At 65.5% G+C, this 42,280-nt stretch carries 46 protein-coding genes and 1 tRNA gene (1 of these 47 cut by a window edge); 25 read left to right on the forward strand and 22 right to left on the reverse strand.

Features of this window, described 5'->3' with window-relative positions; all coding sequences use genetic code 11:
• The 5 genes from K0S66_RS10025 to K0S66_RS10045 form a co-directional block, all read right to left on the reverse strand.
• Window positions 1-470, reverse strand: the 5' end (the start) of a protein-coding gene (locus K0S66_RS10025; RefSeq protein ID WP_301075223.1) for an outer membrane beta-barrel protein. Its footprint begins 811 nt before the window's first position; the window shows 470 of its 1,281 coding nt (coding positions 1-470); it begins with the start codon at window positions 468-470; its stop codon lies beyond the left edge, outside the window.
• 81 nt (window positions 471-551) lie between these two features.
• Window positions 552-1,130, reverse strand: a complete 579-nt coding sequence (locus K0S66_RS10030) for a polysaccharide biosynthesis/export family protein (protein ID WP_301075224.1) — start codon at window positions 1,128-1,130, stop codon at window positions 552-554.
• 88 nt (window positions 1,131-1,218) lie between these two features.
• Window positions 1,219-5,331, reverse strand: coding sequence for a translocation/assembly module TamB domain-containing protein (locus K0S66_RS10035; protein WP_301075225.1), 4,113 nt, complete (start codon window positions 5,329-5,331; stop codon window positions 1,219-1,221).
• Window positions 5,331-7,280 carry an autotransporter assembly complex family protein gene (locus tag K0S66_RS10040; protein ID WP_301075226.1) on the reverse strand — a complete coding sequence of 650 codons (1,950 nt, stop codon included), beginning with the start codon at window positions 7,278-7,280 and terminating at the stop codon, window positions 5,331-5,333. Before K0S66_RS10040 ends, K0S66_RS10035 begins: the two co-directional genes overlap by 1 nt.
• A 49-nt stretch (window positions 7,281-7,329) precedes the next feature.
• The gene (locus K0S66_RS10045) at window positions 7,330-7,539 is read right to left on the reverse strand and encodes a hypothetical protein (protein WP_301075227.1); all 210 of its coding nucleotides are present in this window, start codon (window positions 7,537-7,539) and stop codon (window positions 7,330-7,332) included.
• A 123-nt stretch (window positions 7,540-7,662) separates the two neighbouring features.
• Between K0S66_RS10045 and K0S66_RS10050 the strand changes: the two genes are divergently transcribed.
• Entirely contained in the window at window positions 7,663-7,836 is a 174-nt protein-coding gene (locus K0S66_RS10050) for a hypothetical protein (RefSeq protein ID WP_301075228.1), read from the forward strand.
• A gap of 44 nt (window positions 7,837-7,880) precedes the next feature.
• Here the strand turns inward: K0S66_RS10050 and K0S66_RS10055 are convergent, their stop codons facing one another.
• Window positions 7,881-8,501 carry a S24 family peptidase gene (locus tag K0S66_RS10055; protein ID WP_301075229.1) on the reverse strand — a complete coding sequence of 207 codons (621 nt, stop codon included), beginning with the start codon at window positions 8,499-8,501 and terminating at the stop codon, window positions 7,881-7,883.
• A gap of 86 nt (window positions 8,502-8,587) precedes the next feature.
• Between K0S66_RS10055 and K0S66_RS10060 the strand changes: the two genes are divergently transcribed.
• Entirely contained in the window at window positions 8,588-8,806 is a 219-nt protein-coding gene (locus K0S66_RS10060) for a hypothetical protein (protein ID WP_301075230.1), read from the forward strand.
• Window positions 8,806-9,117 (forward strand): hypothetical protein, encoded by a 312-nt coding sequence (locus K0S66_RS10065; RefSeq protein ID WP_301075231.1) that lies wholly within the window; start codon window positions 8,806-8,808, stop codon window positions 9,115-9,117. Before K0S66_RS10060 ends, K0S66_RS10065 begins: the two co-directional genes overlap by 1 nt.
• A 34-nt stretch (window positions 9,118-9,151) precedes the next feature.
• Here the strand turns inward: K0S66_RS10065 and K0S66_RS10070 are convergent, their stop codons facing one another.
• Window positions 9,152-10,156, reverse strand: coding sequence for a hypothetical protein (locus tag K0S66_RS10070; protein ID WP_301075232.1), 1,005 nt, complete (start codon window positions 10,154-10,156; stop codon window positions 9,152-9,154).
• Window positions 10,147-11,364, reverse strand: a complete 1,218-nt coding sequence (locus tag K0S66_RS10075; RefSeq protein WP_301075233.1) for a TIGR04063 family PEP-CTERM/XrtA system glycosyltransferase — start codon at window positions 11,362-11,364, stop codon at window positions 10,147-10,149. Before K0S66_RS10075 ends, K0S66_RS10070 begins: the two co-directional genes overlap by 10 nt.
• 121 nt (window positions 11,365-11,485) lie before the next feature.
• On the opposite strand from K0S66_RS10075, the gene K0S66_RS10080 reads away from it, so the two are divergent.
• From K0S66_RS10080 to acnA, 3 genes are all read left to right on the forward strand, one after another.
• Entirely contained in the window at window positions 11,486-11,623 is a 138-nt protein-coding gene (locus K0S66_RS10080) for a hypothetical protein (RefSeq protein ID WP_301075235.1), read from the forward strand.
• Window positions 11,616-12,968: a putative O-glycosylation ligase, exosortase A system-associated gene (locus K0S66_RS10085; RefSeq protein WP_301075236.1), complete on the forward strand. Its 1,353-nt coding sequence runs from the start codon at window positions 11,616-11,618 to the stop codon at window positions 12,966-12,968. Before K0S66_RS10080 ends, K0S66_RS10085 begins: the two co-directional genes overlap by 8 nt.
• 157 nt (window positions 12,969-13,125) lie before the next feature.
• Entirely contained in the window at window positions 13,126-15,798 is a 2,673-nt protein-coding gene (acnA, locus tag K0S66_RS10090) for an aconitate hydratase AcnA (RefSeq protein ID WP_301075237.1), read from the forward strand.
• A gap of 135 nt (window positions 15,799-15,933) precedes the next feature.
• Here acnA and K0S66_RS10095 read toward each other — a convergent pair whose 3' ends face one another.
• The 8 genes from K0S66_RS10095 to K0S66_RS10130 all read right to left on the reverse strand — a co-directional run bounded on the left by K0S66_RS10095 (window position 15,934) and on the right by K0S66_RS10130 (window position 25,475).
• Window positions 15,934-16,974 (reverse strand): choice-of-anchor A family protein, encoded by a 1,041-nt coding sequence (locus tag K0S66_RS10095; RefSeq protein WP_301075239.1) that lies wholly within the window; start codon window positions 16,972-16,974, stop codon window positions 15,934-15,936.
• Window positions 16,975-17,080: 106 nt separating this feature from the next.
• A complete protein-coding gene (locus K0S66_RS10100) occupies window positions 17,081-19,729 on the reverse strand; it encodes a valine--tRNA ligase (protein WP_301075240.1) in 2,649 nt (882 codons plus the stop codon).
• A 40-nt stretch (window positions 19,730-19,769) separates the two neighbouring features.
• Complete coding sequence (locus tag K0S66_RS10105; protein ID WP_301075242.1) at window positions 19,770-20,384, reverse strand: zeta toxin family protein; 615 nt, start codon at window positions 20,382-20,384, stop codon at window positions 19,770-19,772.
• A 50-nt stretch (window positions 20,385-20,434) separates the two neighbouring features.
• On the reverse strand, window positions 20,435-20,590 hold the full coding sequence (locus tag K0S66_RS10110) for a hypothetical protein (RefSeq protein ID WP_301075244.1): 156 nt from the start codon (window positions 20,588-20,590) through the stop codon (window positions 20,435-20,437).
• A gap of 30 nt (window positions 20,591-20,620) precedes the next feature.
• On the reverse strand, window positions 20,621-22,645 hold the full coding sequence (locus K0S66_RS10115) for a S9 family peptidase (RefSeq protein WP_301075246.1): 2,025 nt from the start codon (window positions 22,643-22,645) through the stop codon (window positions 20,621-20,623).
• Window positions 22,646-22,724: 79 nt separating this feature from the next.
• Window positions 22,725-23,237, reverse strand: a complete 513-nt coding sequence (locus K0S66_RS10120; protein WP_301075247.1) for a DUF2497 domain-containing protein — start codon at window positions 23,235-23,237, stop codon at window positions 22,725-22,727.
• Between the two features lie 36 nt (window positions 23,238-23,273).
• Complete coding sequence (locus K0S66_RS10125) at window positions 23,274-24,770, reverse strand: TolC family outer membrane protein (protein WP_301075248.1); 1,497 nt, start codon at window positions 24,768-24,770, stop codon at window positions 23,274-23,276.
• A 36-nt stretch (window positions 24,771-24,806) separates the two neighbouring features.
• Window positions 24,807-25,475, reverse strand: coding sequence for a protein-L-isoaspartate O-methyltransferase (locus K0S66_RS10130; RefSeq protein ID WP_301075249.1), 669 nt, complete (start codon window positions 25,473-25,475; stop codon window positions 24,807-24,809).
• A 143-nt stretch (window positions 25,476-25,618) separates the two neighbouring features.
• Here K0S66_RS10130 and K0S66_RS10135 point away from each other — a divergent pair.
• Window positions 25,619-25,692: transfer RNA gene (locus tag K0S66_RS10135), tRNA-Cys, on the forward strand.
• A gap of 3 nt (window positions 25,693-25,695) precedes the next feature.
• Here the strand turns inward: K0S66_RS10135 and K0S66_RS10140 are convergent.
• Complete coding sequence (locus tag K0S66_RS10140) at window positions 25,696-26,937, reverse strand: site-specific integrase (protein ID WP_301075250.1); 1,242 nt, start codon at window positions 26,935-26,937, stop codon at window positions 25,696-25,698.
• Between the two features lie 2 nt (window positions 26,938-26,939).
• The gene (locus tag K0S66_RS10145; RefSeq protein WP_301075251.1) at window positions 26,940-27,542 is read right to left on the reverse strand and encodes a hypothetical protein; all 603 of its coding nucleotides are present in this window, start codon (window positions 27,540-27,542) and stop codon (window positions 26,940-26,942) included.
• 107 nt (window positions 27,543-27,649) lie between these two features.
• Here K0S66_RS10145 and K0S66_RS10150 point away from each other — a divergent pair, with 107 nt between their 5' ends.
• From K0S66_RS10150 to K0S66_RS10185, 8 genes are all read left to right on the forward strand, one after another.
• Window positions 27,650-27,859: a DNA-binding protein gene (locus tag K0S66_RS10150; RefSeq protein WP_301075252.1), complete on the forward strand. Its 210-nt coding sequence runs from the start codon at window positions 27,650-27,652 to the stop codon at window positions 27,857-27,859.
• Window positions 27,860-28,058: 199 nt separating this feature from the next.
• Window positions 28,059-28,376: a hypothetical protein gene (locus K0S66_RS10155; protein WP_301075253.1), complete on the forward strand. Its 318-nt coding sequence runs from the start codon at window positions 28,059-28,061 to the stop codon at window positions 28,374-28,376.
• Window positions 28,377-28,405: 29 nt separating this feature from the next.
• Window positions 28,406-28,567, forward strand: coding sequence for a hypothetical protein (locus K0S66_RS10160; protein ID WP_301075254.1), 162 nt, complete (start codon window positions 28,406-28,408; stop codon window positions 28,565-28,567).
• A complete protein-coding gene (locus tag K0S66_RS10165; RefSeq protein WP_301075255.1) occupies window positions 28,560-28,910 on the forward strand; it encodes a hypothetical protein in 351 nt (116 codons plus the stop codon). Before K0S66_RS10160 ends, K0S66_RS10165 begins: the two co-directional genes overlap by 8 nt.
• A complete protein-coding gene (locus tag K0S66_RS10170) occupies window positions 28,910-30,916 on the forward strand; it encodes an AAA family ATPase (RefSeq protein ID WP_301075256.1) in 2,007 nt (668 codons plus the stop codon). Before K0S66_RS10165 ends, K0S66_RS10170 begins: the two co-directional genes overlap by 1 nt.
• On the forward strand, window positions 30,913-31,359 hold the full coding sequence (locus K0S66_RS10175) for a hypothetical protein (protein ID WP_301075257.1): 447 nt from the start codon (window positions 30,913-30,915) through the stop codon (window positions 31,357-31,359). The genes K0S66_RS10170 and K0S66_RS10175 overlap by 4 nt, the downstream gene beginning before the upstream one ends.
• Window positions 31,356-31,655 (forward strand): hypothetical protein, encoded by a 300-nt coding sequence (locus K0S66_RS10180; protein ID WP_301075258.1) that lies wholly within the window; start codon window positions 31,356-31,358, stop codon window positions 31,653-31,655. Before K0S66_RS10175 ends, K0S66_RS10180 begins: the two co-directional genes overlap by 4 nt.
• A complete protein-coding gene (locus tag K0S66_RS10185; protein WP_301075259.1) occupies window positions 31,645-32,013 on the forward strand; it encodes an HGGxSTG domain-containing protein in 369 nt (122 codons plus the stop codon). The genes K0S66_RS10180 and K0S66_RS10185 overlap by 11 nt, the downstream gene beginning before the upstream one ends.
• Window positions 32,014-32,399: 386 nt before the next feature.
• On the opposite strand, the gene K0S66_RS16780 is transcribed toward K0S66_RS10185, so the two are convergent.
• A complete protein-coding gene (locus tag K0S66_RS16780) occupies window positions 32,400-32,609 on the reverse strand; it encodes a hypothetical protein (RefSeq protein WP_366520811.1) in 210 nt (69 codons plus the stop codon).
• Window positions 32,610-32,658: 49 nt separating this feature from the next.
• Here K0S66_RS16780 and K0S66_RS16785 point away from each other — a divergent pair, with 49 nt between their 5' ends.
• Complete coding sequence (locus tag K0S66_RS16785) at window positions 32,659-32,913, forward strand: HGGxSTG domain-containing protein (RefSeq protein WP_366520812.1); 255 nt, start codon at window positions 32,659-32,661, stop codon at window positions 32,911-32,913.
• Here the strand turns inward: K0S66_RS16785 and K0S66_RS10195 are convergent.
• Window positions 32,910-33,182: a hypothetical protein gene (locus tag K0S66_RS10195; protein WP_301075261.1), complete on the reverse strand. Its 273-nt coding sequence runs from the start codon at window positions 33,180-33,182 to the stop codon at window positions 32,910-32,912. The genes K0S66_RS16785 and K0S66_RS10195 overlap by 4 nt on opposite strands.
• Before the next feature lie 58 nt (window positions 33,183-33,240).
• Window positions 33,241-34,371 (reverse strand): DUF4236 domain-containing protein, encoded by a 1,131-nt coding sequence (locus K0S66_RS10200; RefSeq protein ID WP_301075262.1) that lies wholly within the window; start codon window positions 34,369-34,371, stop codon window positions 33,241-33,243.
• 282 nt (window positions 34,372-34,653) lie between these two features.
• Between K0S66_RS10200 and K0S66_RS10205 the strand changes: the two genes are divergently transcribed.
• Genes K0S66_RS10205 through K0S66_RS10245 form a run of 9 tightly spaced genes read left to right on the forward strand, consistent with a single transcriptional unit; the run spans window position 34,654 to window position 40,829 of the window.
• A complete protein-coding gene (locus K0S66_RS10205) occupies window positions 34,654-35,091 on the forward strand; it encodes a hypothetical protein (protein WP_301075263.1) in 438 nt (145 codons plus the stop codon).
• A 37-nt stretch (window positions 35,092-35,128) separates the two neighbouring features.
• On the forward strand, window positions 35,129-35,329 hold the full coding sequence (locus K0S66_RS10210) for a hypothetical protein (protein ID WP_301075264.1): 201 nt from the start codon (window positions 35,129-35,131) through the stop codon (window positions 35,327-35,329).
• Entirely contained in the window at window positions 35,326-35,505 is a 180-nt protein-coding gene (locus tag K0S66_RS10215) for a hypothetical protein (protein WP_301075265.1), read from the forward strand. The genes K0S66_RS10210 and K0S66_RS10215 overlap by 4 nt, the downstream gene beginning before the upstream one ends.
• A complete protein-coding gene (locus tag K0S66_RS10220) occupies window positions 35,502-36,086 on the forward strand; it encodes a hypothetical protein (protein WP_301075266.1) in 585 nt (194 codons plus the stop codon). The genes K0S66_RS10215 and K0S66_RS10220 overlap by 4 nt, the downstream gene beginning before the upstream one ends.
• Entirely contained in the window at window positions 36,068-36,634 is a 567-nt protein-coding gene (locus tag K0S66_RS10225; protein WP_301075267.1) for a hypothetical protein, read from the forward strand. The genes K0S66_RS10220 and K0S66_RS10225 overlap by 19 nt, the downstream gene beginning before the upstream one ends.
• Window positions 36,634-37,038, forward strand: coding sequence for an HK97-gp10 family putative phage morphogenesis protein (locus tag K0S66_RS10230; RefSeq protein ID WP_301075268.1), 405 nt, complete (start codon window positions 36,634-36,636; stop codon window positions 37,036-37,038). The genes K0S66_RS10225 and K0S66_RS10230 overlap by 1 nt, the downstream gene beginning before the upstream one ends.
• Window positions 37,035-39,470 (forward strand): phage tail length tape measure family protein, encoded by a 2,436-nt coding sequence (locus tag K0S66_RS10235; protein WP_301075269.1) that lies wholly within the window; start codon window positions 37,035-37,037, stop codon window positions 39,468-39,470. The genes K0S66_RS10230 and K0S66_RS10235 overlap by 4 nt, the downstream gene beginning before the upstream one ends.
• Window positions 39,467-39,910, forward strand: a complete 444-nt coding sequence (locus tag K0S66_RS10240) for a DUF3168 domain-containing protein (RefSeq protein WP_301075270.1) — start codon at window positions 39,467-39,469, stop codon at window positions 39,908-39,910. Before K0S66_RS10235 ends, K0S66_RS10240 begins: the two co-directional genes overlap by 4 nt.
• A 58-nt stretch (window positions 39,911-39,968) precedes the next feature.
• Window positions 39,969-40,829, forward strand: coding sequence for an energy transducer TonB (locus K0S66_RS10245; protein WP_301075271.1), 861 nt, complete (start codon window positions 39,969-39,971; stop codon window positions 40,827-40,829).
• 145 nt (window positions 40,830-40,974) lie between these two features.
• On the opposite strand, the gene K0S66_RS10250 is transcribed toward K0S66_RS10245, so the two are convergent.
• On the reverse strand, window positions 40,975-42,159 hold the full coding sequence (locus tag K0S66_RS10250) for a plasmid recombination protein (protein ID WP_301075272.1): 1,185 nt from the start codon (window positions 42,157-42,159) through the stop codon (window positions 40,975-40,977).
• Window positions 42,160-42,280 lie beyond the last annotated feature (121 nt).

A 42,280-nucleotide genomic window follows, 5' to 3' on the forward strand; every position in this document is an offset into this window, starting at 1 on the left:
TCCAGCTGCTGCGACGCGACGATCCGCGTGGTGACGCGCAACGCAGACCCAAGCTCCAGATCCCCCTCGCCAGCGAGCGCCCAGGTCCGCTCGTCCCGGCGTGGCTGCGCCAAATAGCGCCGTTCGAGCGCCTGCGCGTCGAGGCGTAGTGCGTGGCGCGACCAGAGCGAGGCGACCTGCACTGCCGGCGCCAGCGAGACGAACGGCGCGGTGATCGCATCTTGCGGCGTCAGGTAGGTGTTGGTGGTGCCGCCGGCCGCCATTCGCAGCTGCGGATAGATCATCAGCCCGCCGATCCGCGCGCCCGTAGGGGTGTAGGATGGACGGGGCTGCTGGGCGACGCTGACGTTGCGGCCGCGATCGAACCCCTGGGGAACGCCGGGTGACACCACGAGCCCGTCCTGCGCACGCGCAGCAACCGCCGTGCCGGCCATGACAAGCGCGAGCAACGCCCGCGCGAGCCTTCCCATCCGCAATGCATGATCCCCCCCGAAACCAAGGGGATAGTGTGGTTAACGCCGCCGCAACGCAACACCTTTATGGAACAGCGCTCAGAAGAAGCGTTCCCCGATGCGGATCGTGTCACCGGGCCGCACGATCAACTCGGGCGTCAGGCGATAATTGGCCTCTGACGCTGCGCCATCCCCGCGGATCCGCACGACGGCGCGGTTGGCGCGCGGGGTGAAGCCGCGCGCCAGAGCCACCGCCTTCATCGCGCTCATGCCGCTGGCGTAGGGATATTGGCCGGGCGCCGCGACTTCGCCGAGGATGTAGAAGGGCCGGAACGCCACCACTTCCATCGCGACGACGGGCTCGCGCAAATAGCCGTCGGCGAGCCGGGCGCGCGTTTCCGCCGCGACATCGGCCACTGGCTTGTCCCGCGCCGGGACGCTGCCGATCAGCGGCAACGATAATGTACCATCGGGATTGATCCAATATTCGCCGCTGAGCGACGGTTCGTTGTAAACGCTGACCCTCACCTTATCCCCGGCGCCAAGGCGATAATCGGCCATGAGCGCCGCTGGTTCAACATAACGGTCGCCGGCGGAAAGAACCGGCCCCTCACCCTGCTCCGCACAGGCGGTGAAAAGCCCCAAAAGGCCGAAAAGAAGTGCTGTCCGGCCAGTCATTTCGCCCCGCTCACCCGTGCTGTTGCTTCGGTGAAGCTTGCACAGGACTTTGGCCGACGCAACGACGTGCTGCATCGCCAATCATGGATCAGTAATCGCGCGAGATGCGCACGTTCGCACTTTGCCGACCCAGCGTGGAAATACTGGAAAGCAGGGATAGCCAGCGGGTGACCTGATATTCGACGCGGGTGGCGGAATAGCCCTGACCGTCGGTGACGATTTCCGCATAGAGCCGGCGCGTGACGTACTTGCCGGCAGCGATCGAGGTGCTTTGCCCCGTCTGCGGATCGGCGGGGAGGATGCGCAGGCGATCGAGCCCGGCCGCGCGGCGCACCGCGTTGATCGGGTTGAGCCCGCCATCGCCGTCGCGCAGCGCGGCGACCGCGGCGGCGAGTTGAAGCGCCTCCGGGGCGGACAGGTTGGTAATCGAGGTGCCGAACAGCAGGCGCGAGAGCAGTTCATCCTGCGGGAGAGCGGGCGTGCTGCTGAAAGTGATTTCGGGTTTCAGCGCGACGCCAGTGACGCGAATGGAAGCGTTGAGCCCCGTCGTGTTGGCATCCGCCTCGATGTCGAGCGCAGGGTTGGCGGGCACCTCACCGGCGAAGCGGATCACGCCGCGGGCAAGCTCAAACTCCCGCCCGGCGAATTCATAATCGCCGCGCACCAGATCGGCCCGGCCGGTGATCGCCGGATTGTCGGGCGCGCCGCCGATCGCGAGATCAGCCGACCATTCGCTGGTGAGGCCCAGCCCGGTGACGAACAGCTGATCGGCGGCGCGCGCCTTGATATCGAGCCGCCACGGCGCGGGCGGTGCGCTGGCGTCCGCGCCGCCGCCGGTCTCGTTGATCTCGCGGATCTTGAGGCGGGGAACGGCACTGGCGGCGGTCGCCTGACCGAGGCGATAGCGGCTGCGATCCAGCTTCACCGCGCCGGAAATGGTGCCGCCGCGGCCGGTCGACTGGAAGCGCAGCGGCCCGGTAACGGTAGCGCCGATATCGTCGCGGTTGATCATCACCGCGCGGTCGGCATTCAGCGTCAGATCAAGGCCGATGCCGCCGCGTCCGGCAAAGTCGAACCGGCCAGTGCCCGTCACCTTGCCCTCACGCCCAGCGTTGGCGGTGAATTGGTCGATCGACAGCAACGAGCCGGCGAAGCGGCCACCCGCCTGCACATCGGTCAAGACGGTACCGGTCGTCGCGCTTTCGATGCGCGCGCCCTTCGCCTGGACGGAACCACGGATCGCCGGATCGGCGAGGGTGCCGGTGACGTCGGCGGCGATCGCGACCGGGCCGGACAGATCGAACAGCTCCACGCGCGTCAGCCGCCACAAGGTGTCGGCCGGCCCTTCGTAGCGTAATTGCCCGAATACTCCGGCGTTGGCGAAGCGCGTCGCGATATCCCCCTGCCCGAGCCGCAACAGCGCCTGGGCGCGGCCGATCGTCCGCCCGCCGCTGCCGACCACCGCGCGCACGCCGGCGCGATCCGCGGTCAGGACACCGGCCACTGCCATGTCGATCGGATTGGAGGACACCAACAGCCCCGACCGCGTGAGGCCACGCACCGTCATGTCAATGCGGCCGGTCGGCGCGCTGCCGATGGTGCTGGCGTAGCTGATCTTGCCCGTGGCGCTGCCGCCGAGCCCAAGGCCCGGGGACACGATGTCGAGCACGGCGAGCGGCATTTGCGACAGGGTAGCGTCGACCATGTTGCTGTCGTCGGTCACTCGCCCGCCGATCGTCGCCGTACCGCCGGCGAACTTGATCGTGGCCGGCGCCAGCCGCCACCCGTCGCCATCGCGTGTGACCACCGCGGGCGTATCGAGCCGTAGCGGTCGGCGATCCACCGTGCCCTGTGCGACGATCCGGTAATTGTCAGGCGCCACATCGATCATGCTTTGCAGATCGAACGAGCGACCGCGCGAGCCGGCGATCGACAGGCGGACCTGTCCCAGGCCGTCGCGCAGCGTCGCATTCGCGGCAAAACGTGCGAGACTGAGCGGACCGCGGCGAAGGCCAGTGCCGTTGAACGTCCCTTCCAGCGTGGTGCCGGCGGGATCGAGCATTACCGCCAGATCGACCCTGCCCTGACGCAGCGTTGCGCCGCCGACAAGCTGCGCATTGCGTAGCGCCAGCCGCGTCTCGATCCGCTGAACGGCATTGACCGGGCGGAGCACGACCTCCCCATCGATCCCACCGCCGCTGACCGCCAGCCGGCCGTCGAAGCCATCATCAACGATGGTCACGGTGCCCGCGGCGCTAGTCCCGCTGACATCGAGCCGTGCGACCGCGATCTGCGCGTCGGTGCCGCGTGGCAGCAGGATGTCGCCGCTTCCCTCGAACGGGCCGAGCCGCGACTGTCCGGCCGCGGTGAAGGCGAAGCCCTGCGCACTAGGATCGAGATGAAGCCGCACATCCTGCAGCCCCAGCGCTGCATTGGGACGACGGAAGACGAGATCGAGCGTCGGGCGTTCGATCCGGCCGTCCAGCTTCAGCGTCACCGGTCCATATTGGGCCTGCTGGCCGGCACCGGTGAAAACAAAGGTGCCATTGCGGCGGCGATAACCGTTACCGACCAAACGGATCGACGGACCGGTGAGCACCAGATTGCGGAAGTGGAGAATGCCGTCGGGTGTCCGCTCCAGCCCGGTCACGATGCGCGGCAATCCGCCCGCGAGGCTACGGAAAAAGCCATTGTCGAGCCGCACCATCTGCGCCACGCCGTTGCCGATCACGCGCGTTCCGCGGCCGCCGGGACCAGGCACCACGCGAAGCCGCGACGTGACATCAACCACCCCGAGCCCGGGGATCAGGTAGCGGCCAAGCGCGCCGTTCAGGCCGACCTGGTAGACGCCGGTGCGCAGATCGAGCAGCAAGCTGATCCGCCCGGTAAGCTTGTCCGACCGCAGCCGCAGATCATCGCCAGTCAGCGTCGTCGAGGTGAGGCGCAGCACGCCATCGACCGACAGGTTGCGCAGGATGCCCCCAGCGACATCGCCGACACCGGTAACGCGCGCTGCCGTGAAGCGGACCGGCACGGCGATAGGCGCGGCGGACAACCGCCCCTTGCCCGACAGCCGCGCCTGTTCGAAGCCGGTATTGTCGAAGGCGATGCGCGGCGCGGTAACCCGATAATCGAAGCGCGCAGTCGCAAAGCGGCCGTCGAGTACCGCGCGCAACTCCACATTCCGGCCGCTCATGTTGGGGAAGAGAGCAGCGGGACGAAGCAGCCGTGCGCTCAGGCGCAGGTTGCGCCAGGCACTTTCGCCGAGATCAGCAATTCCGGTTGCCTCGATCGCCAGCGCGGCGGAGCGCGCGGACAGCTGGCCTTCAAGCCGGCGGTTGACGAAGGTGCCGGCCCCGTCGAGCCGCACGCGCGGCGCAGAGAGACGCTGCACCTTCCCCTTGGTGATGCTGCCGAGCGCCAGCGTGCCGCCGAGCGTGTAGTTGCCGGCGCGATTGCCGAGCGCGAGATCGACAACCCGCGCGTCACCCGCGCGGGCCACGGCGCGCCCCTGCCAATTCGCCCAGCGGCCGTCGCCGCCGATCTCCAGCGCGAGCGGGCGGCGAAGGCCGGAAAGCCGCGCGAGAACGCCATTGGCGCTGCCGCGGGCGCGCACGTCGAGGTCGAAGCGGTTGCGATCCGGCGCCGCATCTATGCGGACGCGAAGCTGGTCGCTCCCCTCCACCAGCGCGTCGAGGGAAACGAGCGCGTTGCCGTTGGTGATCGCGGCGCGGCCCGCGACACGGCCGTAGCGAAGCGCGCCGGTCACCTGCGGCGCGACCACGAGCCGGTCCAGCGACAATCGGCCGATCAGAATGTCGAAATCGGGCAGGATCGGCCCCTGCCGGCCGGTAGGCCGCAGACGCGGCAGCTTCGCCAACATACCCACTGGCACATCGAGCGAGCGGATCTCCAGCCGGTTGGAGAGCCAGGCAAACGGCCGCCAATCGAGGTTTGCGCGCGGGGCGGCGAATACCAGCCCCTCGGGATCATGAACCCGGACGTCCCGCAGCACCGCCGCGCCATAGAGCGACCCGTCGATCCGCCCGACGGTGATCCGCAGCCCATTGGCAGGGCGCGCCGCGTTGATCCGCTGCGCCACCCAGCGATGACCGATGTCGGTATCAACGATCCACAGGCTGGCGAGGATGATGGTGGCGAGGAGCGCGATCCCGCCCAGCAGCCAGCGCCACAGCCGCATCAGAATGCCTGCCCGAGCGAGACGTAGACCGCGACGCGCGAATCGCCCGGCTGAGGATTGAGCGGCGTGCCGACGTCGACGCGGATCGGGCCGAAGTTGCTATAGTAACGAACACCGACGCCGGCGCCGTAGCGAAGGCCCGAGAAGTCGGGCAGCGACGAAGTGTAGATGTTACCGCCATCGAAGAACGGCACGATGCCGAAATCGCCGAACGCCTTGATCCGACCCTCGATCGCGAATTCGGCCAGGCTGCGCCCGCCGATCGGATCGTTGTTGGGATCCCGCGGGCCGATCAACTGATAGCCATAGCCGCGCACCGAGGCGCCGCCGCCGGCGTAGAAGCGCCGCGACGGGGCGATTGCATCGAGCGGGGCACCGGCGATCGTGCCAAGGCGTAGGCGCCCAGCCAGAACGACGCCGTCGCTGATCGATTTATAGGCGCTGGCATCGACCTGCGTGCGGGCATAGCCGAACGCCGATCCCTGAAGCGACACCTCCGGGCTGAACCGCCCGCCGAGGCGGAAACCACGCGTAGGGTTCAGCAGATCGTCCGAGCCATCATAGGTGAGGCTGGTCGGCGCGGCGGCGATGAAGAAGGTGCGGCGGCGCGGCTCCCCCGTGGTTATAATCACGTCGCGTTCGTCAGACGCCACCAGTTCGGCGCCGAGCGACCACGTCCATGTCTTCTGAAAGAAGATGTTGGTTTGCCGCTCGAGGCTGCCCGACAGCGAGAAGGTATTGGCCTCATAGGCCTCGCGATTGGTGTGCGCGGCGCTGATCTGCGCGGTCAGCACGCGATCGCGCCCTTCGAAATTGTTGCGGCGGAAGGTAACCGCGCCCAGCTGCTCGCGCGTACCCAAGACGCTGCGCAGCGTCAGCGCGCCTTCGGGTGGGAACAGATTGCGGTGAGTCCAGCTCGCCTCGACACGCGCGCCCTCGCCGGTGCCATAGCCGATTTCGCCTGCGATGGTGCGCGGCGGGGCAGGTTCGAGGCGAACGTCGATATCGACCGTTTCCGGCGTTGTGCCGGGCACCGGCGTTACATCCGCCACCGACACCAGCCCGGTCTGCACCAGCGCGCGACGCAGATCGTCGAGCGCCGGGGCGTAATAAGGCTTGCCCGGTTCGAAGCGGGCGATTTCCTGCACATGCGCCGCGTCGAACACGCGGTTGTTCGGATTGGCGCGGATCTGGCCGAAGACGCGCGCGGTGCCGGGATCGACGTTGATGTCGAGCGTCGCGGTGCGCGCTTCACGGTCGATCGTCACCTCGGGCTCACCGATTTTCGCGAAGGGGAAGCCCTGTTCCCCTGCCTCGACGCGCAGCTTCGCCTCGCCGGTGGTAATGCGATCGGCATCGACCGGATCGTCGGGCTTCACGCCAAAGGCATCGCGCAGCGCGGCGGCCTTTTCCCCCGCCGCGGCCACGCCGGCGATGGTCACGTCCTTCAGCCGATAGATCGTCCCCGGCGTGGCGGTAAGCACGACCAGCGGGCGGCCGTCGACGGTATCGATCCGGGGTTCGACCTCAGCATCATAATAGCCCTGCGCGCGCAGCAGCGTGACCAGCAGCGTCGAATCCTCCCGCGCGCGCCGATCGAGCTGCGCGGCGTTGGCAGGCTCCCCATCGTTCTGCTCGAGGACCGAGAGCGAGGCGAAACGGTCGCGCAGCAGCGGCGTGGCAAGATCGTCCAGCCCGTCGATCCGCCAGGCATATCGGGTCTCACCGATCTGCGCCGCCGTTGCCTGTTGCGCGGCGGGTGCCTCGGGCGGGAGTTCGGGCCAGGCGACGCCGATGTCGGGCATGTCCGCGAGCGGTGCGGCCGGATCGATCGCGGGGGCCGGCGCGGGCACAGGAACAGGGCTGGCGGATTGCTGCGCGCCAGCGGGCGCCGAGACGATCGACGCGACCAGACCTGCCCCAGCGATCAGCGCCCTACGCCCGTCCATTGATGCAGCCGTAGGGCGTCCGCTCGCGGGCGGCAATGCGCCGTGTGGCTCAGTGCAGCGTGCCCAGCGGTTGATCGGTCGCAAGTACCCGCACCAGACGCTCGATCTGGCGCCAGCGGCAGAAGTGAATGACGTTGCCGACCGATCGGCTGCGATCGGCGCGCAGCGCGGCCTCATCCGCGGCAAACGCCCCGAACACGTGGAGCAGCGAGGAGGCGTCAGCGACCAGCTGGCGATCGGCGAGGTACAATGGTGGCAAGGGTGCGCTCTGTTGCAGATGTCGGAACGGGGCTACCGCCCGAGCTCCTCAGACCGCGTGAATGGCGAGGGTTAATGGTTTGCCGCTTGGCAGCGCGCGGTGCGGCGTGGCAAGGCGCGCGGCATGGCCGATCCCCTCAAGCGCCCGGGCAATGCCGGCGGATTCCTGGTTGCCGTTTCGCTGCTGGCGGGCACCGTCATCGGGCTGATCGTCGGGCAACCGTCGATCGGCTTTCTCGTCGGGCTTGCCGTTGGCAGCGCCGCCGCAGTGGCGATGTGGTTGAAGGACCGTCGCTGACGCAAGCGGCTGCGGCCGGGGCCGACGTCTGACCGCCTAGCGAATCAAGGCTCGCGCAGCAGCAGGCGGACGCGGCCGATCACGGTGGCTTCGCCCTTGGCGCACGTTAGCGGAGGGTAATCCGGATTGTCGCTGAGCAGCGTCAGTCCCGCGCCGTCGTACCGGACGCGCTTTACCAGTAGCTCCTCCTCCCGGCGAACGACGAAGATGCCGTCACTGGCCGGCGCAAGATCGCTGCGATCAACCAGCAGGCGATCGCCCGGCAGGATCGTCGGCGTCATCGAATCGCCGACCGCATCGATAATCGAGGCGGCGGGCGGCGAGATGCCCGCGTCACGCAGCAGCCGAGCGGCGAACGCCTCCTGCCGAATCGCCCGTTCCTCACCCGCTGCCTGCCCGCTGCCGGCCGAGGCGGCCACCGTCAGATAGGGCACCGACACCAGCGGCGGATCGGCAGCAGCGGTGCCGCCGAGCAGCGTTTCGTCGACGCCGAAGAATTGCGCGAGCACGCGCCGGTCGGCCTCCGCCAACCGCCGCGGGGTGCCGCGCCGGACGAATTGCTGAAGATAGGCAAGGTTACGACCGATCAGGCGTGACAGCTCCGACAGGCTGATCCCGCGTGCCGCCGCCAGCCGCTCCAGCGTCTCTCCAACCGTCTCAGACATCCATCCATATTAGTCTAGGATTTTTCCTAGACAAGTTGGAAAAGTTGCGAGAACGGATAGGGAACACAGCGACTCGGGAGCTTGCCATGTCCCTCCTCACCCAGATTGACTGCTACCTTCGCCGAACCGGCATCTCGCCCTCCACCTTCGGTCGCCAGGCGGTGAATGATCCGCGCCTGGTGCATGACCTGCGCCGCGGTCGAAGCCCCGGCCCGCGGATGCGCGCGCGCGTGGAAGCCGCGCTGCGCGCGCCGCCGCCGGGAGAAAAGCCCAACGGTGACACACGCCCGGGAATGGCAAACTGATGCGCGGTCCCGCTCCTAGCGCGGTGATCGAGCGCGCCTTGCTGGCATCGGCGGCGCAGCGCCGCCTGGCAGTAGCGATCGAACCGCTCGGCTCCGCTGCCTGGTACAGCGCGACCTTTGCCGGCGAGCGGTATGCGATGGCGCTGACAACACTGGCGAGCGACGCGGCGCGCGACTGGCTGGCGTGTGTGCCGGACATGGACGTGACGCTGCCCGGCTGCATGCTCGCCGGCCTGTCGGTGACCGAGGCCAGCGAGCAGGACGGCCAGTGCCACGCGCAAATCGAGGCGATTACCGTGGAGCGCGCCTGAGCAGCGCGCCTGAGCAGCGCGCCTGCGCGGCGAATCAGCCGCGTGCCATCCGGCGCAGCATGACCAGCGTATCGTCGAGGCTGCCCGAGGGCGGGGGTGACGGCGGAGCAGGATCGGTGGGCGGCGGCGTGTCCTTGCGTCGCTGCGCGCCGCGTTCCAGCCGATCGAGCAGGGCTGCGATCGAATCGCCGGATTCCTGATTGCCGCCGTGATCGGTTTGGCCGTGCTCTGGCTCTGGCGTCGCGTCGACGGGGGCGGGCGTATCGATCGCGTCCGATGGTAGATCGCCGGCGAAAGGCGACAATTCGGCCGCGGGTGCGACTGGCGCATCCTCGACCGGCATATCTTCCGCTACGACCCCTTGGATCGGCGGGAGTTCAGCAGGTACAGCCGCCTCTTCAACCGGGTCGGGCAAGGTTTCCGGCGAGGTTTCGTCCAGCACTTCGAACGAATAATCCTCGTCGGCAGCTTCGCTTTCTTCGCTGCGGGCTGGCACCACGATCGTCACCAGCGGCGCTACCGGGCGGGCGGGTTCGCGCGGCACATCGGGGATGGCGATCGGATCGAAGGCGGCGAGCGTCTGCTCCAGATCAGCCGGCAGCGGCAGATCGTCATCGAGCAAGGATCGACGAACCAGGCTGTCGATCGCCGGCAGCGGCGGCCCCAGATCCTCGTCGGCGCGAATCGGCCAGCGGGGCGGATGATCGGGATGAGCGTCGGCGCGGCGCAACGCCGGCACGCGGCCGGACAGCGGACGGCGCAGCCGCATCATCGGTTTTCCATCGCTCAGGCGCCAGGCGAGCGCGGCTGCAACGAGGAAGGGAAACAGCGCGATCAGCGCCAGCAAGGTGCGACCCGTCGCGCCGACTGGCGGGGCAGCGGCCGGGATGAGGCTGGGCAAACCGAGTCGCCAGACCAGCAGATCGAAATTGGCGCGCGGCATGGCGGCGATCGATGCGGCGATGATGATGCCCGCGACGAGCAAAGCTGCCGGGACCAGATACCGTATCACGTCCGTGCCGTTGCGCTTTACGACCATGTGTCACCCTTGCCCGCGGCATCAATCAGCCGCCGATAGACCGGTTCGTAACGGGAAATATTTGAGGACCAGTTACGCTCCCGCTCGACAAAGGCGCGCGCAGCGGCGCGTCGATTGTCCCAGATCGACCGATCGGCGAGCAGGCTGGCCAGCGCATCGGCGATCGCGGCCGGATCGTCGGCGGCGAACAGCGTGCCCGTTTCGCCATCACGGATCAGCTCGCGATGCCCGCCGACATCGGATGCCGCGACCAGCCGCCCCTGCGCCATCGCCTCCAGCGGCTTCAGCGGCGTGACGAGATCCGTCAGCCGCATCTTCTTTCGCGGATAAGCGAGGACGTCGACGAGGCTGTAATAACGCTCCACCTCCTGATGCGGCACGCGGCCGGCGAAGTGGATCCGGTCGGCCACCGGCGAGGCGGCAACCTGCGCGCGAAGCGCCGCCTCCATCGGTCCGCCACCCACCAGCAGCAGTTGCGCGCGGGGCCGCTGCGCGACCAAGTCGGGCATCGCCGAGACGAGGTCGTCCAACCCCTCATAATCGTAGAAGCTGCCGATGAAGCCGATCACCTCGCCATCTAGGCCGAGCTGCTGCGCCAGCAGATCGTCGCGCGGCGGCGGATCGCCGAACAGCGCCATGTCGACACCGTTGGGTGAGACCATGATCTTGTCGGGCGCGACACCACGGGTGAGCAGATCGTCCCTCAACCCCTCGCAGATCACCGCCACCGCATCGGCGCGGCGGACCGCCCAGCTTTCGAGCGCGCGCGTGGCGCGGTAGCGGAGCGATCCTTCGGTGCCGGTCCCGTTGCCGACCGCCGCATCCTCCCAGAAGGCGCGGATCTCATAGACGAGCGGCAGGCGAAGCCGTCGGCTCGCCCGCATCGCAGCCAGCGCATCCAGCACAGGTGAATGGGCGTGGATGATGTCGGGGCGGAAATCGCGCGCGACCGCCAGGATCCGTCGCCCGAAGGCGGCGATCTCGGCCATCTCCGACAAGGGCGCGCGCAGTTTCATCGAGGGGCTGGTGCGGTGGAAGGTGATGCCATCGACCACCTCGGTCGCCGGCGCATCATGATGATGCCGCGGGCCAGTGACGGCGGCCACCTGCCATCCGCGGGCGAGCTGTGCCTTGACGATCGCGCGCGTGCGGAATGTATAACCGCTCTGCAGCGGCAGGCCGTGATCGAGGACGTGAAGGATACGCATCACGGCTGGCCTGCCACGCCGGCGCTTAACGGCACGTCAACTGCCACGCGCTAGGCAGAACCAACGCCATCCGGTGCCGCCACGATGGGCGGCGCCCCTCGGGATCGACCAGCACCGCGCCATGATCGACAATTTCGCCCTTGCGATCAGCCACGGTCTGCTGCTGCTGACGGCGTGGCTGCTGCTGCGCCGCGACGATCTCGACTCGGAGGACCCGGCGCCCAGCAAGACCCGCCCGGGACGCCGCCCACGTGCGTGATCTCGCCTTCATCGGCTTTCTGGTCGCGTTGTTCGCATGCGGGTTCAAGCGCCCGTTCATCTTCGTGCTGACCTATATCTACATTGATATCGTCTCACCGCAGCGGATTACCTATTATCTGCTCAACAGCGTGCCGGTGTCGATGATCGCGGCCGGGCTGGCAGTACTCGGCTGGCTGGTGGTGGACGACAAGAAGGATTCGCGGTTCGCGCCGCGCCAGGCGCTGATCCTGCTCCTCCTGATCTACTGCGGCATCACCACCCGCAGCGCCGATTTTCCGATCGATGCCCAAGGCAAATGGGAATGGGTGTGGAAGAACCTGGCCTTTGCTGCCTTCCTGCCGCTGACGCTGCGCACCCGGCTACGCATCGAGTCGCTGTTGTTGTTCGTGGTTCTGTCGGCCGCGTCGATCATCATCGTCGGCGGGATCAAGACGCTGGCATCGGGCGGCGGCTACGGCGAATTGAACCTGATGGTGAGCAACAATTCGGGCCTGTACGAAGGCTCGATCATCTCCGCCGTATCGATCTCGCTGATCCCGATCATCCTGTGGCTGGGCAAATATGGCACCGTCTTCCGGCCGGACCGGTGGGTCTGGCTGTTTTGCGGTGCGCTGACCTTTGCCTGCCTGCTGATCCCGGTCGGCACATCGGCGCGTACCGGCCTGTTGTGCATCGGCCTGCTGGCGGTGCTGATGCTGCGCGAGGTTAAGCGCAAGATGCTCTACGTCGCCGCGCTCGGGCTGGTCGGGGTGGCGGCCATCCCGTTCCTGCCGAGCGCGTTCAGCGAGCGGATGGGAACCATCAAGACCTATAAGGCGGACGAATCCGCCTCCACCCGCATCGCCGTGTGGAAGTGGACGATCGACTATGTGAAGGATCATCCGTTCGGTGGCGGGTTCGAAGCCTATCGCCAGAACCAGATCCGCTACGACACCGTCTCGGTCGAGGGCGAAGGCGCGAATCGCACCGTTCAGCGCAACCTGACCGTGGACAAGAGCCGCGCCTATCATTCCAGCTATTTCGAGATGCTGGGCGAGCAGGGTTATCCCGGGCTGGCGCTGTGGCTGCTGATCAACGTCATCGGGCTGGTGCGGATGGAGGTGTTGCGCCGGCGCTATCGCGAGGGCGACTTTGCGTGGGCCGGCAGCCTGGCGGGAGCGTTGCAGAACGCGCAGCTGATCTACCTGCTGGGAGGGGCATTCGTGGGAATCGCATTCCAGTCGTTCCTGTTCATGCTGATCGGGGCGCAGATCGGGCTGGATACGTATCTGTCGCGCCGACGGGCCGAGACGGCGTGGCGCCCGATGCGAGGGTCGCCGGGCGAAGTAACCGCGCCAGCCTGACTTGACACCTTCCCCCCACCACTGACCGCTGCTATCGCCCGCTGCGACGTCTCGCTCACGCCCGCCCGGGCGCGCTCGCGCGAGAGGCGCGACTCTCCGCGCTTCTTGCTTCCCCGCCGCGCCCGAGGCTGGCCGCACTTATGGGGAAAGGACCCACATGACCGCCATCGGCCACGATACGCTCAAGGCCCGCCGCACGCTGCAAGCCGGCGGCAAGTCCTATGATTATTACGCGCTGGAGGTTGCCGCCGAGAAGTTCGGCGACATTTCGCGCCTGCCCTTCTCGATGAAGGTGCTGCTGGAGAACATGCTGCGCTTCGAGGACGGCAAGACCGTCACGCCGGAGGACGTGCAGGCAGTCGTCGACTGGCAGAAGGAGCGCCGCTCCGACCGCGAGATCCAGTATCGCCCCGCGCGCGTGCTGATGCAGGATTTCACCGGCGTTCCGTGCGTCGTCGACCTTGCCGCGATGCGCGATGCGATCACCAAGCTGGGCGGTGACGCAGCCAAGATCAACCCGCAGGTCCCCGTCCACCTCGTCATCGACCACTCGGTCATGGTGGACGAGTTCGGCACGCCCAAGGCATTCGAGGACAACGTCGACCTCGAGTATCAGCGCAATTCCGAGCGTTATGAGTTCCTGAAGTGGGGCTCCAAGGCGCTCGATAACTTCAAGGTCGTCCCGCCGGGCACCGGCATCTGCCACCAGGTGAACCTGGAGTATGTCGCGCAGACCGTCTGGGCGTCCACCGAGAGCGGCGGATCCGCGATGATCGCCTATCCCGACACCTGCGTCGGCACCGACAGCCACACCACGATGGTGAACGGCCTGGGCGTGCTGGGCTGGGGCGTCGGTGGCATCGAGGCAGAGGCCGCGATGCTCGGCCAGCCAGTATCGATGCTAATCCCCGAAGTCGTCGGCTTCAAGCTGACCGGCGCGCTGCGCGAGGGCATCACTGCCACCGACCTGGTGCTGACCGTCACACAGATGCTGCGCGCCAAGGGCGTCGTCGGCCGCTTCGTGGAGTTCTACGGCCCGGGCCTCGACCAGATGACGCTGGCCGACCGTGCGACGATCGCCAACATGGCGCCGGAATATGGCGCGACCTGCGGCTTCTTCCCGATCGACAACAAGACGATCGACTACATGAAGCTGACTGCCCGCCCGGCCGAGACGATCGCGCTGGTCGAAGCATATGCCAAGGCGAACGGCTTCTGGCGCGACGCCAACACGCCGGACCCGGTGTTCACCGACACGCTGGAGCTCGACATGGGCTCGGTCGTGCCCTCGCTCGCCGGGCCGAAGCGTCCGCAGGACAAGGTCGCGCTCGACCAGGTGGACGACGTGTTCAACGCCGACCTCAGCAAGGTGTACAGCAAGGCCGAACCGAAGCGCGTCGAAGTGGCCGACCGCGGCCATGACATCGGCGACGGCGACGTCGTGATCGCCGCGATCACCAGCTGCACCAACACGTCGAACCCGTCGGTGCTGGTTGCCGCGGGCCTCGTCGCTCGCAAGGCGCGCGCGCTGGGCCTGAAGCCGAAGCCCTGGGTCAAGACGTCGCTGTCGCCGGGTTCGCAGGTCGTCACCGACTATCTCGTGAAATCGGGTCTGCAGGACGATTTCGACGCCATGGGGTTCAACCTCACCGGCTATGGTTGCATGACCTGCATCGGTAACTCGGGGCCCCTCGCGGCGCCGATCAGCAGCGCGATCAACGAGAACGACCTGGTCGTCGCCTCGGTCCTGTCGGGCAACCGCAACTTCGAGGGCCGGGTGTCGCCGGACGCGCGCGCGAACTTCCTCGCCTCGCCGCCGCTCGTCGTCGCCTATGCACTGAAGGGCACCGTCACCACCGACATGAACCAGACGCCGATCGGCGAAGGGACGAACGGCCCGGTGTACCTCAAGGACATCTGGCCTTCGAACCAGGAAGTGTCGGAGCTGATGACGGCCAACATCGACGACGACATGTTCCGTACCCGCTACGGCAACGTGTATGAGGGCGATGCCAAGTGGCGCGCGATCGACGTGACCGTTTCGGACACCTACAGCTGGCCCGCCGCATCGACCTACATTGCCAACCCGCCGTATTTCGAGGGCATGGAAATGACCCCGGCGCCGGTAACCGACATCATCGATGCGAAGCCGCTGGCGATCCTGGGCGATTCGATCACCACCGATCACATCTCCCCGGCCGGCTCGATCAAGGCTGACAGCCCGGCGGGCGCGTGGCTGATGGAGCGCCAGGTGTCGAAGACCGACTTCAACAGCTATGGCTCGCGTCGCGGCAACGACCAGGTGATGGTCCGCGGCACCTTCGCCAACATTCGCATCAAGAACGAGATGGTGCCGGGGATCGAAGGCGGCATGAGCCGCTATGGCGCCGAAATCATGCCGATCTACGACGTTGCGATGCGCCACAAGGCGGATGGCACGCCGATGGTCGTGGTTGCGGGCAAGGAATATGGCACCGGCTCGTCGCGTGACTGGGCAGCGAAGGGCACCAACCTGCTCGGCGTGCGCGCAGTGATCGCGGAAAGCTTCGAGCGTATTCACCGGTCGAACCTGGTCGGCATGGGCGTCCTGCCGCTCCAGTTCGCCGAGGGTGTGACGCGCGAGACGCTGAAGCTGACCGGCGACGAGACGTTCACGATCCACAATGTCGCTGGCCTGCGCCCGCGTCAGACGGTAACCGTGACGCTGACCCGCAAGGACGGCTCGACCGAGACGTTCGAGACGCTGTGCCGTATCGATACCGTCAACGAGCTGGAGTATTTCCTGAACGGCGGCATCCTGCAGTACGTGCTGCGCAACCTGGCCGCGTGATCGCGGCCCCTGCCCTCCCCGCGCGGGAGGGCAGGGTTTCGCTTCCTTCCCCTCGGGGAGGAAGACAGGCATGAAAAAAGGGCTAGGCGTTCTGGACGCCTCGCCCTTTTTTTATCCGTTGTCTGTGGAGGGTCGTCAGGCGCCTGCGTGGCGGCGGCGGCGCATCATCCACAGGCCGATCGCGCCCAGCGCGAAGAGGCCAGCAGCCTCGCCCGGGATCGGTGTCGGCGAGCCGCCACCGCCCGGCGGGCCGGCCGGTGGATTATAGCTACCGACATAGGTGCCGAGGTGGAACTCGCCGTTCTGCACGAGGCTGCCAAACACCGCGGAGCCTTCGATGTAATTGCCCGTCGTCGCCGCCGCGCCGGGCGCCAGCACCGATCCGCCCCATGCCGTGGTGGCATCGACCTTCTGCGCGTCGACCAGGTTCCAGATCACATGCTTGCCGAGCCCGGTGGTGCCGCCGAGGAAATTATCGTTGAGCGTCACGTTCGCGCCGGTGACGTTGACGATCGCCGTGTCGGCGCCGTTGAGGTTGAACTTGATCTCGCCAATCCGATCGAGATCGGCGGCGGTGATGTTGAACACCGCCACGCCCTGCGCATCCGGCCGCGCATCGAACGTGCCGCGATTGCCGCTGATCGTCAGGTTGCTGTTCGAGGACATGCCGCCGAAGGTGCGCGACAGCTCGCCCATGCTGCTGGCGATCAGGCTGCCCTGCTGCTTCAGGTTGACGAGGAAGGACGGATCGCTCGCGGCGAGGCCCGAGGTCACCGTGTTCTGGTTGACGTTGGTGTTGGCGATCGTGCCGCCGACCTTCACCGTCTGCGGCGCGCCGTTCAGGTTGAAGCCGCTGTTGACGTTGCCGCCGACAACCGCGCCCGATCCGCCGTTCAGGTTCTTGTGCGATCCATTGACGTCACCCACCACCGTCAGGCCAGTGACGTTATAGGGCGAGGGTTCCGGGGTGCGGATCTGATAGTTGGACGAATTGCCGTTGAGGTTGCCGCCAACGAAGGTGCGGCCCTCTACCTCGGACGAGGAAGTGAGATCGCCGAGGACCACGAGGTTCCAGGTACGCAGGACATCGAGGCCAACGATCGACTGGGCACTCGCCGGCGCGGCCGTAGCGAGCGCTGCGACCATGGCGAGAACCGAAACCTTAACGCGCGTCATTTCAACTCCAACGAAACAGGGGGTCCGTTACGATGGCAATACAAGCGCCGCCAGCTTTCGTCCGCGGCAGCTGTCCCAGTTAGGGAAATGCCACCGACGGACGGGATCAGCCGAGCCGCGCCAAGGCGGCCGCGAGCCGATCTGCTTCCGCTGATTTTTCCGCATGATCGGCGCGGGCCTTCTCCACCGCCTCGGGCTTCGCGCGCTCGACGAAGCTCGGGTTGTTGAGGCGCCCGGCCAGCCCGTCACGCTCCTTCTGGGCCGCGGCAATCGCTTTGGCGAGGCGGGTGCGCTCAGCGGCGAGATCGATCACGTCGCCCAGCGCGATGCGGAACGTGGCTTCATCCACCACCACCTGCGCCGTGCCGCCCGACACTTCGCCCGGATCGATCCGCGCGAGGCGAGCGACCGTCGCGGCGTTGCGTTCGAGGCGCGCCTGCGTCTCGGCGTTCGCATCCGTCACCGCATAGGGTAGCCGGGCGCCCGGAGGCACGTTCAGTTCGGTGCGGCTGGAGCGCACTTCGCTGACGAGGCGGATCAGCCAGTCGATCTCCTGCGCGGCGGCCGGATCGATCGCACGCGCGTCAGCCATCGGCCAGTGCGCGACGATCAGGTCATGCTCGCGGGGCGCGAGCGCGTGCCACAGTTCCTCGGTGATGAACGGCATGAACGGGTGGAGGACGACGAGGATCTGATCGAGCACCCAGCCGGCGACCGCCTTCGTCTCGTCATCGATCGAACCCTTGATGAGTTCGAGATACCAGTCGCAGAACTGACTCCAGACGAACTGGTAGATCGCGTTCGCCGCGGCATCGAAGCGGTATTCGCCCAGCGCCAAGTCGACCGACTGGATCGCCTTGATCGCCTCGCCAATGATCCACTTGTTGACCGGGTGGGTCGCCGCCGGCGGCTCCAGCGTGGTCGATCCGCCGATGCCGTTCGACTGGCAGAAACGGCTGGCGTTCCACAGCTTGGTCGCGAAGTTGCGATAGCCCTCGACCCGCTTCTCATCCATCTTGATGTCGCGGCCCTGGCTTTCCATCGCCGCCATGAAGAAGCGCATCGCATCCGCGCCGTACTTGTCGATCAGGCCGAGCGGATCGACGGTATTGCCCTTGGACTTGGACATCTTCGCGCCGTCCGCCGCGCGGACCAGGCCGTGCAGGTAGAGCGTGCGGAAGGGAACGTCCTTCATGAAGTGCATACCCTGCATCATCATGCGGGCATCCCAGAAGAACAGGATGTCGAAGCCCGAGATCAGCACGTCATTGGGATAGCGCCCGCCGAGCGTGGGGTCGGTGTTCTCCGGCCAGCCCATGGTGGCGAAGGGCCACAGCGCGGAGGAGAACCATGTGTCGAGCACGTCGGGATCGCGCGTCAGGGCAACGCCCTCGCCCGCCTGCGCCTGCGCCTCGGCCTCGGTTTCGGCGACATAGGCCTTGCCGTCCGCGTCGAACCACGCCGGGATCTGGTGGCCCCACCACAATTGGCGGCTGACGCACCACGGCTGGATGTTCTCCATCCAGTTGAAGTAGGTTTTCTCCCACGTCTTGGGGACGAGGCGGATGGCGCCGGACTTCACCGCCTCGATCGCGGGCTGAGCCAGCGTCTTGGCGTCGACATACCATTGGTCGGTCAGCCACGGCTCGATGACCACGCCCGAGCGATCGCCGAACGGCGTCTGGATTGTGCGCGGCTCGGCGTCATGCTCGACGCCTTCCTTGTCGATGTGCGGCACGAGGACGCCATCGGCCTTGAGCCGGGCGACCACCGCCTTGCGCGCGTCGGCCGTCGACAGCCCCAGGAACTCGGCCGGGATCAGGCCGTCCGCGGTTTGCGTGACGTTGGCCTTGGCATCGAGCATGTTGAGCATCTCGCCCGCCTTCATGCCGGCGCGCTTGCCCACCTCGAAATCGTTGAAGTCATGCCCCGGCGTGATCTTCACCGCGCCGGTGCCGAGCGACGGATCGGCATGTTCGTCGGCGATCACCGGGATCAGGCGGCCAGTGATCGGCAGCCTGATCTGCTTGCCGATCATGTCCTTGTACCGCGCGTCCTCAGGATGCACCGCGACGGCCATGTCGGCGAGCATCGTCTCCGGGCGCGTCGTGGCGACGGTGATCGTTCCCGAGCCGTCGGCGAGCGAGTAACGGATCTGCCAGAAGCTGCCCTTCACCTCGCGCGTCTCGACCTCGAGATCGCTGATCGCCGTGCCGAGGCCCGGATCCCAGTTCACGAGGCGCTTGTCGCGATAGAGCAGGCCCTGGCGGTGAAGCTCGACGAAGACCTTGAGCACGGCCTTCGAGAAGCCCTCGTCCATAGTGAACCGCTCGTTCGCCCAGTCCATCGAGCAGCCGAGACGACGCAGCTGGCCGGTGATCTGGCCGCCGCTCTCCGCCTTCCATTCCCACACCTTGGCGACGAACTCGTCGCGGGTGAAATCGGTGCGCTTCTGCTGCTTGAGCGCCATCTGCCGCTCGACCACCATCTGCGTGGCGATGCCGGCGTGATCGGTGCCGACCACCCAAAGCGCGTCCTTGCCCTTCAGCCGCGCGTGGCGCGTCAGGATATCCTGCAGCGTGTTGTCGAGCGCGTGGCCGATGTGGAGCGAGCCGGTGACGTTAGGCGGCGGATTGACGATCGTCCACGGCTCCGCGCCGGGACGCTCGGGACGGAACAGGCCGTTCTCCTCCCAATGGCTGTACCAGCGGGATTCGATCGCGGCGGGGTCAAAGGTCTTGGGAAGCTCGCTCATGTCGCGAGCATTAGCGTCGCCGCGCGAAAACCAGAAGTAGCTAGTCCTGCCCCGGCACCAGCGCGCGAAACAATTCGTCGGGCATGTCCGAACTGATGCGGATCATGTCGGCTTCCTTGCGCCCCACCAGCTTCGGCTCCGCGCCAGAATTGTCAAAGACCCAGGCAGCATCTGCCTCGGCAAAGGACCAGCCGGCCTGTTCGAACGATCGGAGGCGCCGCGCCGCCACCTTGTCCGCCGGCACGTCATGGCCGCCCTTCGCAACCCGCAAGGCGATGCGCTCCAGCTGGAGATCGACCGACCTCACATAGACGTAGATGAGGCGGACTTCGAACCCACGCGCCTTGGCCTTGGTCACGAGGCGGCGATATTTATCGAAAGACAGGACCGTTTCAACGCCGATCGTCTGATAGGCGTCGAGCGAGGCATCCAGCCATTGCTCGATCCGCTGCACCGCGAGCAGGTTGGCGCGATCGACCGGCACCCGTTCGGTGTCGCGGATTCGGACGGTCAGAAGATCGGGATTGATGATCCAGACCGACCCGCCGAACTCGTCGACATCGCTTCGGTCATAGGCAGAGCTTTTGCCGCATCCGTTCGGGCCAGCGACGATCCACAAGCGCGGATCGAAGCCGGACCTGACCGTTCCCGTCACTCAGCGGCGGCAGCGAGGGCGCGATTGGCGCGGCGCGCGCGGCGGACATTCTAACGGAAGGCCGCGCCGAAATCCGCGGCGAACGACGGGCTATCGGCGTCAACGATGCGAACCTTCATCGTCTTGCCGTCCGCGCGCACCGTGCGATAGCGCGGCTTGCCGGGCGCCCCCGCGTCGAGCGGACCTTCAACGATGTCGATCTTCATCGTGCGCCTCCTGACCGCCAATATAGGAGGTCAGCGCTTCCCCGTCCATTGATCCATCCAGCCGATCACTTCGCGATACCATTGGCGCGAGTTCTTCGGCTTCAGCACCCAGTGGTTCTCGTCCGGGAAGACGAGCAGGCGCGAGGGGATGCCGCGGCGCTGGAGCGCAGTGAAGGCGGCGAGCCCCTGGGTGTAGGGGATGCGGAAATCCTTCTCGCCGGTGACGACGAGCTGCGGCGTCTTCCACTTGGCGACGTGGTTGACGGGGTTCCACTTTTCGAAGGCTTGCGGATCTTCGTAATAGGTCTTGCCGCCGTGCTCCCACTCGTCGAACCACAGTTCCTCGGTCTCATACGCCATGGCGCGCGCGTCGAAGACGCCGTCGTGCTGGACGATGCACTTGAAGCGGTCGGGCCACTGCCCCTCGATCCAGTTCATCATATAGCCGCCATAGGAGGCGCCGAGCGCGCAGGCATTGTCGCCGTCGAGCCAGGTGAACTTGGTGGTCGCCGCGGAAAGGCCTTTCTTCAGGTCCTCGAGTGGCCAGCCGCCCCAATTGTTGCGGATCGCATCGGTGAAGGCCTGACCGTAGCCAGTGGAGCCGTGGAAATCGACCGCGACGAGGCCGTAGCCCGCGCCCGCGAACACCGCCGGATTCCAGCGATATGACCAGCTGTTGTTGCTCGACCCCTGCGGCCCGCCATGGACCATATAAGCGATCGGCACCTTGCCGGTGCTATTGGCGGGCTTCACGGCATAGCCCCAGACGGTGTCGTTGTTGGCGCCGGTGAAGCTGAACCGCTCGACGGTCGGCATGTCGATGCCGGCGAGCTTGGCGGCGTTGACGTTGGTCAGCCGCTGCGGCGTGCCGGCGGCGGCGACGCGGTAGAAATCGGCCGGGGCGGTGAGCGAGTCGATTGCAACAATCGGCCCGGCGGGCGTCACGGCGACCGCGCCGACATGGCCTTGCTGCGTCAGCCGGGTAACCTGGCCGGTGCGCGCATCGACGCGGAACAGCGGGGTTTCCTGCGTATCGTCGGCCGTAACGTACAGCGAGCGCGAGTCGGGCGCCCAGGCGATCGAGCCGACCGAGCGATCCCACTTCTCGGTGAGCGAGGTGACACGGCCGGTGGCAAGATCGCGCAGCATCAGCACCTGGCGATCCGCCTCATAGCCCGGGCGGCGCATGGCGAACCAGGCGAGCGTGCGGCCATCAGGCGAGACGACCGGCTGATTGTCGGTAGCCTTGTTGTCCGCGGTGAGGTTGACGGGCGCGCGGCTGCCGTCGGCGGGCACTTCGAAGATGTCGAGATTGGTCGAGGTGGGCTCGATCCGGCCTGCCTCGCGCAGCGCGAAATAGAGCGTCTTGCCGTCGGGGCTCCACGCAACTTCCGCCGCGCCGCCGAACGGCTTGGACGGCGCATCGCCGATGAGGCCGCCCACGACTGCCTTGCCATTGCCGCGCGCGCCCGCGGCGGTCAGCGGCAGGACGAACAGCTGCGACCTTTTGCCGTCGCTCCACGTATCCCAGTGGCGCACGAACAGCTGGTCATAGGTGCGGCCCGATCCGGCATCCGCGCGCTTGCGGATCATCGGCTCCTCCAGGCTGGGGGCGCCCGGCAGGCGATCGGCCCAGACGACGATCTTGTCACCCGTCGGCGCGACCTTGAAGCCGTTAAACCCACCCTTGAAGTCGGTCAGCTTGCGCGGCGTCCCGCCCGTGACGGGAACCGACCAGATCGCATCGTCCATCGCGAAATAGACGGTGTTGCCGACGATCTGTGGATCATTTTCGTCCTTCTGCGGATCGGCGAGCAGCTTCTCCGGTGCGGCACCGGGACGCGTCAAATCGAGCCTCCACAGATCGAACCGACCGCGGTTGGCGTCGATATCGGCCTCCCGTTGGGCCCAGACCATCCAGCGACCGTCCTTCGACACGGTAGGCGCGCCGACACGGCTGAGCGTCGTCAGATCCTCGATCGTCAGGGGACGGGCATAGGCCGGAGCGGCGGTGACGGCGAGCGCAGCGAGGCTCGCGGACAGGAGCATCCTCATGGCCAAATGGTAAAGCAGATCGTCACAGGCGCGACAATCGCCTTGTCGCGTGACCACCCGTCGTGCGGCAGGCGAACGATCAGGAGCCGCGCGTGATCTTTGCGATTTCCCGCGCGACGAGCGTTTCCACCAATGTCGGCAAGTTCGTATCCAGCCACTCACGCAGCATCGGGCGCAGCATGTCGCGCACCAGCCCTTCGAGCGTACCGTCGCTACCGGGCTCCGGCTTCACCATCAGCCGCGACAGCGCATCGAGCGCACCGCGGGTCGCCTGAGTGGTTTGTTCCGACAGCAGCGCGGCAGCGGCCTGCGCGGTAGAGAGGCCGGGCGAACGCTCCGTCACGGCTGGCGCTGCGGTCGGAGCGGCCGCGTCGGCGCTCACGCTGGCGCGCGACGACGCCGGCGGCATCGGGTCGCTCAGTTCGAGAACTTCTTCCGGCTCGTCGTCATCAGCGATCGGCGCCGCCGGCACGGCACGAACCGCCCCACTGCGCCGAGGCCGGATCGGGCGATCGTCGCCCTCCTCCGCAATGATGCGCTTGATGGAGGACAGAATGTCTTCCATCGACGGCTCGGCGCTGACATCCCCCATGCGCGCAGTCCACCTCGTCCCAAAAACGGCTGACTATCAGCGGTTCGGTGCGCTCTCACCTGTGGTCAACGCCGGGCTTCTGTCAACCTTGCTGCTGTCGAGCGCGGGATCGAGCGGACGAGTGACATTGGCGTTCTGTGGCGGCACGCCGCTGGTTGACGGCGCGATTGCCTGTGGCGTCGGACCATCGGAAAAGTCGGAAATGCGGTTGCGCACGGCACGGTAGTTTTCGGCGGAATTGTACAGCGGGCCGCCTTCGAGGCCGAGATCCTGCGCCTCCGCCTGCCCCATCGCCGCGAGCAGCGCGAAGCCGGCGACATAGGCATCACGCCGTGCCGTCACCAGCGTGACCTGGCTGTTGAGCAATTCCTGCTCAGCGTTCAGAATATCGAGGATGGTGCGCGTGCCGACGCTGTTTTCGGCGCGGACGCCCTCCAAACTCAGCTGATTCGCCGCGACTGCCTGCTCCGATGACGCGATCACCTGCAGCGAGGATTGCCACACCGCATAGGCCGACCGCGTGGAAGCAATGACGTCGCGCTCCGCAGCGGTCGCATTCTCGATCGCCTGCGAGCGCTGCGCCTGCGCCTGGCGAACCAGCGCCGCGGGCCGCCCGCCTTGGAAGAAAGGCAGACTGACGTTGAGCCCGATCCCCGCTGACGTGCCGGACTGCCCGACGCCGAGCCCAGTGCCGGAGCCCAGCGAGCCGAGATAGTTCACGTAATTGCCGGTTGCGCCGACCCCCAATGTGGGCAACCGGCTGGCTCGCGCGACGCGCACGTCGAACACGGTCGCGTCACGCTGCTTCAACGCTGACAAGAGCGAGGGATTGTCACGCAATGCCACGTCAACCGCGACATCGGCATTGGACGGCAGATTGGGCAGCGGCGGCGGCGGCTCAAGCGCACCGGGCGCCGCGCCGACCAAGCGAACGTAATTTTCACGGCTCCCAATCAGGTTCGCCTGCACGCGCTGCAGCTGTGCGCGCGCAAGGCTGAGCCGCGCCTCCGACTGCGCGACGTCGGTGCGAGTCAGATCGCCTACCTGAAAGCGATCACGGCTGGCCTGAAGGTTCGTTTCCAGCACGCGCACGTTCTGGGCGTTGAGCCCGACGATCGCCTCGTCGCGGAGAACGTCGTTATAGGCGCCTACCACGTCGGTGAAGAGCGCCGCCTCCGTCCCGCGCAGACCAAGCTGGCCTGCCTCGACCCTTGTTTCCGCTGCCCGCACCGAATTGCGCACCGCGCCGCCGGAATAGAATGGCACGTTCAACGCCAACTGTGCCTGCGCGACCTTCTCCGGCGTGGTGAAGGAATTGCCGCTGCGCAGATAGTTTTCCGTAACGCCGGCGTTGCTTCCGAGGGTCGGACGGCCCGCCGCACGAGCGATCGGCACGTTTTCGTCATTCGCACGCTGCTGCGCACGGCTGCCGGTGATCGTCGGATTGTCCTGATAGGCCCGCGCCAGCGCATCGCGCAGCGTGTCCGCCTGCGCCGGGGAAGCGGCGATCGCAGCCGCAAGGGTCAGCGGCATGGCAAGTGAACGGACGCGGGTCATTGCAGCCTTTGCTCAGAAGGTGAATCGGGCCGGTTTGGCAAAACCCGGCAAGCGACAGCATTCGATGTCGGCGAAATCCAGCATCGCAAAACCACCCCCGCTGCGTCGACCGGCGGACAGCCGGGTCACGCCGCGATCGATCAGGCCGCCGACAACGCGGCCATCAGGATGAACCTGAGTGACCAGCGTTTCCGGCACCTCTTCAACGGCGCCATCGATGATGAGGACGTCGTACGGTGCGCCAGCCGCATGGCCTCGTTCCAGCGGACCTTCGACAATCGTCACCCGGCTGTCGTTGGCCAGTGACACGCGCGCCATGGCGACAAGCGCCGGGTCCGACTCCACCGCAACGACTGAGGCCACCAGTTCGGCCAGCACCGCGGCCGTGTACCCCGAAGCAGCGCCGATCAGCAGCACGCGATCGGCAGGAACAAGGCGCGCCTCGGTCAACAGCCGCCCGGTCGCGGTTGGCAGATTGAGCGAACGCCCGCCGCCGAGCTCCGCTAGGCCATCACGATAGGCGAACGGTACCTGATCGGCCGGAACGAACCGTTCGCGCGGCACAGTGGCCATCGCGGCGACGACCCGCGCATCCGACACCGCATTGGTACGCAGCTGACTGGCCACCATCGCGGTGCGGAGGGCGGCGAAATCGGGTTGGCGTTCCATGGTCATCGTCATTCTGTCACCTGTCGCACGGCTGTTTTAGCATGGCAATACACTTACCATCAGAGTGGCGCTTTATCGCGTCGATGCAAATGCGCCAATGTCGAAACTTGACATGCCTGCCTTGCCGCCGCATCAGCCCGCCTCCACGCGATCGAGGCCCGATGGCGGAGTGGTGACGCAGAGGACTGCAAATCCTTGCACCCGGGTTCGATTCCCGGTCGGGCCTCCAGCGCTAAGCCGCTGACTTGGCACTAGAAATTGCCACTACGGCAGCCCCTTCCGGGGCGTCTGGCGCGGCAGGCGTGTGTAATCCCTGTGTAATTGCGCCAGGAAGAACAGCATCGAGCGCTGAGATCGACGCGTCCACATGGTCGAACTGCATGTGGACGTAGCGCAGCACCATCGCGAGGGTCTTGTGCCCACTGATCTTCTGGATTGTGGGCAGGTCCACGCCAGCTCGCACCAGCTTTGTGATCGCGGTGCGTCGCATCGTGTGCGGGGTGACCTTGTCCGGATCGAGCTTGGCGCGAACCACTGCGCGGGCGAACGGCCGGGCCATGTTGGTACGGTGCCCGGCCCTCGACTGCTTCTCGTTCAAGGTCGGGAACACCCATCCGTCGCGCTTGTCCTCGTCCTCCATCGCGCGCTGGCGCTTCAATGCATCTACCAGCGACCGCGTGATCGGCTGCTCGCGCTGCCCAGCCTTCGCCTCGGGGATGAGGATGCGCCGGTTGTCGAAGTCGATCTGGTCGTAGCGCACACGTAGGATCTCTCGATGCCGCATCGCCGCGCCTAGCCCGAACGCGACGAAGAGCCAGCACCGTCCGTCCTGGTCGCCGATCGCGCCTTTCATCAGCGCCGCCGACTGAGCCTCGTTCAGCGCAATCATGGGCTGCTGCACCTCGGGCTCCATGACGATGTCGGGGATTGCGTCCTTCTTGATCCACTTCCACGACGCGGCGGACTTGAGCAGGTGCCGAAGGGTTGCGAGCTCGCGATTTACGGTGGCAACAGCGGCGCCTGCCGTGGTCCGCGCCTTCCGATACTGGCGGATGTTGAAATCGGTGAAGCCGTCGAGTCGGTGCGCCTTGAAGAACGGCTTGAGATGGTTCTTCAGGTGCTGTGTTTTCGGCTTCAGGTTCTTGCCGTCCGTGTCTGCCAAACGTTGCAGGTACTCGTCGGCCGCGTCGCTGAACCTGCGGTGGAGCTTGCGCCCCTTCGGCAGGTTCAGTCGCCCCTCACGCGCCTCGGTGCGAAACTTCTCGATCAGGCGCTCGGCCTGCTCCCGGGTGACGCCTTCGCTTTCCCGGCCGACGACCCGGTGGATGCGCTGGCCATCAACCATGATGTTGACGCGATAGCGGACGTCGCCGTTCGCCTGACGCTCGGCAATGATGCCGTGTTCGGCAAGCTCCTGCCCGATCGCCAGGCCGCGAATCGCAGGGCGGGTCAGCTTTGCGAACTTGAGCGCCATGTCTACTCCGATGCTTCAGTCGGTGCGACAAACCTGAGCAAGACGGATTGAGAGGGCAACAACCTGTCAACAACGCCCCTGAGCTCAGCCACCCGCCGCGTCATATTGATAGCGATCGACGGCTTCGCATTTAGTCGCTCGAGCGCCTTGAAGTCGCCCTCGATCAGCAGCACGCCTCCATCTTCATCTGTCTCGGTTGATCCTGACTGAAGATAACCGAGGGCGTTCGGCTGAAAGAGAAAGAACAAATCCATCTGCGACGCTTCAGCCATTGCTAAGGGACGACCAAAGTTTCCCCCTTCTTCGCTGAAGAGCGTTTCCAAATTGTTGGCAGCGGCATCTCCGAAGAATGACGCGAGGGTCGCCGGCGTCGCACCGCAGTCCAGCAGATCAAGGCAGGTCATAAGCGTGATGAGTTGGGCGGCATTATAGCGCACCTTCGTACCGCGCCCTGAATTGGCCCCCGCAGGAATGCCCGCCTTCTGCAACTGTTGAAGTCGGCCAACAAACGTCTCGCGCTTGATGGGGTCCACTCGAAACAGGTCCATCATGATCGCAACTACATCGCCAAAGGCGAACCCCGGCTTGATTAACGAAACCGCCATCGAAATTCCCTTCTGACGGAGACGTATCCGTTTCCGCTTGCGCCCTCAAGATGATTCGGATACCCATAGGTCCATACGGATACGTTTCCGTTACCGTGGAGGATCCGATGGTCGAACATGTTCGCATCCGAGTTCTGCCTGATGGGCGGGTATCACGCGCCGACGCAGCGGCATTCCTCGGCCGGAGCAGCAAGACGCTAGCTGACTGGTATTCAAAAGGCGTGGGCCCGCGTGCGCGGAAGGTCGGTGGCAGGCAGTTCTATTTGCTGCGCGACCTCGAAGCGTATCGCGACACCGGCGCGCGTGAGGCAATGTGACCCGGCCGGAGGGGCTCAGCTCGCGCCCTAAAAAGCGAGAAAGCCGCCCGGCAATCGGACGGCTTCCTGCATGTCACTGTGGCGGCGACAGCGGGATCAATAATCTGAATTCGCTCAGGGTTCAACGGCTGATCGCTGTGACAGGCATGTCGCCGTCGCTCGCGGCAGTTGTTGCTCCTCTCGCCTTCGGAGGCGCCGCATGATCCCGTCGAAAGCCTCGCTGGTCTGGCCTGCCGATCCCAGCGATCCGGGCGCGACCACGAACCTGAGCGTCGAGGAGCTGATCGAACACGGCGGCGCCCCGGGGATGCGCAGATATGTCGCTGGCCGGTTGGCAATCGCGGCCAGCGCAGACCCGAACGCGCCCCTTGCATGGAGCCGCTTCGCCTTGGAGCACGCCGCCGAGTGCGTCGGCGACACGACGGACGGCGGCGTCACGATGTCTGCGGCTGCCGTGCAGATGCTGCTGGCCTACGTCGCTTATCTTCAATCCGCTCAAGCTGGTGGCTCGTCGTGAGCGCCTTTACCTCCCATCAGGACGCCGCGATGGCGCTGCTCACCTCAGGTGCCGGGCTGCGGCCGCGTGAGGGACAGTTTCTGGGCGGCATCGCGTTCGACGCCAACATCCTCACCGAGAAGCAGAACAGCTGGCTCGCCATCCTGCTGAAGAAGCACGGACTTCCTCCGATGGAGGGTGTTGATGGCTGAATACCCGCTCGCGCCCGGTCACCGCGGCATCGACACCTCGGCTGCGGCGGCAGACGACATCAGCATCTCCGTGTCCCGGCTCCAGCGCATCGCACTCCGGGCGATCCGCGCGGCTGGTGCCCGCGGCCTGACCACGAACGAGTTGGCGGTAGCGGTTAAGCTCGACCGCGGGTCAATCCAGCCGCGCACGTCGGAGCTTCGCATGCAGGGGCTCATCTGCGACAGCGGAGCGCGACGGCTCAACGCGAACGGCAAGCGCGCAATCGTCTGGGTTGCGCGTAACCTCGTGCACCGCCCCTCGCCTGCCGTTGCGGACCGCGATGCCCGTTCGGGGAGCCTGTGATGGGGTCCCCCGCAGAGAACATCACTCGTCATTTCAATGGCGACTGGCATGGCTCGTATGGCAGCTTCCCCGCGCCTGGCCACTCGAAATCCGATCGCGGTGTGACCGTGAAGGACAACGACGACGGCGACGTCGTGATCAACAGCTTCAACGGAGCCGATTGGCGCGAGATCAAGGAACTATGCCGCGCAGCCGGCCTGTTGCCCCCGCTCCGGCAGGCTGCCGGCGACCAGTGGCGCATCACGGGCACCTACCATTACTACGACGCCAGCGGGGTCGAGGTTTACCGAACGGTTCGCCAGGAACGTGCGGGCCACAAGAAGAAGTTTGTGGCCGAGCGACCCAATGGCCGCGGTGGCTGGGTATTCGGCACCAACGGTATCAAGCGGGTCCTCTACCGCTTGCCTGAACTGCTCGCGTCTTCGCCCGATCTCCCGGTCTACTTCGTTGAGGGCGAGCGCAAGGCCGACAAGCTGGCGAGCTGGGGCTTGGTCGCCACGACCAGCCCGTTCGGATCGAAGAGTTGGCGGGACGGCTACGCCGCCGCCCTTGCCGGCCGCACTGTCGTCGTCCTGCCCGACAATGACAGCCCTGGACGCGAGTACGCTGAGAAAGTCCGAGCCGCTGTCGAAGCTGCCGGTGGACGGGCGGTGATCTTGGAGCTTGAAGGGCTGCCGGCCGGCGGCGACATCGTGGATTGGCGAGGCACTGCCGATGATCTGAGCCGCCTCACGAACGCCGCCCTGCGTCCGTCCGTCGAGATGTTCCCGGTGGCCGACTTGGCTGCCTGGGCCGAGCAGGAGCCTGAGCCTAAGTCCTTCCGCATGGACGGCGTCATCCCGGACGGAGAGGTAACTCTCTTCACCGGCCCCGGCGGCACCAACAAGTCGACGTTTGGACTGCAGCTATGCGCCGCCAGCGCGGCCGGGCGGAAGATGCTGGGTGTGGCGGTGCAGCCGGGCAACGCCCTCTACGTTACAGCCGAGGACGAGGACCGGGAAAACCACTGGCGGCTGCGGAAGATCGCCAGCGCGATCGGCACCAGCGTCGACAAGCTTGCCGGAAAACTCGCCGTCGTTTCGCTGCGCGGACGGCTCAACAACGAACTAGCCACCTTCGACTCCGAGGGACGCTTGCACCCCGCCCCGGCTTACACGCTGCTCCGCAGCACTATCACGGAGACCGGGACGAAACTGGTCGTGCTCGACAACGTCGGCCACCTGTTCATCGGGAACGAAAACGACCGCGGCCAAGTGACCGGGTTCATCAATCTGCTCTACCAGCTGTGCCGAGAGCTCGGCGTCACGGTGGTTCTGATCGCGCACCCCAACAAGGTGGGCGACAGCTATTCCGGCTCTACTGCTTGGCTCAACGCCGTCCGGTCCCAGATCGTCCTGAAGCGCCCTGACGACGGTCACGACCCCGACGCTCGGATCCTGACGCTCGGCAAGGCGAACTACGCCCGCCCAGACCAACAGATCGTGTTCCGCTGGCACGACTTCGCCCTCGTGCTTGATAGCGACCTGTCCGACGAGCTGCGCGGGGAAGTAGCCGCGATCGCGCGGGACAACAGTGACGATGCGGTGTTTCTCGCCTGCCTCGCGGAGCGCACGCGCCAGCGTCGTGCGGTGTCGGAGAAGACCGGACGCAACCTTGCCCCGGTTGTCTTCGCCACCATGCCTGAAGCCCGCGGCGTGTCCAAGGACCGGCTCGAGCGAGCCATGGACAGGCTGTTCCGCACTGGCCGCATCGAACGTGCCGAGCTCTGGCGCGGTGCCGACCGGAAGGCCGTGTTTGGCCTGCGGGAAACAGCTGGCGAGGGTGCGGGAAACGGTGCGGAAAACGGCGCGGAAACACGGTGCGTGAACGCGGGAAACGACTCCGCGGAAACGTGCAGAACACACACGCTCCCCTTACAGGGGAACGCAGGCGCGGCCTTGAGCGGCCTCGCGCCTGCGCCCCAAGCACCTGATGAGACAGCCCCGATCAAGGGGTGGGATGCATGAACGCGCAGCTACGTCTTCGCGTTAAGCCGGAGCCAAAGGAGGGGGCTGATCTTCCCGCCCTCAACCCCGAGCAGCGCGAAGCCATGCGCGGCCTGCCAACCGAACTAGTTCGTGGGATCGCCAGCCTATTTCGCCAACGCGCGCCCCTGATCACCAAGCCCGACGTGTGGCCCGTGATCGTCGGGGATGCGCTGTATCTGGCGAGCACCGGTTGGGCCGTCGATGCGCTAGCGCTTGGCTGGCATCCGCTTGAACTGTTCGGCTGCAGCGCCTCGGCCCGCGGGGACGATGATCGTCTCGGTCTCGCGGGCCGGCTCGATGGGCGGGACATCACGCAGATTACCGATACCGCCGTGCTGCTCAGCAACGAGGACAGGTTCTTCCTCCTGCGCCGAAACGCCAGCTGGGAAAACACGATCTACCTCTGGGAGTATGGCCGTTGATCGAGAATCTACCCTCCCGCCCGGACCTAGCTGCCTCTGCAAGCCGGTCTGCGGAAGGCCAGGAAAAGCGTGCGCGCTGGCTGTTCGACCAAATGGCCAGGAACATCGGCGGCGGGGCAGTGAACCACCTGAAGGCCATGTATCCGGCCGCGCTCGCAGCCGTGCCGAAGTCGGCCGAGATCTCGCTGACCAACCACATCCGCAACGACATTAACTGGCGCATGCGTCCCCTGCTCATGGCCATGATCGCCATGCACCGGGAATGGGAGGAAGAACGCGCGGGGGATGATGCGTGATCAGCGCCTCGACGCAGCTTCCGGCCAGTATCGCGCGCGCATTGGTAGGGTTCCGATCATGACAACGCGCGTCGGCTCATACCGAAGGCTCGTCTCGGAGTATGCGGCGCTGTGCCGTGAACTCGCGCAGCTTCCGCAGCTCCCCGAACTTGGCGTTCATTCGACCATGCGGGCGCTTAGCTGCGGCGCCCGCACCCGCGCCGGCCAGCCGTGCCGACGGACCGATCTCGCGGATAGCGGCCGATGTCGCTTCCACGGCGGCGCGAGCACCGGGCCCAAGACGCAAGCCGGGAAGGACCGCGCGCGCGCGAACCTCTCGCTGCGCTGGCGTGACAGCAACGATCAGGAGAACACGTGATGGGTGCAAGGAAGACGAAGTCTGAGGCGCCGGTAGACCTCCGCCCCGCTCCTTTCGAGAAGGAGCAAGCACGGATTGCCATGGCCCGGGAGCGGTGGGTGGATCGCACGCCGCCGGTCCAAATCCAACGCAACGAGGACGGGGTCGGCACCGCGCCTCATAGCGACGACAGCGGCTGGACGATGCGGATCGGCGACGCGTTCGGCACCCGTTCGCCCGAGTTCATGTCGCAGGCCCTTACCGCGCTGAACGCTACCACCCGTTCGAGAGACTCGGCGGAAGCGACCGAGCAGCAGTGGAATGCGGCCATCGCCTTGGTGTCTGCCGTTGCCCCGGAGAACGAACTAGAAGCCGCGTTGGCGGTGCAGATGGCCTCGAATCACGCGCTAACGACCGACATCATGGGCAGAGCGGCGAGCACGACGAACCGGGACTTCCTGCAGCTTTACGGCAACCTCGCGGTCAAGCTCCAGCGCACGTTCACGGCCCAGATCGAAGCGCTGGCCCGAATGCGCGGCAAGGGCCAGCAGACCGTTCGTGTCGAGCATGTGACCGTGGAGGCAGGCGCGCAGGCGATCGTCGGCGACGTCCATCATCACGGCCCCCGGGGGACCGGGGCTCCACCAAGAACCGAGGAACGACCGCATGAGCCGAGCCGAACAGCCACAATCCCTCAAGCAAGCGCGGCGCTGCCTAGCCCGCACGCGGAAGGGAACGGCGTGCCAGTGCCCAGCAATGCCGAACGGACGGTGTCGCATTCACGGCGGGCTGTCCCCAGGCGTGCCCGGCAACCAAAACGCACTTAAGCACGGGCGCTATTCCCGCGATTACCTCGCCATAAGGCGAGCCGTTGCAGAGATGCGAAGGGAGTTGCACAGCCTAAAGAAGCAGATGGATTAAAAGACCCGGCCGGGCTTATTCAGCCAGTCGCCGCAGCCATAGTTCACAGAACCCCAGTCTCGCGTAATGCGCACGACAAATAATTTGTCGTTGCCGTCCACTTTGGCGCGCAAGGCATCCCGCACCTGTGTCGTGCTTAGCGTCGTATCAATGAGGTAGACGGACTCGAGGCCCTTGCACCAGTCTGGGAAGGATCGAAGATAGTCATGCACCGGCTGGTAGCTTCTCCCTGGAGCCTTCAAATCATACGTCACGAGATATACGGCCATGCTTCTCCCCCCACACCGATTCTAATTCAGCTAGATGCTGGCACTTGGACGCTGGTGGTCAAGCCCGTTTCGCAACAGCGGGAAGAGCTTCGCTCGCGGGAACCCCCGTATTCTTCGGCAAAGCTTGCAGCGCCTCCGCGAACAAGGATGCAAGTCCCGTTCTAGAGAACTCGACCAGTTCATTGAGGCCAGTGCCACTACGAAGATGCATTGCCTCGTATCGGCATATCGGGATCTGCCTGTTATCCCGGAAGCGCCTATCCGGGCCACCGCTCTTGTTGGGATGCTTCCATGTGTACCCGATGACTTCAGCGTCACCCGGCACTTGGCCATCCTCAATGAAGTTCGAATCCTGCCAAACCACCGATAAGCGGCTGTAAGCGACAGCGCCAATAGCATGACCGTCGTCCACCAAGGCGACGTCAGGCATGAAGTAAATCACCTGCCTACCCACATATAGCGCGGGCGGTGTTATGTTGCTCGTGACCGCTGCTGGCAGCCTGTACTCAAGCACGGTCGGCTTCTTGCGGACGATATGGCTCGCGCCTGCGTTTCGCTTCCAAGTCGTTATGTCCTGAACCGCGCCTCCGGCTTCGACATGCCACCGGCCCGCGCAGCCTGCCAGCAGGTCGAAACCGCGGGTCACTCGCTCATAGGCTTGCTGCACCTCTGGCTCGAGATCATAGAACAGCACGCTCGTGCGGCGGTATGAGTCGAGCCATTTGCCAAACGACCAGCCGACCGGGCCGAGCAGACCAAGCACGATCCATCCTCCCCCGGCGGCCAATCCGATCAACAGTCCGAGGATACCGATCGACCAACCAAGCGTCGCCGCCATGCTTAGTTGCCGCCGCTTCTCGTTGATCTCGTCCAGCATGTCCGCAAAAGACTCATCCCTCATTGCGAGCACGTCAGCGGACTCGACCTCGATCATCTCCACGCCACTTTCGAAGGTGGAAACCGGGATTGCAGATGGCGAAACTTCGGAAACCGCTTGGCCTCGTCGTTCGCCTGGCTTGCCGATCGTGGCTCGATAATAGAAGCCACCGCGCCCTGCGTGAACGTAATGCCCTCTCGGCCCAGTTCCGACGCGGAAGCCTTTCACGCCAACTGATGCACCAACGCCACCACGAGAGAAGTTGAACCGGAACGGTCCCGCGCTGACCGACTTTTTGAAGTAAAACGGCATGCTGTTCTCTTCCCCCTCCGCCCCAATCCTGCATCGTTGTTGCTGCGGGGTGATTCGACAAGCTTGATCCAAGTCATGTCACCCGATGCAGTGGTGAGCGCAGAGCGGTGTGCGGGGGAACCCGACTACAGGGCTGCTGCCGGCGGTAATCTTTTACCACCATGAGCGCGACTGTAGCGCATGGCATGTCGACCCACCGCCGCCGACACTTCGCTTTCAAGCGCCGAATGGATCGCCGGCTTTCACAGCAGGCTCGCCACACGGGATGCAGCAGATTGGGCGTTGGCCGATTGGGTGGTGACCGGGCGAGCCGCCGGGCTGAAAACGACGAGCAAGGCGATCGGCGACGCGCTCGACATTCCGCACACGAAGCTGGGCGAGCTGCGCCGGGTTGCCCTCGCATTTCCCTGTAATCGCAGAGACACGCGCCTCTCGTTCGAAACACACGCACAGCTCGCGACCTTCCCGGAAGCTGAACGGTTCGACATGGCCACCCGCGCCGCCGCAGAAGGCTGGGGACTGCGCAGCGCAAGGCGTGCTGCCATAAAGCACCGGCAGGATCTCGCCGGCTTCGTGGATGAGGATCAGGACACGCCACAAGCGGTGCTGATCATGCGCGCCTGGAACCGCGCCTCACCGGAGGCCCGCCAGTATTTCGCCGAGCTTCAGGAAGCGGCCGGTCTCGGCATCGTGGACGAGGAGGCAGCCTGTGTCGCTTAGCAGGCTGAAGGCGCCCTCCACAAAGGTGGCTCACCCCGTGCCGCCCGAATTCGAGCCGATCTTCATCACGCAGGGCTGGCGACGCGCCGAATACCTGTTCGGCAAGCGCGCCGCCAAGCGGTGGTTCACTGTGCTGGGACCCGACCGCCTTCGCGCCGCCCGGACCGCTCACCGCACTGCCGAGCAAAACAAGCGCCGCACCATCGAACTTCGCCGGAAAGCAGGAGCACGAAATTGACCGACGCCCACCAGCCCAGCGCCGCCCAGCAGCCCATCGTATTCACCCGTGAGCAACTCCAGGAGATCAAGGCGATTGCTCAGGCCACGGCTATCGCGACGATCCGGAACATGTCGCAGTACGGGACCGCCGATCCTTATCGCCGTCACAACGGCACGCCGGTGGGTGAGGCATGAGCCAGGATCTTGGCACCGCCGTCGAGCGCGACGGCAAGCTGGTGTGGGCGGGCACCGGCCGGCCGCTCACCGGATACGAGCAGCGCATGCGGTCCAACTGCGGCTGCCTGTGGCTTCCCCTGTTTGGGGGCATCTTCTTGCTCGCCCCGTCACACGACGCGATCTGTGCGTTCGAGAAGCGGCATGATCGCGGCATTGGCACTGTGCACGGCTACTTCCTCAAGGCGGCAGACGTTGAACGGGAGCGGTCCGCTGCAATGCCGGTGAACGGCGGCGGCTGGCCTCCCTTCGTTCGCCCCGCTGCGCCGACACGCGAGCAAATGCTTGAGATCATCACCATGGCCGTGGCCGGCGGCGCCCGCGCGGTGACCGCGGGAAGGATCCGCACCTTCACCGCCGCGGAGGCGGCTGCGATCGTGCAGTTTCACCTCGCCGACGCCCCATCATCCGAACTGGAGCCGATCGTCGCCGCCGTCGTCGCGCACGTCATCCACGGTGGTGAGCCCTCCCCCGAGGAACTGGCCGCCTTTACTATCGGCGTGCGCAACCCTGTCGTGCCCGGGTGGGTGCTGGCGGCGTGAGCAATGCTGCCCAGCTTGCCGCGCTCCGGGCTGAGCTTGAGCGCCGCCGGGATGCGCCCAAGCGGGTGACCTGGGCAGACCTGCCGTTCGGGGATGGCGTGTATCGCTTTCATCTCGGCCGCAAGGAGATCGCCGAACTGGAGCGGCTGTGCGGCTTCAAGGACGCTGAAGGCAATCACCGACCGCTCGGTATCGGCGGCATCTTCAGTCGCATGGCCCGTGGGCGCCCTCTCCTACCATCCGGCGAGCCGGACTGGACGCAGGTGAGCGCAGCCGAGATCCTGGCGTCGGAAATCATCGAGCGCGACGCTGTAGAAACAATCCGCCTGGCGCTGATCGGCGGCGGTTCGGGCGAGGTGGCGGGAGAACCGGTGGTCGTCTCGGCCAATCGCGCCCAGCAGCTTGTCAGTACCTACGTCGTGGGACGGCCGATCGAGGATGCGTGGACGATTGCGTTCGCTGTGCTTGGTCTAGCGATGTTCGGTGTGGAGCTGCCGACCAAGTCCGTCACAACCAACGCCGAACCTGACGATCCGGTGGCGGCCTAATGGGCATTCACTGGAACCACCGTGGCGGCCTGAAGCGCTTCATTGCCGCGGTTGAGAAGCATGTAGGGCCGGCCACGTTCGCCGCAGGCGATCTGGTCGCCGACCATGCGAAGGGATTGATCATGGCGGGTTCGGTGTCCGGGAAGCACCACGTTGCCAGCCTGCCAGGGCAGCCACCAAACAACGACACCCAGCATCTCCACGATAATATCGAGGTGGTTCAGGAGAACCCGCTAAAGGTGCTCGTCGCATCCAACGCCAAATACTCGACAGCGCTGGAATACGGCACATCGAAGATGGCCCCTCGCCCATTCTTTCACCCCGCCGTCGCCGCCACCAAGAAAGAGGTCGCAGCCACTATCCGCCGGGGCGTCAAACGCGCCATCAAGGAAGCCGGGAAATGATCACCGCCGAGTCGCTGGTCGTTGAGATTGCCACGCGCGTCGACAAAGCCCGCAGCGACATCAAGGGTGTCGGTAACGACTTCGACACCTCCGCGAACACGGTGCAGAACGCCACCAGACGCATCGAAGCGGCCACCACGAAGGCGACGGCAACAATCGAGCGAGACAGTGCACGGATTGCCAACGCCCAGCGCAATGTTGCCCGCCAATATGCGGACATCGGTGCGCAGCTAGCCGGCGGCCAGTCGCCGTTTCTCATCGCTGCGCAGCAAGCCCCACAGCTCGCCGATGCCCTGGCCGACACAGGTGGAAAGGCTGCCAAGGTCGCGTCGTTCTTCGCTGGTCCGCTTGGCGCCAGCCTTCTCGCGGTCGGTTCGATCCTCGGTGCCACCCTCGTTCCTGCTCTGCTCAGCGCGGGTGATGCCAGCAACACGATGAGCGACGCTCAGGCGGACCTGAAGAACTATGTCGACCTGACCACGGGGGCGATCAATCGGCAGGTGACAGCAGTAGAGCGCCTCGCAGCCGCGCAGGCGCGACAGGGCGCGATCGAGCAGCAGACTAATGCGTACATGACGGCCCGCAGCCGGGCGGTTGGCGCTGTGCGGGATGCCAGCAGCGTCAGTAATCCGGTCCTTGCTGCTTCCGAGGTGATGGATCCGCGCAGCGCGTTCGACGATCCAATCAAGCGGCGCCTTCGCGATCTCGTGTCCGAATATAACGCCGGCCGCCGCTCAATCGGGGACTTCGGCATCGCAGTCCGTCAGGCGGTCGGGGACCGGCCAGAATACCGCGAGCTGGTGAAGGTCGTTACCGCGCAGTCCGCGGCGGCTACGGACGCGACCCGCAGCGTGAACAAGCTCCGTGCCGAGCAAGCCCTGCTCACCGGGACAGCCACCGCCCAACAGAAGGCGCTGCTGGGTGTGGGGCAGGCCACAGCCGGCCTGATCGAGAAGCAGGTTGCCCTTGCGACGGCCACCACTGGCCTAGAGCGGGCGCGGGCCAAGCTCGCCCTGGTTGAGGAGCGCGGGCGAACCATTCAGGCTGGGGATGCTAAGGCGCTTGGGCAGTATCGCACCGATCTAACCGCCGCGCAGAACGCGGTAAATGCGGCGGAGGCAGCCGAGAAAGGCGCGACGAAGGCGAAGCGCGATCATGCCGCGGCCACGCGAGAAGCGGCCAAGGCAGAACGCGAGCGCATCAAGAACCTGCGTGAAGCCGCGCGCGCAGAACGCGATATGATCGGACTGCGCAGCGACCTGCTTTCGAGCAAGTCGGACATCACATCCGACAGCCGCTTACAGGACGAATACACCCGGCAGCGTATTCGGCTTGATCAGCAGGGGCAGACCAGCCGCCTCGATGAGCAGCGCTCGCTTGGGGAGTTGAGCCAGCAGGAGTACAGCGAGCGGAAGAAGCTGATCGACCAGATCACCGAAAACCGCCTGCTGCTCGTGAATCGGAACGAGACGGTCCGGACTTCGAACGAGGAGTTGGCGGCAGCGCAGGCCCGCATCGGTAATAACCGGGAACTGCTCGAGGCGCAGACCAGTCTTGCCCGGTCCGCCCGCGAACGAGCCATGATCCAGAACCAGCTACTGGATCTCGCGATTGAGGAGCGCCGCCTGGCGGCGCAGCGGATCATTGATCTCGCCACTCAAGGGAAAGCGTCGAAGGAAGAGGGTGCGATCGCACAAGGGACACTCGACATCCTGCCGCAGGTGCAGGCTGCCGGACGCCGCGCGATTTCTCAGCAGAACATGACGCCAGGCCAGTCCTACCTCAGCTCCCTTCCTGGCACCGCGGAAGAGATCAACGACGCAATTGAGGGAATAGAGGCGCGCGGGTTGGACAAGCTTAACGACGGGCTGACCGACGCGATCATGGGCGCGAGATCCCTGGGGGATGCCTTCAGCAACGTCGCCGATCAGATCATTTCCGACCTCGTCCGTATCGCCATCCAGCAGGCCATCATCAAGCCCTTGGCAGGGCTGCTGTTTGGTGCGGACATGGCAACCGGTGGGATCAGCGGCTTGGTCGGCTCTTTGGTAAGTGGGATTTTCGGCGGCGGGCGCGCCTCCGGTGGCCCTGTGAGCGCAGGCACGACTTACTTGGTGGGCGAGCGCGGACCGGAACTGCTGCGCATGGGTGCGCAGTCTGGGACGGTAGTGCCGAACCATGCCATCACGAACCTGTCAGGCATTGCCGGCAGCGCTCTTCGCCCGCCGGCTCAACAACCAGTCGTGATCAAAGTCGAGGCGGATGAGGGTAGGATGTTCGTGCCCCGGGTGCGGGCAATCAGCGGACAGGTGTCGGTGCAAACGCTCCAAGCAGGCGCGCCTCAGATTGTAAGCGCGGCGACAGCGCAGGCGCGCCGAGAGGCGCCGATGGCCGTGGCGAATTACCAGCGACTTGGAACCGCAACTCGGTGATAGCAGGCGACCTGATCAGGGAAACGAGGCGAGCCGTTCTCGCTCGGCTTAAGGCTGATGGTGCTCTGGTTAAGTTGGTGCCAGCAGAACGGATCTATCCATCCACTGTGCCAGCAACGCCGATGTTCCCCTTCGGCCGCTTCGTCGCGCCGCTGTCGGTGCCGCTCGACGGCGCATGCTTCCGCGGTGGCACCGTCACATTCACCTATCACTTTTTCGCAAAGCCACGGTTCGTCGGACGCGCGCAGGTGCAAACTGCTGAGGATCTCTGCGCCCGTCTCTTGTCGGTCGCGAAGGCATGTCTGCACAACCAACGGCTTCCGCTTGATGTTGGAGGCGCGCGCCTCCGGGTTCAATCGTCACGCCTAATCCGCGACTTTGACGAAGCTGATGTGTGTCATGGCATTCTTTCTGTTGAGGCTCGCGCGATCGTTTCGTAGCTTGCACGGTCTTAAGCGCATCGCACATCGCGATTCATAGATAGCGGACGGCAGAAGAATGGCGGCGAGGAGCAAGGAAATCGGCGCTATACTCCTCGCTATCGCAGCCATGACACTTACCGCATCGCCTGCACTTGCGCGCGATTGGCCGACGACGGCGGGCTGGGAAATACTTGAGGGCGGTGATTACTGCGCCATCTCGTCGGAGTTTCAAGGTAAAGGCGAGACCGAGCTGACTGTGGCCAAACGCTTGGACGGCGACGTCGTCCTAATCGTCACCAACTATGGCTGGTCGGCGAAAAAGGACGCGTCCTACGAGCTGACCTTCCATGTGGATGGCAAGGAATATGGTGGAGGAAAGGCAATCGGCATTGGCGAAAGCTATGGCCGGAAGGGCTTTGCCACCAAGTTCTCGGCAGACTTTGCCTCGTCCCTTTCCGCGGGCTCGGGCCTGAAGATTTACATGGGCGACACCTTGGTTGACAGCCTCAACCTGTCCGGTTCGCGCGCGGCTTTCGGAACGGTTGACCGGTGCCTCGCTGCTAAGCGAGCAATCGCCGCCGCTGCGGAGCGCGAGCGCCAGCGCTTCGCGCACATACCCGACGACCCGTTCACGGGGGCATCAGCTGGTCCAACACCCCCGCGTGGCAATCCCGCCGACTGGATCACCCAGGACGATTACCCTCCCTCCGCGATCCGCGCAGAGGAGGAAGGCACGACCTCAATTGCCTTCACGGTGAACAGTGAGGGTCGCGTGGAGGATTGCCGGGTCACGGCGTCCAGCGGATCGCCCGCGCTTGATCAAGCGACTTGTCGAACGTTGACCCGGCGGGGGCGCTATACGCCGGCCAACGATGCAGCCGGTAAACCCACGAGCGCCGCCGGAACGCACACTTTTACTTGGCGCCTGCCGAACTAGCGGCGTCACCGGATGGGCGCGTTGCGGCTGCGCAAGATTCAGTGCGTCAGCAATTGATCCTGCGAGCCATGCGCCTCGTCCTCATCATGGACGGCGCCCGAATGGGCCTTGGGATGGATCGGCTGTAGGGCACCTCGGGCAGAAGCTATCTGCGCTGGCCCGTTATTCGGTCCAACTGACGCCTGGTTTGCAACGGCAGGGCCTCACGATCTGCTGCCGAGACCCTGACAAGAACAGAAGCCAGATTGAGGTCTTGAAGCTTCCTCAGCAGAAATCGTGCACCCGACGGCAATTCCGAGTGCGGCACGGAAAGCAGCGCGGCTCCGAGAGCCTCAGCAAAGTCCGATGCCTTCGCGAGCTCTGCGATGGATTGCTTAACATCGAAAAGCCGCATGCGTGCCTCATGTCGGTCCTTAGCAGCGGCTCTTCGATTTTCCTGAACCGCTGCCGCATCGGCTTCGATCTGTCGCTTCAGCGCCTCAAGCCGAAGGGCCTTATTCCTGATCTTCGCTCTTTCTCGGCCGACTTCGGCTTGGGCGTCTAGGAGCGCCCTGCGCGTCGCATTGACCTCCTCAAGTAACCGGGCCTGCTCCTTGAGGAACACCTTGTTGCGTTCGGCATCCTTTGCTGCCTGCTCGCTCGCCAATGCCTGTGCGGTTGCCGCGGCATCGGCCGCCGCCACCGCTCGTGCTTTCTCCGCATCAAGCTCCGCAAGCTCGACCGCGTAGGGCCTGTATTTCGCACGCGATCCCGACACTCCTCGAACTAGACCAAGTGGAGACATCGCCTTTGCGTACGCATCATGCACCGCCTGATACATGCCGGGCCCCGAAATGCTTTTCGCTTCAAGCGTCCACGTCTTTCCTCGATCTGGCCAGCGCCGGTAGGTTTTCTCGACGAGTGGCAACAGCACGACATGAATGTGCGGGGTGGTCTCGTCCACATGAAGAACCATCGAGACGATGCGGTTCCCGCCCCAAAAGTCGCGTGCAAACGAACATGCGGCTGCGATCCAAGCACCAGTTCGCTTTTGCGCCTCCACGCCTGCGCCGTACGTGAAGAACTTCGGTGAGGCAGTCATTATGGCCTCGAATGCAATGGCAGCATTCTTGCGCAGCCCGGCAGGATCAATCTGATGATCCCGCAAGCGCGTTTTTACCTCCGTGATCAAGTCGGCCCCACCCCATAGGCGAACCGGTCCCGGGGCCCTGGGGTCACAATGCGGTTCCGGCTTCTCGCGGTTGTTGTGACTGGCGATCGCCGCCAATCGGGACCACGTCTTTACCGGCCCCTGATCGCTGAAGGTGACGATACCGAAATTCTCAGCCATGCCCTATCTCCCCGCTTACGGGATGACGTGCTCCCCAAAGCTCTACCAGTCATAACTGGAGTCCGGGGTTGGTATGGTGCCCCTCGGGGCGGTGTTGCACAACCCGCCTGGCAGCATCGAC

Origin of the sequence: Sphingomonas sp. (assembly GCF_029239295.1) — a bacterium.
Taxonomy (GTDB): domain Bacteria; phylum Pseudomonadota; class Alphaproteobacteria; order Sphingomonadales; family Sphingomonadaceae; genus Sphingomonas.

Bases quoted from the DNA above. Each gene is read 5' to 3' on its own strand.
- K0S66_RS10030 (WP_301075224.1), bottom strand. From the start codon at position 1,130: ATGACTGGCCGGACAGCACTTCTTTTCGGCCTTTTGGGGCTTTTCACC.
- K0S66_RS10035 (WP_301075225.1), bottom strand. From the start codon at position 5,331: ATGCGGCTGTGGCGCTGGCTGCTGGGCGGGATCGCGCTCCTCGCCACC.
- K0S66_RS10040 (WP_301075226.1), bottom strand. From the start codon at position 7,280: ATGGACGGGCGTAGGGCGCTGATCGCTGGGGCAGGTCTGGTCGCGTCG.
- K0S66_RS10050 (WP_301075228.1), top strand. From the start codon at position 7,663: ATGGCCGATCCCCTCAAGCGCCCGGGCAATGCCGGCGGATTCCTGGTT.
- K0S66_RS10055 (WP_301075229.1), bottom strand. From the start codon at position 8,501: ATGTCTGAGACGGTTGGAGAGACGCTGGAGCGGCTGGCGGCGGCACGC.
- K0S66_RS10060 (WP_301075230.1), top strand. From the start codon at position 8,588: ATGTCCCTCCTCACCCAGATTGACTGCTACCTTCGCCGAACCGGCATC.
- K0S66_RS10065 (WP_301075231.1), top strand. From the start codon at position 8,806: ATGCGCGGTCCCGCTCCTAGCGCGGTGATCGAGCGCGCCTTGCTGGCA.
- K0S66_RS10070 (WP_301075232.1), bottom strand. From the start codon at position 10,156: ATGGTCGTAAAGCGCAACGGCACGGACGTGATACGGTATCTGGTCCCG.
- K0S66_RS10075 (WP_301075233.1), bottom strand. From the start codon at position 11,364: ATGCGTATCCTTCACGTCCTCGATCACGGCCTGCCGCTGCAGAGCGGT.
- K0S66_RS10080 (WP_301075235.1), top strand. From the start codon at position 11,486: ATGATCGACAATTTCGCCCTTGCGATCAGCCACGGTCTGCTGCTGCTG.
- acnA (WP_301075237.1), top strand. From the start codon at position 13,126: ATGACCGCCATCGGCCACGATACGCTCAAGGCCCGCCGCACGCTGCAA.
- K0S66_RS10095 (WP_301075239.1), bottom strand. From the start codon at position 16,974: ATGACGCGCGTTAAGGTTTCGGTTCTCGCCATGGTCGCAGCGCTCGCT.
- K0S66_RS10100 (WP_301075240.1), bottom strand. From the start codon at position 19,729: ATGAGCGAGCTTCCCAAGACCTTTGACCCCGCCGCGATCGAATCCCGC.
- K0S66_RS10110 (WP_301075244.1), bottom strand. From the start codon at position 20,590: ATGAAGATCGACATCGTTGAAGGTCCGCTCGACGCGGGGGCGCCCGGC.
- K0S66_RS10115 (WP_301075246.1), bottom strand. From the start codon at position 22,645: ATGAGGATGCTCCTGTCCGCGAGCCTCGCTGCGCTCGCCGTCACCGCC.
- K0S66_RS10120 (WP_301075247.1), bottom strand. From the start codon at position 23,237: ATGGGGGATGTCAGCGCCGAGCCGTCGATGGAAGACATTCTGTCCTCC.
- K0S66_RS10125 (WP_301075248.1), bottom strand. From the start codon at position 24,770: ATGCCGCTGACCCTTGCGGCTGCGATCGCCGCTTCCCCGGCGCAGGCG.
- K0S66_RS10130 (WP_301075249.1), bottom strand. From the start codon at position 25,475: ATGACGATGACCATGGAACGCCAACCCGATTTCGCCGCCCTCCGCACC.
- K0S66_RS10140 (WP_301075250.1), bottom strand. From the start codon at position 26,937: ATGGCGCTCAAGTTCGCAAAGCTGACCCGCCCTGCGATTCGCGGCCTG.
- K0S66_RS10145 (WP_301075251.1), bottom strand. From the start codon at position 27,542: ATGGCGGTTTCGTTAATCAAGCCGGGGTTCGCCTTTGGCGATGTAGTT.
- K0S66_RS10150 (WP_301075252.1), top strand. From the start codon at position 27,650: ATGGTCGAACATGTTCGCATCCGAGTTCTGCCTGATGGGCGGGTATCA.
- K0S66_RS10155 (WP_301075253.1), top strand. From the start codon at position 28,059: ATGATCCCGTCGAAAGCCTCGCTGGTCTGGCCTGCCGATCCCAGCGAT.
- K0S66_RS10160 (WP_301075254.1), top strand. From the start codon at position 28,406: ATGGCGCTGCTCACCTCAGGTGCCGGGCTGCGGCCGCGTGAGGGACAG.
- K0S66_RS10165 (WP_301075255.1), top strand. From the start codon at position 28,560: ATGGCTGAATACCCGCTCGCGCCCGGTCACCGCGGCATCGACACCTCG.
- K0S66_RS10170 (WP_301075256.1), top strand. From the start codon at position 28,910: ATGGGGTCCCCCGCAGAGAACATCACTCGTCATTTCAATGGCGACTGG.
- K0S66_RS10175 (WP_301075257.1), top strand. From the start codon at position 30,913: ATGAACGCGCAGCTACGTCTTCGCGTTAAGCCGGAGCCAAAGGAGGGG.
- K0S66_RS10185 (WP_301075259.1), top strand. From the start codon at position 31,645: ATGATGCGTGATCAGCGCCTCGACGCAGCTTCCGGCCAGTATCGCGCG.
- K0S66_RS16780 (WP_366520811.1), bottom strand. From the start codon at position 32,609: ATGATGGACGTCGCCGACGATCGCCTGCGCGCCTGCCTCCACGGTCAC.
- K0S66_RS16785 (WP_366520812.1), top strand. From the start codon at position 32,659: ATGAGCCGAGCCGAACAGCCACAATCCCTCAAGCAAGCGCGGCGCTGC.
- K0S66_RS10195 (WP_301075261.1), bottom strand. From the start codon at position 33,182: ATGGCCGTATATCTCGTGACGTATGATTTGAAGGCTCCAGGGAGAAGC.
- K0S66_RS10200 (WP_301075262.1), bottom strand. From the start codon at position 34,371: ATGCCGTTTTACTTCAAAAAGTCGGTCAGCGCGGGACCGTTCCGGTTC.
- K0S66_RS10220 (WP_301075266.1), top strand. From the start codon at position 35,502: ATGAGCCAGGATCTTGGCACCGCCGTCGAGCGCGACGGCAAGCTGGTG.
- K0S66_RS10230 (WP_301075268.1), top strand. From the start codon at position 36,634: ATGGGCATTCACTGGAACCACCGTGGCGGCCTGAAGCGCTTCATTGCC.
- K0S66_RS10235 (WP_301075269.1), top strand. From the start codon at position 37,035: ATGATCACCGCCGAGTCGCTGGTCGTTGAGATTGCCACGCGCGTCGAC.
- K0S66_RS10245 (WP_301075271.1), top strand. From the start codon at position 39,969: ATGGCGGCGAGGAGCAAGGAAATCGGCGCTATACTCCTCGCTATCGCA.
- K0S66_RS10250 (WP_301075272.1), bottom strand. From the start codon at position 42,159: ATGGCTGAGAATTTCGGTATCGTCACCTTCAGCGATCAGGGGCCGGTA.